Below are 57,671 nucleotides of genomic sequence, written 5' to 3'. Positions count from 1 at the left end.
GATCTAAACTTGTAGTATTTCGTTATGTTTTTCTGTTTATAGTCATGATTTTTACTAGTCATCGACTAATGGCAGCACCTTATTCTCATCATAATCTAAATGCTGCATTCATATCGAATATTCAATATTTTCAAACACCTGAAACTGAATCCTTGTCTTTAGATCAGGTCAAAAGTTATTTTCAGCATGGAAAGACAATCCATACAAATCATCAGCAATTATCTCTAGGCATTAGCAATAAGATTTCATGGGTACGCCTATCCATAACTAATCCAACTAAAAAAACAATCATTCATCGTTTAATCGCAGGAAAGACATGGGTTGACCAACTGGATATCTACTTTGAAGATAAAAACCATGATATAACACACTGGCATTCTGGTGATTCAAATGTTGCTGATGATTATCTTATTCCAGGGATTGGATATATATTTACCCTCGATATTCCACCAGGAAACACTACAATTTATATTAAAGCACAATCTTTGGATCCGATGACTTTACCCTTAGAGTTATTTACTGTCCCAAAAGAGCGTTCGTATAATGCACAGTTACATTTCGCATCTGGGCTAATTTATGGGATTCTTTTGGCTTTAATTGGATTTAACCTCGTTCTGTATCTTACGCTAAAAAAACAATACGCACTATATTATTGCCTTTATATTAGCTGCTTCATTATTGTAAATATATCATACAATGGTTTTGGCTTTGCTTGGCTTTATCCTAATTCTGTATTTATTGAAACTTATAACACATTAATATTTATGGTTTTGCATGGCATTACAGGCCTTGTTTTTGTTTCCAATTTTCTTTCAGCTAAAAAATACTCTCCAAATTTTTATTATGTAATCGTGGTTTTTTGTGTTAGTGGTCTTGTTGGGATGACTTCTTTTATTATTTTCAATAATCATATGCTTGCAACACATCTGGCATTTAGTTTTATATTTTTTTCTACATTATTGATGATTTTTAGTGGCATTATTAGCTTTCGTAAAGTAGAAGATGCACGTTATTTTCTGATTGCAGTTTTAAGTAGTATGCTTGGTTTGTTAGCAACAACATTATCTGTTTGGGGAGTAATTCCATATAATTATTACACTTATAATGGTGCTGTATTTGGTGTGGTTTTAGAAGCGATTATACTGGCTATTATTGTTACAATTCGTTTAAGAGCAGTTGAAGCAGTACGTATTAGAACCCAATATCTTTCTTCATATGACCCTTTAACGAATTTATTTAATCGGCGTTCATTTTTAGAATTTGGAGAACCCTTAATACAGAAAGCAAATCATGATACAATACCTGTCTGTTTAATTATGATAGATATTGATCGCTTTAAAATGATTAATGATACCTATGGGCATTATGTTGGTGATCTTGTGCTTTCTCATATAGCGAAGTTATTAAAAAACAATATCCGAGAAAGTGATATTCTTGCGCGATGGGGAGGTGAAGAAATTGCTATATTATTACCAAAACAAAATATCAATCAGGCTTTAGTTGTTTCAGAACATTTAAGAAAAATTATTGAGCAAACTCCACTGATTCATGATGGAAAAACCATCTCAATTACAGCAAGCTTTGGAGTCTCAATGCTAGAAGATGGGGATACCCTAGAAATGTTATTCAAACGCGCTGATAAATGTTTATACATCGCAAAAAATCAAGGTCGAAATCGTATCGCAGTCTAATGGTTTGAATTTTATAGATTTGATAAGATTTTCTTATTAATGTGGAAATTGTAGATTTATTGAATATTTAAAGCTTAATTATTATTCTCATACATATGATGGTTTATTACTTTTTTCAATCAGACCACATAAAATAAAAAGCATTTAGTTGTGATCCATCTTGGATAGAACATCCTATATTTAGTGATATTATTTAAAACTGTAAATAACAATTTATATTTTAATTAATTGTTTTTTGTGAAATTGAGAGGCGGATTTGAATCTTGATATGCACACTATCAGAGTCAAATTCTTGCGCTTAGAAAAATCATTTATCTGAGCTTTCTTGCTGATAATTTTCTCAATTCATAGAAGTCTTGCTTTTATTTTTCAGAAATCATCTATTTTTTTAATTTTATTTTCATAAAATTTACGATAATTCAGTTAATTTCGATAAAAATTTTTCCTCAATTCGGTGTATAAATATCAGCATCATCAAAATTGCCTGTAAGTGGCGAACTCTATAGTATGATGTATCAGTTGTTTTACTGATCAAGTACTCTATAGATGAGTATTCTTTCGCCAGAGTGAATCCTGAAATTCATTTCAAGCACAACCTCATTGGAAACAAACATGCCTGACTATCGTTCAAAAACATCGACACATGGAAGAAATATGGCTGGCGCACGCGGTTTATGGCGTGCAACCGGAATGAAAGATGAAGATTTTGGAAAACCAATTATTGCGGTGGTCAACTCATTCACCCAATTTGTACCAGGTCATGTGCATCTGAAAGATTTAGGTCAACTGGTTGCTGAACAAATTCAGGCAGCAGGTGGTGTGGCTAAAGAATTCAATACCATCGCGGTCGATGATGGGATTGCAATGGGTCATGATGGTATGCTGTATTCACTTCCATCACGTGATCTGATTGCTGACTCAGTTGAATATATGGTCAATGCACACTGTGCAGACGCGATGGTGTGTATTTCAAACTGTGACAAAATCACACCGGGAATGCTCATGGCTTCTATGCGCTTGAACATTCCAGTCGTGTTTGTGTCTGGTGGCCCAATGGAAGCGGGTAAGGTTAAATTCCGTGGTAATGAAAAAGCGATTGACCTTGTCGATGCCATGATCGTTGCAGCAGATGATAGCTATACGGATGAAGAAGTTCAGGCATTTGAACGTTCTGCATGTCCAACTTGTGGCTCATGTTCAGGGATGTTCACTGCAAACTCAATGAACTGCTTAACAGAAGCTTTAGGCTTGTCTTTACCAGGGAATGGTTCGATTGTTGCAACGCATGCTAACCGTAAAAAATTATTTGAACGTGCAGGGCAGTTAATTGTTGAATTGGCAAAACGCCATTATGAACAAGATGACTACAGCATTTTGCCACGCTCAATTGCAACCAAATCAGCATTTGAAAATGCCATGACGTTGGATATTGCAATGGGTGGTTCAACCAATACCGTATTGCACTTGTTGGCTGCTGCAAATGAAGCAGAAGTTGACTTTACAATGGATGATATTGATCGTCTTTCACGTAAAGTACCTGTACTTTGTAAAGTTGCCCCAGCCAAGCAAGATGTTCACATGGAAGATGTACACCGTGCAGGCGGCATCATGTCAATTTTAGGTGAGCTTGATCGTGCTGGTTTATTGGTGACTTCAGTCAGTACTGTCCATGAACCAACCATGAAAGATGCATTGGACAAGTGGGATATCATCCGCACTGAAAACACCGAAGTGTATGAGTTTTTCCGTTCATCTCCGGGTGGCGTACCAACACAGGTTGCATTCTCACAAAACCGTTATTACTCAACTTTAGATGGTAACCGTGAAACGGGTGTGATTCGTAATGCAGAACATGCTTTCTCTAAAGATGGTGGTTTGGCAGTGCTTTACGGCAATATCGCACTCGATGGTTGTATTGTGAAAACCGCAGGTGTAGATGAGTCAATCTTGAAATTCACAGGTACAGCACGTGTATTTGAAAGTCAAGATTCAGCTGTTGAAGCAATTTTAAATGGCAGTATTAAGGCGGGTGACGTGGTTGTGATTCGCTACGAAGGTCCACGTGGTGGCCCTGGTATGCAAGAAATGTTGTACCCAACCAGCTACCTGAAATCAAAAGGTCTAGGTAAAGACTGTGCTTTGATTACCGATGGCCGTTTCTCTGGTGGTTCTTCAGGCTTGTCAATCGGCCATATTTCCCCAGAAGCTGCTGAAGGCGGTGCAATTGGTTTGGTTGAAGATGGCGATACCATTCAAATTGATATTCCAAACCGTACCATTCATTTGGACGTTGATGATGCAACACTTGCTCATCGTCATACTGTTCAGGAAGCAAAAGGCTGGCATCCAAAAGAAGAACGTAAACGCAAAGTGTCTAAGGCATTGAAAGTTTATGCGAAGCATACAACGAGTGCTGCAAAAGGTGCGGTTCGCGTTGTTTAATTTACATACGGCATTTATAAAAAACCCTTCTTCGTGAAGGGTTTTTTATTGTTGCTTAGATGGGAGCCTTTTGGGGTCTTGATAGAGAGAAAAATTATCACGACCAGAATTTTTAACTTGATATAACGCCTGATCAGCTTTTCGTAACCAGTCTGTAGTGGAATATGCATCTTTAACAGAGGCAATTCCCACACTGATACTGACACGGCAAAGATGATGATTGGTGAGACGGAGTGCTTTAACTTTTTCTACAATTAGTTTGGCTAACTCTAAGACATCTTCTTCTTTATAATGAATGGCAATGACGGCCAGTTCATCACCCCCAAAGCGAGCAGGAATATCGTGCGTTGACAAAGTTTGCCTGAGAATATTGGAAATTTCGAGAAGAATATAATCTCCAATTTCATGTCCATAGTTATCATTAATCTCTTTAAAATGATCGACATCGAGGAGCATGACATAGGCGAAGTGATGATCTCGCTGAGTCTGAATAAATGTACTGGCAAGGCGTTTTTCAAATAAGCGCCGATTAGGAATATGTAATCGGGGATCCATCATCGCGATTCGTTCAAACTCACGATTGCGTTTGCTTAATCGTACAGATAAATCTCGTAAAACAATACTCAGGCTAATCATGTAAATGGTTGCAAGTGGGAGACTCATCCACACAATTTGTTGATTGAACGTGAGATGGAGGGGATAACCCAATAAACTCCATGTAATAAATAACGCCAGAAATAACGTAGCCAAAGCTGGTTTAAGTAGTTCCCAACCACCTACAGCGTAGCGGTCAGCAATTAGAACTGCAAAAATGATGAGTGATGGAATTGGGCTGAGTCCCATGACTGCAATCCAGATACCACCCAATGCACAATCAACGATGAGACTATTATGTCCAGTTTTCACAGGGTCATGAGATTGTGTGTTAAACAAACAGGCAACTGTAGGCCAAACAAAAGCATTCACTGCAAGAAGGGCAAAATAAAATAAATTGTAATGCATATCCCACATGACAGAAGCAATCGCTATAAAGCATAAGGTCGTACCGAGTTGACGCATGATAAAAATGCGTCGAACAAATTTCTGGCTACGAGCCTTTAATGTCGCTTCATCGGGTGTAATATAGGACATGTGTTTTACTTTTGAATGATTATTATGAAATTAATTTAACATTTAGTTAATTTTAGTGAAAGAAACGCCTCATTCTTTATGGAAGAAAAAATCAATAATTAATGTAGGGTTTTATAGGTAATTTCCAGTTTATCACTTTTGTCATTATAGTTAAAAGTATGTATGCGTGATCAAAGTATTGATATTTATAAAGGATTACTGATTTTTTTAGTGGTCTTTGGGCATTTTCTAGAACGCTTTCTCGGATGGCAGAATGAACTTGGAAAAATGCTTTTGCAAAGCATTTATCTTGTGCATATGCCTGCTTTTATTTTTATCTCGGGTTATCTGTTTAAAGATCAAAAAATCTCGAAAAAAATCCAATATTTCCTTTCTTTGCTGATTCCGTTTCAACTCTTGTATGTGTTGCTTGATCATTATTATGGTGGGTATTTGAGTTCCAAATGGTTGTGGCAGCCTTACTGGTTACTGTGGTATTTATGGGCAATGTTGGCTTGGGTGATATTGACACGGTTACTTAAGATAACGGCTTATCCTGTGTTATTGAGTTTTCTATTATCTTTGTTCATTGGTCTATCGCCCATCAATAACTATATATTGTCAATTGGTCGAATCTTTAACTTTTTGCCTTTTTTTATGTTGGGGCATATATATGGACAGCGTATATTCACGCAACTTAAACAACTGCCTTATGCAATTGTTTGGGTATCTGGATTATTGATTGCAATAGTTATCTTTATTCAATACCTACCGCTGAAATCATACTGGTTATATGGCAGTTTCAGTTATCAGCAGATGCATGTTGCGCCTTTACAGGGAATGTTGCAGCGATCTGGTTATTTAGGGTTGTCGTTACTTTCTTTATTGTCGATGTATGTCTTGATTCAAAGGCTCCCGCAATTTTTTGAAAAATTAGGACAAAACAGTCTGGCGATTTATTTGTGGCATGGATTAATTTTACTGTGGTTGAGCCATGTGTTGCATCTATCAGAGAGCCCTTTGGCTAAATTAGGCATTGCATTGTTTGGAAGCATGCTGATTTGTAGCATCTGTATGCTGCCGATCTTTAATCAGAGCATACAGAAGATTTCACAGGTTTTTCTATTGTTCTTTACAAAGCTTAGATTTGGAAAAACAACAGATTAAAACCCTGCATTTTCAAGCGCTGTACGCAAATAGGGATCAAGCTCATCTTGTTTAAGTAACCAGTTGGCATAGTCCGCAGGTAAGTCTTTAATGGCTGTACCTTTATGTTTGCCAAAGTTAATCATTTTAGGAATACGTGCATCTTCAGAAGCAGTATAGAGTTCTTCAACCGTCTGAATACCTAAATGAGCAATAATATGCATCAAAATATTCGCCGTTAAAATAATATCGGCATCAGCGCGGTGTGCACCTTTCAGTAGTTCACGCGCTTTTTCACTGCCACGGCTAATCTGATAAATTAGCGCTGAAATATTGTGTGCTTCAGCATTTGGCCAGACTTGGCGCGCCAGTGCCAGTGTACAAATCGGTTTTAAGTGAGAAACATCGATACCACAACGGGCAATGGCTTGTACGTCATAATCGATGTTATGTCCGATAATATAGGTTGTTTCATTTGGTAGTTGAAAAGTGGTATAGCTCGGCTGATCTGCAATATCGGATTCTAAAATATGATGGACAGCCATTGAAGCATACGAAATTGGTTCACCAACGGCGTAGAGTTGATCGAAAATTTGAGTTTTATCTAGACTGAGTTTACCTTGCTGAATTTCAATCGGCGCATAGGCGATTTCAATCGGTAAGCCATTGAGTGTATGGGTTTCTGTATCGAGAATAATCGTTTGCATAGTGGGTATATCAAGTTTTTTTGCAATGTAACATTGCTCAGCATGAACTACAAATTAACGGGCTTTCTGACGCTGTAAAATGGCATCCAAATCTTGTTGTAGAGCATCACTTGAGATCAGTGCCTTATAAATATGTACAGGAATGCCATCTTCATGATCAACTGCTTTGAAGCTTTGATTTCCATCTCGATATTCAAAAATGGCAATCGGCATTTTGTCCTGATCCAAAATAAAAAAGCGCTGATTTTTAATCGAGACCTCATAATTGAAAAAGGTTTGTTTGAGTAAGCGTAAAAATGCGGCCTGATGCGTTGAAAGTTGATTGAGGTCACGAATGCGGTCACTATCAGAATAATGCTGACTTTTAGAATATAATCGCTGCGTATGATTTAATGAGGGTTTATCACGATGTGACGTCTTTTCCGAAGATGAGTTTTGTTTCTGACCACGAATGTAATAGCCTAAGCAAACACCTAAAATAAAGACAATGATAAGCAACATATTAAAATTATTTTAAAAATCTAAACCTTATTATGTTCCAAGATTTTATGGGCAAGTTCAAGTCGTTTAAAGCACCTGCTGAGATTGAGTAATTTTTATTGCAAGCTGCGTAAACTTCATACCGAAAAACTTCAAACTTCGTGTTAGAATAAGCTTCGATTTTAGCACGGCTTAAAAGCCCTAATTAATAGGACCCTCGCTAATGTTTGCCAACATCTCTATTTCTGAATTTGATCCAGATTTAGCAAAAGCAATTTCTTCTGAAGATGCGCGTCAAGAAGCTCATATCGAGTTGATTGCTTCTGAAAACTACTGTTCTCCAGCGGTTATGGAAGCTCAAGGAAGTAAATTAACCAATAAATATGCGGAAGGCTATCCAGGCAAACGCTACTATGGCGGTTGTGAATTTGTTGATGTCATTGAACAAATGGCGATTGACCGTGCTAAAGAATTATTTGGTGCTGACTACGCAAACGTACAGCCACATGCTGGTTCTCAAGCAAACTCTGCTGTTTACCTCGCATTACTTAACCCAGGCGACACAGTATTGGGTATGAGCTTGGCTCACGGTGGTCACTTGACTCACGGTGCAAAAGTAAGCTTCTCTGGTAAAACTTATAACGCAGTTCAATACGGTTTGAACCCTGAAACTGGCGAAATCGACTATGAAGAAGTTGAACGTCTAGCTGAAGAGCACAAACCACGTATGATCGTGGCTGGTTTCTCTGCATACAGCCGTGTGGTGGATTGGCAGCGTTTCCGTGACATCGCGGACAAAGTTGGCGCTTACTTGTTTGTTGACATGGCACACGTTGCTGGTCTAGTTGCTGCTGGTGTTTACCCAAGCCCAGTACAAATCGCGGATGTCACTACAACAACGACTCACAAAACACTTCGTGGTCCGCGTTCTGGTTTGATTCTTGCGAAAGCAAACGAAGAAATCGAGAAAAAACTTCAATCAGCTGTATTCCCTGGTAACCAAGGTGGTCCATTGATGCATGCGATTGCAGCAAAAGCAATCTGCTTCAAAGAAGCAATGGCGCCTGAATACAAAGCATATCAACAACAAGTGGTTAAAAACGCTCAAGCAATGGCTGAAGTTTTAATCGCTCGTGGTTATGACATCGTTTCTGGTGGTACAGACAACCACTTGTTCTTGTTGTCGTTGATCAAACAAGACGTGACAGGTAAAGAAGCAGATGCATGGTTAGGTGCTGCGCACATTACTGTGAACAAAAACTCTGTTCCAAATGACCCACGTTCTCCGTTTGTGACTTCAGGTATCCGTATTGGTACACCTGCTGTAACCACTCGTGGTTTCGATGAAGCAGAAGTCCGTGATCTTGCAAACTGGATCGCTGACGTTCTAGACAGCAAAGGTGACGAAAGTGTTATCGCTGCGGTTAAAGAAAAAGTTGCAGAAGTGTGTGCAAAATTCCCAGTGTATGCAAAATAATTATTTTGCTTAGCTGAAAAAAAAGCCTCCTGATTTGGGAGGCTTTTTTATTCGAGCTAGAATAGGTGATCGGTCGACAAGGCGATGTTGCCTGTATGCCAATCCAGTATGCATCAGATCATCCACCTCTTATTTTTGCCTTCGAGTCATTGTGGATTCGACAACTATTTAAGATTTAATTTAAAAAACCGATTGATTGGATAAAAATATACTGTTTTGACAATCAAGCGAGTTACGTTACTATAAACCCAAGTTAAGAAATTCGCTCTGTTTGGAGAAATATGATGTTAGATCAAAACATTAAAGCACAATTGAAAGCATACTTAGAACGTTTAGAAAGCCCAATTGAATTGGTAGCTGCACTTGATGATTCAGATAAAGCTGAAAAAGTAAAAGAATTGGTTACTGAAATTGCTGAATTGTCTGACCGTGTGACTGCACGTTTTGATGGTGACAACACCCGTCGCCCAAGTTTTGGGATTGCCAAAGCAGGTGAGCAGCCTCGCGTATTCTTCGCAGGTTTACCAATGGGGCATGAGTTTACGTCATTGATCTTGGCTTTGTTACAAGTTTCAGGCTATGCACCAAAAGTTTCAGATGAATTATTGGCTCAAATTAAAGGTTTAAACTTACAAGCCAACTTTGATGTATTTGTTTCTCTAAGCTGCCATAACTGTCCAGATGTTGTGCAAGCTTTGAATTTGATTGCGATTTATAACCCGAATACCACAACAACCATGATTGATGGCGGCTTTTTCCAAGAAGAAGTTGAAGAACGCAAAATCATGGCTGTCCCAATGGTGTTCCAAGATCAAGAACATATTGGTCAAGGTCGTATGACCCTTGAAGAATTGGTGGCGAAATTAGATCAAAACTCAGCGGAAAAAGACGCAGCAATTCTCAATGCCAAAGATACATTTGATGTCTTGGTAATTGGTGGTGGGCCTGCAGGTGCAACGTCTGCGATTTATGCAGCGCGTAAAGGCATTAAAACAGGTATTGTCGCAGAGCGTTTCGGTGGTCAGGTGATGGATACCATGGACATCGAAAACTTTACTTCGGTGCAAAAAACCCAAGGACCAAAATTCGCAGCCGATATGGAAGCACATGTGCGTGAGTATGATGTTGACATCATGAACTTACAACGTGTGGCACACATTACAGGTGCAGAATATACCGTCAATGGTTTGGTTGCTGTTGAACTTGAAAATGGTGCAAAACTTGAATCCAAAACCGTGATTCTATCGACTGGTGCGCGTTGGAGAGAAATGAACGTACCAGGTGAAGCAGAATACCGTACCCGTGGTGTCGCATACTGCCCACACTGCGATGGCCCATTGTTCAAAGGCAAACGTGTTGCAGTGATTGGTGGCGGTAACTCTGGCGTTGAAGCTGCGATTGATCTTGCAGGCATTGTGGAACATGTGACTTTGGTTGAGTTTGATACGAAACTTCGTGCTGATCAGGTGCTACAAGACAAGTTGAACAGCTTGCCAAATACTACAGTGATTATGAATGCGTTATCGACGGAAGTGTTGGGTGATGGTTCACAAGTGACAGGCTTGAAATACCAAGACCGCGCAACAGGTGAAGAACATGTGATTGAACTTGCAGGGATCTTTGTACAAATTGGTTTGTTGCCAAATACCGATTTCTTAAAAGATACCGCAGTTGAATTATCGAACCGTGGTGAGATTGTGGTGAATGATCGCAATGAAACCAACGTGAAAGGTGTATTTGCCGCAGGTGACTGTACCACAGTGCCATACAAACAAATCATCATTGCTACAGGTGAAGGCGCGAAAGCATCACTTTCAGCATTTGACTATATTATCCGTTCAGGACTATAAGTCTGTTAAATAGTTAAAAAAAGAGCGACTCAAAGTAGTCGCTCTTTTTTATTTTACACAATATTCAGTGCCTTAAACTTGTCCATTAATTGTGCCTGATCTTCTACATGTGCAGGGTCAGGTTCAATACAGTTAATCGGGCAGACCGCCATGCAAGTTGGTGCTTCATAGAAACCCACACATTCTGTACAACGCTTAGGGTCAATTTCGTAGACCTTGTTACCTTCAGAAATGGCAGTATTCGGACACTCTGGTAGGCACATATCGCAGTTAATACATTCTTTGGTAATGAGCAACGCCATAATTTAACCTGCTGAATAGGCTAAAGATGCAGCCTGAATGTTGTCTGTTGCATCTGGTAGGTTGCGAACGAGCAGGGCAAATTCCACATCAATGCTGGCATCAAGTGGAATTTCCACCACATGACCTGAACCTTTGGCATTGTCGATTTGATTGCCTTTCAGGTCACGCATTTCCGTTAAGGTAAAGGTAATGTTACCTTTTGGTGTCATCAGTTCTAAAGAGTCACCGACAAGGAAACGGTTTTTCACTTCAATACGAATATAGTCGCCGTTACGCTCAAGCACTTCACCACAGAACTGTTGATAGTCAAAATGCGATGAACCATCTTCATAGTTTTGATATTCGCTATGCACATGGCGACGCAAGAAACCTTCGGTATAACCACGGTTTGCCAAGCCTTCAAGCTGGGTCATTAAACTTGGGTCAAATGGACGACCTTCGAGTGCATCATCAATGGCTTTACGATAAATCTGGGCAGTACGCGCACAGTAGAAATAAGATTTGGTACGACCTTCAATTTTCAATGAAGCAATGCCCATGTGGGTTAAACGATCTACATGCTGAACCGCACGTAAATCTTTTGAGTTCATGAAGTATGTGCCATGTTCATCTTCTTCAGCCGCAAACATATCTTCATCATTGCGTTGAATGAGTACAGGCTCAGCAAATTGATGTTGATCATTTTCACTTGAACAGCAGGTTTTTTTCTCTTCAACTTGAGTGACAGGAATCACATCGCCTGTCGCATCTTCTTGTGTTTCATGGATTTTATATTCCCAACGGCAGGCATTGGTGCATGCACCTTGGTTGGCATCACGCTTATTCATATAACCAGATAGTAAACAACGTCCTGAGTACGCCATACACAATGCACCGTGGACAAACACTTCAAGCTCAATTTCTGGGACATGTTTTTGAATTTCTTCAATTTCATCAATCGAAAGTTCACGAGATAAAATCACGCGGGTTAAACCGTAGTCTTTCCAGAATTTAACTGTTGCCCAGTTAATCGCATTGGCTTGAACCGATAAATGAATGGGCATGTCTGGAAAATGTTCACGAACCATCATGATCAAACCAGGATCAGACATGATCAGTGCATCAGGTTGCATGGCAACCACAGGCTCAAGGTCACGGATGAAGTTTTTCAGTTTGCTGTTGTGGGGTTGAATGTTTACCACCACATAGAATTTTTTGCCGAGCGCATGGGCTTCATTTATACCAATCTGTAAGTTGTCATGGTCAAAGGCATTATTACGTACACGTAAGCTATAACGTGGCTGGCCTGCGTAAACTGCATCTGCACCATAGGCAAATGCAAAACGCATATTTTTGAGTGAACCAGCAGGTGAGAGAAGTTCAGTTTTCATGATAACCACAGTAAAGGCTTAGAAAAAATAGGGGAATATTTTAGTGATTCTCTTTGTTGTACTCAACCTAGTGTTTTAGTCGGAATTTCTGAATGATAAAGCAGAAAAAAACCACATCAAGAGATGTGGTTTTTTAGTGACTACGGCAAAATTATGCGTGTTTTGGTGTAGGTTTTTTGCTGTCGTGATGAGTCACTTTATGAACGACATGTTTTGTGCCGTGTTCAACTTTATGCACGACATGTTTTGTACCATGACCAATTTTACGTGCCACATGTTTAGTTTCATGACCAACTTTACGCGCTACATGTTTCGTTTCATGACCGACTTTATGTGCTACTTCTTTGGTTTCATGACCAACAGTGTGAGCAGCATGTTCAGTCTTTTCTACAACTTTATGCGTAGTTGACTCAGGTTTTTGTGGTTGCTGTTGTGTTGGTGCAGCCATTGCAGTGCCTGTGAAAGCAGTAGCAGCAAAACCAAAGATTAAAGCAGCTGTTAATTTTTTCATTTAGGGATCAACCTTGTGTTTTCTTTAGGTGGTGGATTTCACACTGACATTATCTCTAAGAGTTGTGGAAATTGTATGGAGCTAAGTTGTTAGGATGTATGAAGAAATACTACAAAATACATGAAAATGGTTAATTATTTTATAATTAAAGGTAATTTTAAGAAATCCTGTCACATTTTCTTCATCTATTTAAGTATGCAACAATATCTATTTAAGTATGCAACAATGCTAATTATATGTTGACCACTGTTGCATAAATGTAGATGAGTGTCCTATTTTTCTAATTGTTGTCAATGTAATGAAGTCTTAAAGTACTTCATATCTAGTGTATTTAAAAATTTAGGTAACGAGCATGTCTACAACAACTTTAAAGCGACAGCCTGTATTTTTCATCTCACATGGTGGAGGCCCTTGGCCGTGGATGCCAGATCATCTCAATAGTATTTATGCCAAGCTTGCCCAGTCTTTAGGTCAGTTGATTGCCAGTTTACCGCAAAAGCCGAAAGCGATTTTAATGGTTTCAGCACACTGGGAAGAACGTGATTTTACCGTACAGGCAACGCCTGAACCAGGGATGATTTATGACTATGGTGGTTTTCCTGAACATACCTATCATATTCATTACCGTTCTGCGGGCTGTCCAGCACTTGCTCAACGCGTCAGTGAATTACTGACTCAGGCTGATATTCCAGTGCAGCAAACCACAAGTCGTGGTTATGACCATGGCATGTTTTCACCGATGCAAGTTGTGAATCCTGCTGCAGATATTCCTGTGGTGCAGTTGTCCTTGAAAAAGGGGTTGGATCCTGTAACCCATATCCAGATGGGGCAAGCATTAGCACCGTTACGTGATGAAAATGTGCTGATTATTGGCAGTGGTTTAAGTTATCACAATTTACGTATGTTTAATGCCTATGCCACAGCGCCATCACAAGCTTTTGATGAGTGGTTGTATTCAACGGTGGTTGAGCACACAGGTACTGCACGTAATCAATTGTTGAATCAATGGGCGCAAGCACCTGCGGCTCGAATTGCTCATCCACGCGAAGAGCACTTACTGCCTTTGATGGTGAGTGTTGGTGCAGCACAGCAGGAAGCGGGCATACGAACTTATCATGAAACGGAGTTTGTTGGCGGTTTGTGGGTATCTAATTTTGCCTTTGGTGAATTAAATCAAGCCAGTTAAAACATTATTCTGAATGTGAAAACATAAAAAACCGAGGAAGAGTCCTCGGTTTTTTTATTTGAATCGGGTTCAGATTAGACTTCTTTCATAATTGTCTACACCCTCTTTATTTTTCTCCCATAGGGAGAAATAAAAAGGACTTATGAAAGAAGTCTATTAATCAAAACGATAAATATCCATGCCTAAAGCACCCATTGAAAAGCTACTATGCACAATAGTAAAGCGATGACCTAAACCCATTGCAAAAAACAACGGGGCAAGATGCTCAAGACTTGGATGATTTTGCTCAATATACGGAATCGTTTGCCAATCCAAAACTGCTTCATAATCTTGATGATTGAGCTTTTGTACCACGTAATTACGAAATTCTGATGCCCAAATAGGCACATCGGCCTGGCTATTGTGCCAAGACAATTCTGCCAAGTTGTGGGTAATGCTGCCTGAGCCAATCAACAAAATTTGCTGCTGACGTAACTCTCTGAGTGTTTGCCCAATTTTAAAAATTTCTTCAGCACTGTAACTCATGGGTAGAGAGATTTCGACCACAGGAATATCGGCTTCAGGGTATAAATGCAACAGTGGCATCCATACACCGTGATCACGTGGGCGTGTACTGTTCGCATGTGCTGGAAGTTCAGCCTCTGCCAATAAATGTAGAATCTGTTCGGCAAGTTCTGGTTCGCCCGCAGCAGGATAACGAATTTGATAGAGGGCTTTGGGAAAACCACGAAAATCATGCCATGTATCAGGACGAGTCGCCGTACTGACTTCAAGTGCCTGACTTTCCCAATGAGCAGACATAACAACAATGGCTTGAGGGCGAGGTAAGTTCAAGCCTAAACGTTGTAGTGCAGGGCCAACCTGTTCTGGGTCAAGCGCTAGTAAGGGAGAACCGTGAGAAATAAATAACCCAGGTAAAGTTTGAAGATGCATAAAGGTTCACCTGAATTGTTTGCAAATCACCATTAAGCACGATGATACGGATGATTATGGTTAATGCTCATTGCTCGATATAACTGTTCAATCAGCATGACACGGACTAAAGGATGTGGAAGTGTAAGTTTTGACAAAGACCAATGCCATTTGGCTGCCTGACGTACAGCATCACTTAAACCATCTGGCCCACCAATGGCTAATGCAATATCTTGACCATCGAGCATCCATTGTTGCATGGTGTCTGCCAGTTTTTCAGTACTAAGTTCACGACCACCCACTTCCAGTGCAATTAAGGTTTCATTGGACTTGAGTGCAGCGAGAATACTTTCACCTTCAGTTTGGCAATATTTCAGAATATCGGCATCTGAATCATTCTTACCGCGTTTTGCCATAGGCAATTCAACAAATTGAGTTTGGACAAAGGGCTGAATCCGTTTTAAATAGTCATCAACTCCAGTCAATACCCAAGTAGGCATTTTCTGTCCAATAGTTAAAATGCGAATTTTCATCGTGGCAATCTTAGCGAAAAAAACAATTATAACCTGAGCGAAGATAAACAAAGCAAGGCTTTGTCAGAGCGCAAGGCGAAAGCTATGCTTGAGTGGTAAGAAGATACACAAAGCAAGGCTTTGCCTTGAGAAGCGATTGAAGCTTCACTGTTAAGTAATAAAACCTTTATTCAGACTAAAAAGTTTTATTTAGTAGTGAGTTTTAGACCATCTAAGTCCATTGAAATGAAGATGTATGTGTAGAAATCACTTAGCAAATTACAGAAGATGCACAAAACAATTAATCTTTTAAAAAAATAGATTAATTTGAAATAGAATATGTAAGACTTATTACACAAGCGAATGACTTTCTACATCATCAAACGATATTTAATGAATATATTAGTTCTTAAGCAGGATGCATCTTCAGCGTTTATTTTAAAAACTGAATCGGTGTAAATCCTTAATATCTCAATCAGGCTTTGGCTTGAGGATGAAAAAGAGGGAATAGCGATGTTGAAGAAAATTTTAACTGCTGTGTTAGTGGTTTCGACTGTAGCCACCAGTAGTTTAGCAATGGCAGATTCTTGGCAGGACCGAGGAGGTCCAGACCGTCATGGTTATGATCATCGAGGCCCAGACCGTCAAGGCTATGACCATCGTGGATATGATCATCGGGGCTATGACCATCGTGGTGGACCAGGTTGGGATAACCGTCATGGATGGGATAACCGCCGTGGACACTGGAATCGTGGAGATCGTTTACCATACCGCTACCGTGGCTACAATGTAGATTGGCGCGCACACCATCTTCCATATCCACCGCGTGGGCATCGTTGGGTGCGTGTAAATGGTGATTATTTACTCATTGCAATAGCATCAGGCGTGATTGCTCAAGCGATTTTATCGCACTAAAAAATTACGACTGTATTTGACAAAAAACTGCTTCTTTGGGAGCAGTTTTTTTATTTTTGTGATTTTGTGCAACTTAATGTTTTGATGAATTTAAAGATTAAGAATTGCTTAAATGTTAAAAAATCGCTGTAAATTACCGAGAAAAACTAGACAAACCATTGCACAACTTGGTGTTGATCTACACGGTTTATCTTAAATGTAGAAGTAGAGTAGTTATCAACAGTAATCACTGAATTGAGACACGTATCAATGATTTTACAGCAATATCGTGTTGTAAAATCGAAGGAGAAAATAATGCGTAAGTCAAAATGGATGGCAGCTGCATTGGCAGTCAGTACCAGTCTTGCTTCTGGTTTAACTTTAGCCGATCCATGGGATCATGATGATCGGCGTGGGCCACCAGTTTATTATGAACACCACTATGACCATGGTTGGGATGGCCCAAGACATCATTGGCGCGACCACCCTGTGCGTTACTGGCATGAAGGGGAATATATTCCACGTGATTATATGGATGATCACTATTATGTTGATTGGCATGAAGAACATTTACCACCGCCACCGTATGGGCATCGCTGGATGAGAATAGATGGTGATTTTGTTCTGGTTGCAGTCGCATCAAGTATTATTACTCAAATTTTGCTAGGACCACATTTTCATTAATATGGTTTAAGCCATAAAAAAACCACTTCCGAAGAAGTGGTTTTTTATTTATCTGATTTAGTTTAGTGACGAGCACTTTGACTTTCCGCCACTGCTTTTACAATGGGTGTTTTTGGCAATGGTGTAGGCTGTTGAGTGAGTGCCAATGGCAAAATCTCATCAATGCTTTTAACCGCCTTAATTTCCAAACCTTCTTTTACATTGTCTGGAATTTCAGCCAAGTCACGGACATTGTCTTGTGGGATAAAGACTAGTTTGATGCCTCCACGGTGAGCCGCAAGTAACTTTTCTTTTAAACCACCAATACGTAGTGCACGACCACCAAGGGTAGTTTCACCTGTCATTGCAATATCTGCACGAATTGGAATGCCTGTGAAAGCAGAAACCAATGCCGTTGTCAGTGCCAAGCCTGCTGAAGGACCATCTTTTGGAGTCGCACCTTCAGGTAGGTGTACATGAATGTCAGTTTCTTCAAAGCGTGATGCTTCAATGCCTAACTCATCCGCACGGGTACGAACAACAGTCATAGCAGTGGTGATCGACTCTTTCATGACATCACCGAGTGAACCTGTGGTAATAAATTTACCTTTACCTTTCACAGCAGCAACTTCAATGGTGAGTAACTCACCGCCGACAGATGTCCAAGCCAAACCATTGACACGACCAATTTGTGCTTCTTCTTCAGCTATACCAAAGTCAAACTTATGTGGACCAAGGTAGTTTGGTAAATTGTTCGAAGTCACTTCAATTTGAAGGTTTTTCGCCTTTTTACTGACGGCTTCTTTGACTACTTTGCGCGCAATTTTCGAGACTTCACGTTCAAGACTACGAACACCTGCTTCACGTGTATAACGCTGTACAATGTCACGAATCGCTTCTTCATGAACGGTCAATTCTTTAGCACGTAAACCATTGTTCTTAATTGCTTTAGGAACTAAATAGCGTTCAGCAATCTTAATTTTCTCATCTTCGGTATAACCCGGTAGACGAATCACTTCCATACGGTCTAACAAAGCCTCAGGAATATTCATACTGTTGGCTGTACAAATAAACATGACTTCTGAAAGGTCGAGATCCAAATCTAAATAGTGATCGTTAAACTTACTATTTTGAGAAGGGTCAAGCACTTCAAGCAATGCTGATGCAGGGTCGCCACGGTAGTCTTGAGCCATCTTGTCGATTTCATCAAGCAAGAACAGTGGGTTTTTTACACCAACTTTACTGAGAGACTGTACGATTTTACCCGGCATTGCTCCAATATAAGTACGGCGGTGACCACGAATTTCTGCTTCGTCACGTACGCCACCTAAAGCCATACGCACAAATTCACGGCCTGTTGCTTTTGCGACAGATTCACCGAGTGAAGTTTTACCCACACCTGGAGGTCCGACTAGACACAGAATAGGACCTTTGAGCTTTTTCACACGAGACTGTACTGCAAGATATTCCACAATACGGTCTTTCACATCATCTAAGCCGTAATGGTCTGCATCCAGAATTTCCTGTGCTTTTTGCAAGTTAATGCTAACTTTGCTGGCTTTGTTCCAAGGCGTATCTAAGATCACATCAAGGTAGTTGCGAACCACAGCCGCTTCACTTGAAGCAGGTTGCATGGCTTTGAGTTTACGGAACTCAGCTTCTGCTTTTTTACGGACATGCTCTGGCAAGTCTGCTTCAGCTAGACGTTTTTCAAGCTCAGCAACATCATCCTCAGCACCGCCATTCATATCGGAAAGTTCGCGCTGAATCACTTTCATCTTTTCATTGAGGAAGTATTCGCGCTGATTTTTTTCCATTTGGCGTTTAACACTATCATGCAGTGTTTGCTCAATTTGTTGCTCTTCAGATTGTTGCAACAAATAAGTCATTAACTCTTTTAAGTGTGCTTCAAATTCGTCATGTTCCAAGAAGTTCTGCTTTACTTCTATATTGAGTGGAACACGTGTTGCGACAAAGAAAAGAAGCTGCTGTAAATCTTCGATTTTATTTGCAGCAGTGATTAGCTCACGCGCATTACGCAATTTTGCTTCTGCGTATTGTGCAAATAAAGCTTTCAATTCTTGCAAGCGTTCGTCTTTAGTGTCTTGGTCTAATTCTACACTCATTGGGCTTAAGGCATGCTCAGCCGTAAAGTAATCTGTTTGATCAATGATCTTTTCTAGTTTTGCACGATGTAAACCTTCGATTAAAACTTTAATACAGTTTTCATCGTTTTCATGGTTCACAACTTGCACAATTTTCGCCACTGTACCGTATTGATACAGGTTTTCCTGATCAATCTCTTCAGTGAGTGAGTCCTTTTGTGCGACTACAAAAACTAAATTGTCACTGCTACGCGCCACATCAACAGCTTTTATTGATTTTTCACGACCAACAAAAAGCGCGATTTGCATGTGTGGATATACCACTACATCACGTAATGCTAATAATGGTAATACGCTTGGAATTGTCAGTTCTTCAGAACTTTCAATGTTCAAAATTTGTTCAGTCATGGGCACTCCTAATGAGTGACAACAGTGTTGCCATGATTTTTATAGTGATGTGTTTTTTTTAAATTACAAGGGTAAGTTTTGTGAAAAAAATAAAAAACAATGGTTTTGATTAAATTTGGATCAGTCCTCTATAGCGTGAAAACCTGATAGTGGTGTGGTGTGCAAAGTGCATGTAAGGGTTGATCCCATGCTTGATGTGGAAGGATAAAGTTGAGCCGTTGAAAATCATGTGCGAGCCCTAAACGATATGGACGTTGTTTAGTTTTGGCTAAAGTGCGGTCATAAAAACCTCCCCCCATACCTAAACGCATACCTGTTGTATCACAAGCCAGTAAAGGCATACATAACACATCAAGATGTTGTACCGCAATACCTCGCTGTTGTGGTTCTAGCATTCCTAAGCGATGCATGGCAAAGCGCCGCGTATAAAATTGTTGTCGAGAAATTTTTACCCAAAATAAATTTTGATTCATATTACAAATTTTAGGTAAATAGACTTCTTTATTCAGTTTAAAACAGAGTTCAATTAAACCTGTTGTAGGAATTTCCCCAAAAGCATCTAAATACAAGCCAATTTTTTTAGATTTACGAATAGTGGGATGATAACGAAGTCTATTCAGTACAGCTTGAGCAGCTTGACGTTGCTGGAAACAATCAAGGCGGCGACGTTGTTGGCGTAATTGTCGGCGGAGCTTGTTTAAATCGAGATGATGAGTATTCATTGATTGATTCATGACAATCTTGTATGCCCAAGTATTACGATTAAAAACAGTTGAGTAAAGTGAAATAGCCTATGAAGCTAGCTTTGCATGATTGATTTTTGACAGAGCTTGATCTTGTAGCTGATGAATTTCATCCTGCACTTTTGTAAGTTGCTGTTGTAATCGTTCTATTTTTTGAGTATCAGGTTGTTTGGCAGCGCCTTGTTGAGCAAGTTCCATACTTAAATTGTAGCTACGAATCATTTTTCTTCGGATGGTATCGACTTCTGTACTACTAAGAACAAGATTACGTAATTGCTGATTAAATTGATCTACTTGCTGCTGCAGATTTTGAACCACCTGATCAATTTGCTTTGAATTTCCAGATCTGATTACGTTAAGAGCTTGTTGCTGAAAAATAGCACTTTCCTGATTTTGTCGGAGTGATAGAGTCTGTAATAATGCCATATCATTTTGAATATCAAAAAGTTGATTGTGGCTAAAGTTGATTTTTTGTGAATCTGAATCCGTGGGTTTACAAGAGACTAAAGCGTATGAAGAAAGACATAAACAGACAATCACCAATGGATTCATAGATAGACCAAAGCTAAAAATAAATAAAAAACCTAAACGAATATCATGCAGGAGAAAGCATGGATTTTTGGTGTGTACTGTGCTGTAAAAAAGATAAGAATTGAAAATTTTGTTATGGATCTGTAATGACAATAAGTGCAGAGGCGAAATTTATAAGCATAAAAAAACCAGCTTTCGCTGGATATTTTTGGCACCATTTTAACAGTTTTAAAATGGTGCCCGGGGCCGGACTCGAACCGGCACGCTTTGTGGGCGGGGGATTTTAAATCCCCTGTGTCTACCTATTTCACCACCCGGGCATGGGCGCAATCATAAAACAAGTTATTTTTGTTGGCAACAATAACTTATGGCATTTGCTCTAAAATTATTCAAATGATTGTTTTTTTGTATAAAAAATAGAATAGTTCTTAAAAATATATAGTGAGTTGATTATTTGAAAAATGCTGTTTTTTTTGTGGGGGAGAAAGTTTTTTTAAATATTGATGAACTTTTCTTGAAAAATTGAAGAGTTCTTTCGAAGTAAAGTTTTTTAAAAAATACAAAAAAAACTGTATCTAAGGTTCATTTTTTTTGATGCTTTAAAAATTGGCAGGGGTAGGTAAACATATTAGGTTTGTCTAAAAAACAAACAATATACTTTTATGATGAATAGGAATAGAGTAATAGTTATTAGAAAAGAACATTAAAAACTTAGAATAAAAGGATGCCGAAATTGACTATATTTAATTATCGTAGTGCAATGAGTTGCATTACTTCTCTGTTGATCATACCGATATCGGTTGCCCATGCCACTGAAGAATCAGTAGCGTTAAAATCATCTCGTGAAAAAGCTGTTGTTCTGGTTAGGCAGGGACAAGTTGAACAAGGAATGTCTTTGTTCCATTCATTAATATCTCAATATCCCGATGACCAAGTTGTACTCGCGGATTATTTAACATTACGATTTCAGACACAGAAAGTTAATCAGGACGATATTGCTTTACTCCAGCGGATTCAGGCGAAGCAATTTCCTGAGTATGCCCAGATTCCAGTGGTTCAGGGGCTTAGGGATCAACAACAATTCAGTCTTGCTTTGATGTGGCTGAAAAAATTTGAGCCATACAATAAAAGTATCCAGTTACAAGTGCTTAAAGCGGTTCTATATGCGGAATTAAATCAGCCACAAGATGCAATTAGCACTTTAACAGGTATTCCCCTGGATAATTTAAATGCAGATGAACTGACTCAGGTCTCTTATGCATATCGTATGTCAGGCAAGCCGATAGAAAGTTTGAATGCTGCTGGTCTTGCGTATCAAAAAGCCCCAGAGTCTGCGAGTGTACAGGAAGAGTATTTCTATGCATTGATTGATGCAGGAAGTCTTTCGGAGGCAGATCAGTTTTTAAAGGCACATAGTAATTTAAATGACAAAAAATCAGATTTATCTTTAAATCTGGAACTTTTGCAGTTTAGTCAAGATATTAAACATGCAATAGAGCGTTACAAGTATTTATCAAGTCATGGTGAAGGAGACAAGGTGAGTTATGCAAATTTGGATAAATGTCTAGATCAAGCAACAAATTTGCAAAAACGGGTTTCTAGAGGCAAGCCAGGATATTTTAATTTTTACTATAACTATATTTATGCGCTCAGTTTCCGCGAACGATCTTATGAAGCGATTTCATATGCACAGCAACTAAATCGCCCTTATACAGAAATGCCTCCATATGTCAGACATGCACTGGCAAATGCATATTTGCGAATAAAAAAGCCACAACAAGCCGAACCTTTATATCTGAGTTTATTGAAAGAAAAGAATTATCCAGATATGGAAGTTTATTCTGGTCTTTACTATTCGTATATTGAGCAAGAAAAGTATCAGCAAGCAGATCAATTGATTAAGGATGTTGATCATCTTATTCCAATATATCACTACAGCAATGTTATCGGTGAAGATCGGACGACTGCCGATGATCGCTATGAGTATATTACCTTAAAAGGTTTAAATTACGCGTATCGCAATGAGTTTGATAAATCAGAAAAATATTATCAGGATGTTGTTGCGAAAACACCGAATAGTTCACTTTACCTTAATAATCTAGCCACGATACAGCGGTGGAGAGAGCAGCCACTTCATGCCAAAATGACTTTGGCAAGATTAACAAACACTGAGCCAGATAAAAATACATTAATAAATCAGGTAGAAAACGATCAGGATTTAGGCAACATTCAGGCTTGGAAAAGAGATCTAGCACATGCGTTAGAATTGTACCCAAATGATACAACCGTGATGAAAAGCCGCAAAGAAATGGCTGATCGGGATCATTTTAGTATTACTCATGAAACGGATTGGGGACATAGCAATTCGGATCAGGTCAATCAAACCTTAAGAGGAACCCGAGATTTAGACAGTTATACGCAATTGAATGCACCATGGATGTATGACAATTACCGTCTTTTTGCCTTTTCTCAAAATCGGAGCGGTCATTTCGATATCGGTAATATTCGAGATGATCGTTATGGTTTAGGTTTGGAATGGGCATCTAATCGTAAAGATTTAACTGTGGCATTGTCGCAAAATTCACATCATGAAAAAACAGGTGTGGATCTAAACTGGTCGCAGTGGCTCAATGATAACTGGCAATATCATTTGCAGTACAACAGTCAGGCGCCAATTCCTTTACAAGCCATCCAGAATAAAAAGGATGGACAGTTGTATTTGGCAAGTATCATGTGGCGTCAAAATGAATCACGTTCAGCTGCATTGACCTATGGTTATACGGATATTTCCGATGGCAATAAACAACAAGACTGGACTTTTGATTTTACCCAGCGCATTCAGGCTTCTCCACATCATATAACCGATATGCTTGTGAGTGCAGGCTATGGCTCCAACAGTAAACAAAATCTCGAATATTTCAGCCCTGAACAATACTATGCGATGAATATCACTCTAATGCATGATTGGATCACATGGAGAAAATATAACCAAAGTTTCACTCAGCATTTTGAGGTAGGTACAGGGTTCTACAATCAAAAAAATTATGGAACCAAGGCAACTTGGAATGTGCAATACATGCACCAGTGGTCATTGTCTCGTACATGGCAGTTCGAATACGGAATTGGCATGACAAGACACCCTTATGATGGACGGCAAGAAGATCGAGTCTATGGTCTGGTAGGATTCAGGGGTGTTTTCTAATGATAAAATTTAATCAAAAAATATTGCCATGTGTTTTTGTACTTTCAAATTTTTTGTTCGTACAAGCATATGCCGCTGTACCTGACAGCATATTAGAGCAAAATCAGTCAATTGCATTGAATTTTCATAATGTAAGAGAAGACGTTATGAAAAAAGATGATGCTGATCCATATGCGGTGAATTCTCGAAGTCTTGCTGAATTTTTTGACTGGTTAAGCCATTCAAAATGGCATCCTGTTTCAGTGCAACAAATTATTGATGCTCGTGAAGGGAAAAAACCACTTCCTCCAAATGCAATTGTCTTAAGTTTTGATGATGGATTAGTCAGCGGCTATACCCAAGTTTTTCCATTGTTGAAAGAATATAAGTTTCCTGCTGTCTTTGCGATTATGACGGGTTGGACAAACAAAACGACCAAATTTGACGATGAAATCACTTACAAGAATCCTGAAAATTTTATGACTTGGAATGAAATGAGGGAAATGCAAAAGTCTGGATTGGTTGATTTCGTCAGTCATACAGACAGTTTACATGTTGGGATTTTAGCAAATCCACAAGGAAATGAAGAACCCTCTGCAATTACTCGGCAATATTTGAAAAACCAACAACGCTATGAAACCGATCAAGAATACCAACAGCGAATTTATAATGATTTATTGAAATCAAAACAGATCTTGGAAAAACAGCTAGGTATTCAAGTCAAAGCAGTCATTTGGCCTTATGGTGCTGTAACGCCAGAAACCGAGGATATTGCCAAAAAAGCGGGTTTGCCGATTTCATTTAGTTTAGGCCGATCTGGAATTAATCAAATTAATGATCGAACCTACAAAAGAATCTTGTTGTTGGGTAATCCAGACTCGGAAGAAGTCCAACAAGAACTCATTAATGTTGTGAAGTATCATGAAGATTTGAAAATAGACATCAGGCATAGCATTACGATTAAACTTGATGATTTGGTTGGCGCAACAGGACAATATGATGATCAGCGTCTAGGTATGATGCTTGATCGAATACAGGCTTTAGCAGTCCATAAGGTTTTTATCGATGTTTTTAACCAAACACATCAGGCTGCCTTTTTTCCAAATACTGTTTTTCCGATGTCTCAAGACGTGATGAATCGAGCGACTTGGCAAATTCAAACACGGCTGGCTGCGGACGTTTATGCAAATATTCCATTAAGTGATTTTAAAAATCAGCCACAAAAGTTAAAGCCATTTGTTGTGGATTTGATGAAAAATAATACGGGTTTATCTGGGCTATTTTTGCAATCTGATGGTGATATATCAGAAATTACATCACCAGAAAAAATGCAGTGGTTCGACAAAATTCAGCAATCGGCAGTCTATTATTCAAATGTAAGTAAGACATTCCGATTTGGTCTTCGGGTTCCACTTACTCCAGATTTAGAACAATCTATGGATAATGTTTTACCAAATCTGATGAAGCATTTTGAGTTTGTTGATTTTATTTTGGATAAACCTGCAGATAAACAGCAAACAAAAATGTTGAAAACGGTTTTTGGTGGATTGCCATTATCTACAAAATCTCGAATATCTTTTAGCATGGATGTAAAAAATCTAAAATCAGAAGCTGACTGGAAGGCAGCACAAAAAACATTAATTGATTTGCAAAAAATGGGAATTCAAAACATTGGAGCAAATCAATATAGTTTAGAAAATGGGATGTTTTTTCATAAGTATCTTTATACCCCACTCAGCCAAACCAACAGTCCATTCGATTATAAAAATCCATTTAAAAATGATATGAATATGGAGAAAGGCCCATGAGCTGGTTAAAATATTTATTTGATTTTGCATTTTTATACCCCTTGTTTATGGCATGGATCTGGATTGTTGGTGGTATCTGGTTTTTCTTCAAACGAGAATTTCCGAAACATCCTGTTCCAAGACCTACAGATGAAGGGTGTAGTATTCTTATTCCCTGTTTTAATGAGGAAGAGCATATAAGAGACACAATCCGTTATGCATCTCAAACACAATATCCTCAATTTGAAATTATCGCGGTTAATGATGGTAGTACAGATCGAACAGGACAAATCCTAGATGAATTGCAAAGTCAATATAGCAATTTAAGAGTGGTACATTTGGCGAAGAACCAAGGTAAGGCATTTGCATTACGCTCTGCTGTTTTGGTCAGTAAGTATGAATACTTGATCTGTATTGATGGCGATGCATTACTTCATCCACATGCTGTGCTATGGATGATGGATCCGATGGTCAAGTTGCCTCGTGTGGGTGCTGTAACGGGGAATCCTCGTATTATTAACCGTTCAAGTATTCTGGGAAAATTGCAAGTTGGTGAGTTTTCTTCAATTATCGGTTTAATTAAGCGTGCACAACGAACTTATGGACGACTTTTTACTGTTTCTGGTGTTATAGCGGGATTTCGTAAAACAGCAGTTGAACAGGTGGGTTTCTGGTCTGATGATAAGTTGACAGAAGATATTGATATCTCGTGGAAACTACAGTTTAGCCACTGGGATATCCAGTATATTCCTCAAGCACTTTGCTATATTTATATGCCTGAAACATTTGTGGGTTTATGCAAACAGCGATTGCGTTGGGCACAAGGTGGTATGGAAGTCTTACGTGATTATACAAAGCATATGTTTAAATGGCGATTACGCCGTATGTGGATCATTATTTTAGAAACAATAATGAGCGTGACGTGGTCTTATATCATGCTGCTTATTTTTATCCTGTATTTTCTGGGTGTTTTCTTTCATATTCCAAGCGAGATTTTTGTTAAAACACTTTTACCTGAATGGTATGGTGCGATATTGGGCTTTACCTGCTTGATTCAGTTTACGGTCAGTCTATGGATTGATAAACGCTATGATGGCAAACATCGTTTTTTCCGAAATTACTTTTGGGTGATTTGGTATCCACTTTTCTTTTGGTTGGTGACAACCTTAACAACCGTTGTTGCAGTACCGAGAGCATTATTTTTACCTAAAAAACGTGCACGTTGGGTGAGTCCAGATCGTGGTTTTAAAGGAGAGAAATTATGAGTAATCCAGTCCTTGATTATCAAATCATAGAAGATGAATCAAAGCTCGATTTACCAGCGTATATTGATAATCCTGACTATGTCAAAAATAAAACAGCTGGTTATTTATTGCAATTGATCGGATGGATTTTATTTATTCTGATTATCTTTCCATTAATTACACTATTTTTATGGTACTTTGAGTTCACGATTGTTAAAAAATATATTTTCAATGATACGATGTATGCACAATTACATGGCTTGATGTATATTGGGATTGGTATATTAATTTTTAGTTTATTGCTGATTATATGGGCATCATATAATTGGGTTAGATTTAATCATAAGGAACGTAGACACAAATCTCAAAACACACCAATTGAAGAATTTGCTCAGGATTTTTCATTGACTCAGAATGATGTTCTTAAATTGCAACAAGGATCTAATATTATTTTGCATTATGATGATGATGGATTGTTAGAGCAATATAATATTATGAAGTAATATTTTTTATAAACCAACTTGTAAATGAGAATGAATATATTGAAAGTTTATGTGAAATGAAGTGATTAACTTGTATGATTTTTTATATAATATGAAAATTATTTGTTAGTCACTTTTTTAATTTTTTTATTATAGACCACCTTGTATCTTAAATTTCTTTCATCAGTCGTATTTAAACCATAAATCACAATGCAGCCCCCTCATTCTAATTTTCTCAAAAAGATAGAGGAAGTGTTTAATATTAATTTTATTAACTATGAATAATTATTTTTTGAGTTATAAAAATAAAATAATTCACAATAGACTTCTTTCATAAGTCCTTTTTTATTTCTCTTGCGCTGCATTGAAATATATTTAAATTTGACTCAGGGAGAAAAAGAAAGAGGGTTTAAGCAATCATGAAAAAAGTCTAATGTTTTTTAGATAATAAGTTATTCGGATACTTTGTATAAATTCCTTAGAGCTTTTATCTTCAAGAATAAAAGCATCAACAGGAATTTGATTTAAGTTACGTTTGAATAGCTCGAAATCCTGCACAGCACCATGACGACTACATAAACTCAGAATTTGCTGAGTTTTGTATTGGATCACGGCTTGTGCTTTAAAAGTATCTACTTTTTTGCCTCGATCACTTTTCTTCTGTAATTTAGGTCTTTGGATCGGAATTTCTGCGGCATCTACAATCACCACATTCCAGTCTATGCTTTCACCTTCAGGTAATTTTTTCGGTAAATTAAACAAATTAGACTGAATTAGACAGTCTTCAATATGACGTACAATTCGGGATGCCTTGGCTCTGAAACGCCATATCTTGTAGCAACATGAAATAAGGTTTGGTATTCACGTCAATTACTGAGAAAGAAGAGAACCTGATCTTCCACGCTAAACTGTCGCCATATCTTTAGTTGTTTAACACTTAAAAAAGTTGATTGAGATGCCTGTGTATTACATGAACTATATTTTAGAAAGCTTTTTTGATTTCTTGTATTTCAGATGTTGATGATGCATGCATATTAAAAACAGGGGACAAATATAAATCAGAAAATATGGGTACAGTTAAAATTGTAAATGAGAACTAATATTTTTTGGTTTTGATGATTTTCTATTTATTTCTGAAAAAAATATGAATGATCGAATTGGATTTGTACATAAGAAATTCGACTAAATAATTATAAATTTCTCAAAAATACTGATTTTTCAGTTGGATATAATTTAATCTATTATCTATAATTATATGAGTAATTTTATACTTGATTGAAAAGCATTTTGACTTTTTGGGGGCAATGGGATGTCTCGATTTTATGTGGCCGTAAGAGTTAAATTTATTTTAGCGCTTATTGGTGCTTGTTGCTGGACAGCATTTTCAATATGGATATCCCAAAATTGGATGCATGATCTTTCTAAACTGGTTGGTTGGTTCGCTGCAATTTTTCTTGTTTATGGCATCGCAATTATTCCAGGTTTTATGAATTCTTTTGCTGCGATCAGCTTAATGATGGATAGACGACCACGTCGAAAGAGCCTTGCATCTTATCCAGGCATTACAATTCTTATCGCTGCTTATAATGAAGAAACATCTATTGCTGATACGTTGATGAGTATTGCTCGTCAGGATTATCCTGGGGCATTACAGGTGATCGTGATTAATGATGGCTCTAAAGATGAGACAGCCAACATTGTTCGAAATTTACAAGCACAATATGCATGGCTCAGTTTACTTGATTTTGAAAAAAATTCTGGAAAGGCACATGTTTTAAATGAAGGATTAAAGCGAGCAGATCATGATTATATTGTTACGTTAGATGCCGATTCATATTTACACCGTGTTGCGCTGATTAATATTGTTCAACGTTATGTGCTTGACCCACCCAACACCCGAGCTGTTGCTGGAAAAGTTTTGGTTCGCAATTCAAGGGTAAATTTACTTACAAGAACTCAGGAATGGGATTATTTTCTTGGAATTTCAGCGACAAAACGCATGCAGTCCTTGTATCAAGGCACCTTAGTGGCTCAAGGGGCATTCTCTCTTTATGATCGTGCTGCCTTGATTGAAGTGGGTGGATGGCCTCACTGTGTTGGTGAAGATATTGTGCTGACTTGGGCATTACTCAATGCGGGGTATCGAGTTGGGCATTGTGAAGATGCCTGTATTTTTACGAATGCACCTACGACTCTTAAGACATTTATTAGGCAGCGTCAGCGATGGGCCAGAGGAATGATGGAGGCATTTATCCAGCATCCATCTATTTTAATTAAACCTCGGTTATCGACATTTTTTATTTATTGGAATTTACTTTTCCCTTGGCTGGATTTGGCGTTTACCTTTGGGTTTTTACCTGGGCTGGTCTTAGCTTGTTTTGGTTATTATTGGATTGTTGGGATTGTGACATTGGCTTTACTTCCAATGGCGATCTTACTCGGTCTCTTAAACTATTCGATAGAGCTTCGTATGTTTAATGACATGGAATTGAAAGTTCGTAAGAATTATAGCGGTTTTTTTATATATGTACTGGCATATAGCTTTTTGTTGCAGCCAGCGAGTGTTCTTGGATATCTAGATGAAATATTGAGAACACGAAAAACATGGGGGACGAAATGAAGATGGAAAATATCAAACTACTGATTGGTTTTCCTTTATTAATGTTGATGAGTATGAACAGTTTTGCAAATGAACAGAAGCAAAGCGATTCAGAGTTGGCTGCTGGAACAGAGTTTTTTTTTAGCGATGACAGTGATGGTTTTCAAACCCGTAAGTTGTCTGCTGAATTTTTTCCTAAATATGAAAGTGGTGATAATTATCTCGGCGTACGCACAAGAGCTTATCAATATAGATCAAGCAATTGGAGCCGTGATGGCCAAAAAATATCTTTTATTGGCAGAAGAATAGATACTGCAACTGCAAATGGTTGGTATGTAGATTCAGGTTTATTTACAGAGAGTAGCCATACGATATTGACCTTTGATGGAAGCTACAGAGCAGCTTTAGCTAAAAAAACCGCGATAGAAGTATTTGCAAATCGTGATCTGGTTGAAACCGCTAATTCACTCGATCGAGGCGTAAATTTTACCTTTGTTGGTGCATCTATGGATCAAGGCATCAATGAGCATCTTACTGTAGTGGGATTGGTCGGTTCTCAATTTTTTTCAGATGATAATCGACGTGATCATGGTCGTCTTAAATTAATCTATCAGCCATCATTAGATCTGGGATTGACACTTCAAGCGCGTTATCGGACTTACCATAGTACAAAAGAAAATGTAGATGGTGATTATTTTAATCCTAAAAACTATGAAGAATCGATGTTGGCTCTAGGTTGGCGCCACCGCTTTGCTGGATGGACTTCGGGTTTTACCACGGGAATCGGTCGGGAAAGAATCAATAAAGCATCTAGTCAACAAACACAGTTATTTGAATTAAACCTGCAAAGCCCTGTTCGTGGCAGTCATTTTTTTCGTATGAATGCAGGTTATAGCAATAGTGCTTCGTTTAGTGGCCCTGATTATAATTACTACTATGTACGTGGCGAGTGGATCATGAAATTCTAAGATTTTTAGATTGTCAAAATTAACTTCCCATATAATGAAAAGCCTTTGAATGATTTGACAAGGGCTTTTTACTCTGAACATTATTTCATGGTAGCTACGTTGATATGCAAGTACTCCAATTTTCGCTTAAAACCGACAAAATTGAGCTTCAGTGGAATTCACAAAAAATGATCCTGACTCAGGGTCTTGATTTTATTCAGCAACAGAGCTTAGTTAGGGGAGTTTGGTCTGAGCTGGCGATTGAGAAAATGATTTATCAAATTGAGGAATTATTGGAATCCGAGCCAGTATTAAGGCAAGTACACAGTAAAGCAGCGACTTCTGATCCAATGATGAAACGGTTAAATCAGTTATTTTTCAAGACGGATGAACCCATTGATCGTGTACAGCTAGAACATGCCTTTAATGATTTTGTGGATCATTTAAGCTATTACTTGCATCAGGTTGAGGAAGATCAGCAGCAAGTCTTTGTTTATTTTGTGATGATTCGCGAGATGATGCATCATCTTAAAATTCAAGAAATTTCAATTCAATAGCATCAAAAAATTATTCAAATAAACTTATGCTCGTGTTTTAAATTGCTGCGGTGTTTGCCCTAAATGTCGTTTAAACATGGCACTAAATGCACTGAGATTGCTATAGCCTAATTTTCTTGAAATCTGTGAAATCGATTCGCCATTTGAAATATGACTTAAGGCATGAGCAATATGCATCTGCTGAATCCACGCCCGATAGGACAGTCCCGTTTCCCGTTGAAACAGTCGCATCAGCGTGCGTGGACTGGCACCCATTTCATCTGCCCATGTGCTCAGGTCTTTGACGTCATGTGGCGCGTCAAGCAGTGTAGAGCAAAGTTTGATGAGTCGTTGATCTTTAGGCCAAGGGATCTGGATCGGCAGAGAATTGGCTCGGTGAATTTCATCAAAAATTAAGATTTGCAACGAGGTTGATAGGTCATGCAAACTGACTTGTTCGGTGGCTTGTAGTTGATCTAGCTGATTAAGCCGAATCAATAATTCATGCAATAAATTATTCACCCGAATTAAAAAACAGTGTTCTCCCATTTGTTGTGCTGACTGTTCTTCAATCAATGCGGTGGTGAGTGTCACGTGACTCAAGCACACCATACTGTGTTCAGCTCGTGCAGGAACCCAAAGTGCACACATAGGTGGAATAATCCAGACCTGATTGTTGGTGAACACCTGAATCGTGCCTTTCGAGGCATAGAGGAGTTGTGCTCGAAAATGAGCATGAGGGTAGGTGATGTCTTTATAAATACGTTGAGCAGACAGCCCGATGATTAAATCAGATTTGAATTTAGTATTTGGCATAATCAATCAAATTGTCACTTAAGCGTTAATTATTGGAAGATAATTGTATAAATGACAAATTACAATAAACATCTCAGTTCAATATTGGAGTTTTGGGTATGGAGTCCTCAATCGATTTGAAGGATGAGATCGCAAACACCGCGACTCAGTATCATCAACCACAGGGAATGATCATTAAAATCGTGGGTGCAGTTGCACTCGCGCATTTACTTAATGATTTGATTCAAGCGGTACTGCCAGCGATTTACCCAATGCTCAAAACCAATTTTTCACTGAATTTTACCCAAGTGGGTTTAATTTCACTGGTCTATCAAATTACGGCTTCTCTCTTGCAACCTTGGATTGGGCTTTATACAGACAAACACCCGAAACCCTATTTGTTACCAATGGGGATGGGGGTGACACTTTTGGGGATTTGCTTATTGGCTTTTTCCCCAAGTTTTAGCATGTTGCTGATTTCTGCGGCTTTGATTGGTGTGGGCTCATCGACTTTTCATCCTGAAGCATCGCGAGTTGCACGAATGGCATCGGGTGGGCGCTTTGGAACAGCACAGTCAACATTTCAGGTGGGTGGTAATACAGGAACAGCGATTGGGCCTTTGTTAGCGGCTTTGATTATTGTGCCGTTTGGACAACATGCGGTGGCATGGTTGGTGATCTTTGCATTATTTGCAATTTGGGTATTAACCAACGTGAGTCGCTGGACAGTTCAACATGCTAAAACCCAAATGACTGCGCGTGCAACTCATGCACAAACTAAATTGCATGGGCGTGAGTTGATGATGGCATTAGGCACGATTTCTGTATTGATGTTTGCCAAATTTACCTATATTGCCAGCATTAGTAACTATTTCACGTTTTACTTAATTCATAAATTCCAAATTAGCTTGCAAACAGCTCAGTTGCATCTCTTTGCATTTTTGGCTGCTGTAGCGTTGGGAACTTTTGCAGGCGGCCCAATTGGCGACAAGATTGGACGTAAAGCGGTGATTTGGGTGTCTTTTGTTGGCATGGCACCGTTTGCACTCATCATGCCTTATGCAGATTTGTTCTGGACAACGGTTTTGTCGGTTATTGCAGGGTTAATTTTATCATCGGCTTTTGCTGCAATGGTGGTTTATGCCCAAGAAGCTGTGCCAGGTCGAGTAGGGATGATCGCGGGTTTAATGTTTGGTTTGATGTTTGGGGTGAGTGGTATTGCCGCAGCGGGGCTTGGACATTTGGCCGATATTAATGGCATTGCATGGGTTTTTAATTTGTGTTCTTACTTACCTTTACTCGGTTTTGCAGCAGTCTTTTTGCCGAAAACTAAAGTTCGATAATTGAAAGCTTTGAGCCAATCAAGAAACCCTCAATTTTGAAAGTTTGAGGGTTTTGTTTTTTAAATTTGAATGGTTCTAAATCTAGGTAATAACCCAATTCAAATTTAAAAATATTCTACACGGATAGCTAAAATTGGTTATCCTAAGCGCGGATTTTTATTTAGAAAACGTGTAGCACATGGCACTTAAAGCAACGATTTATAAAGCAGACCTCAATATTGCAGATATGGATCATCACAATTACGGTGATTATCAATTGACGATGGCGCAGCATCCTTCAGAAACCATCGAGCGCTTAATGGTGCGTGTTTTGGCTTTTGCTCGCTATGCCGATGAGCAGCTCGAATTTACCAAAGATTTGTTTGAAGTGAATGAGCCTGCTTTGTGGCAGAAAGACTTAACAGGTCTGCTTGAAAAATGGATTGAAGTCGGTTGTCCTGATGAAGATAAAGTCAAAAAAGCCAGTGCGCGTTGTCAGCAGGTTGTTGTGATTGCTTATGGCAGTTCGGTGGATGAGTGGTATAAGCGCAATAGCAAACTTAAAACCTTAAAGAATGTAGAAGTTTGGCAGTTAACGGAAGAAACCACGACTGCAATTCAGGCTTTATGTGAGCGTACCATGCAGTTACAGCTCAACATTATGGATGGTGAATGGACGCTGATGAGTGATGCTGGTCAAGCAGTAGTTGAATGGATTAAGTTGCAGTAATTTTTGCGCTACTTGATGTGAAAGAAAGCTCCTGAGTTGGGGCTTTCTTTGTATAAAAATAAGAATGAAAACAAAGATCTGGGCGCTATTTTTATCTGGTAGATATTATGCGAAGATATTTGAAATAAAAGATAAAAACCAAGAGTGTATTCATGCAGCCATATAACAAAAACTTAAAACTTCCATCGCGTGATTTACGCAGCAATATGACTGATGCAGAACAATGGCTATGGCAAAGATTACGCCGTAAACAAATTTTAGGATTGCAGTTTTATCGTCAAAAGCCAATTCTTAATTTTATCGTGGATTTTTATTGTGCCGCAGTGAATTTGGTCATTGAGTGTGATGGTGGACAGCACTACACGGAAGATGGGCTTCTAGCAGATCAAATTCGAGATCAGGCTTTAAGTGAGTTAGGGCTTTTGGTGCTGAGGTTTAGTAACAGGAAGATTTTGACTGAAACTGATGCGGTGGTGGAGCAGATTTATTGGATTACGAAACAGAGGTTGGAATCCCCCTCTTGCGAAACGTAGTTTCTCACCTTTATAAAGTAAAAGGGGACTTTCCCACGAATTGAATGTAAATCTTGGACTCATGATGCTCCCTCCTTTTTAAAGGAGGGTTGGGGAGGATTATATTTTATTGAAATTTTTAAGAAAATTAGTAGGATGCTGATGAAAGCGAATATGGTTTTGGGATTTTAAATTCCGTTTTTTTTCTTTGAATGCTGGAACAATATAGCCCCATTCTGCATTTCTAGAGAAATATATGACATAGTCAATATCTGCATCTTCCCATTTATTTTCAACAACAATATTATCATTTGCAGAATCTAGGCTTTTGACTTGGATACGATATACAGTGCGTCCATCTAAAATTTGAATATCAGTTTTGGCGTATACATCCAAACTAGGCATACTTGCATCCCAGCCATCACTTAAGAGCCAAGAGAGTAGCAAATATTCATAAGAATGATTTTTGTATTGAGATAGGGTTTGTTCTTTAAGCGCAGTCTGACGAACAGGCATAAAAACTCCTTAAAGCTTTTAATGCCGTAAGTCGTTTTGGCTATCGATTCACGGATACATGGATTTGATATAACTCTTAATAAAACCATGCTTTTATTTAAGAGGCACTACTGCATTCCCTATGGAAAATGCCCAATTGATATCGGTTACCAAACCCTTATTAAATAGAATATCTCTATTTAATATTCATCAATATTCAGCTCTTATGAGTCTGTAGTGTCTGAATTCAGTTGAAAATATCTGATCTATAATTATTTGTCAAATTTTAATCCCTCCCAACCTCCCTTTGAAAAAGGGAGGAGCGGTCACGTAATTCATTTGATACGTAAAAGTTTCCCCTCCTTTTTAAAGGAGGGTTAGGGAGGATTCTGAATTAAGCAATCGAATCATCTAAATTCGGTGCTAACCAACGCTTCGCAACATCCAGTGACCAACCCTTACGTTTCGCATAATCCTCAAGCTGATCTTTCGAAATCTTGCCCACGTTAAAGTATTCACTTTCAGGGTGCGAGTAATAGAAACCACTCACAGAAGAAGGCGGCATCATGGCAAAGTGTTCAGTTAACTTGGTACCAATCTTCGCTTCAGAACCTAACCAGTCAAACAAAGCTGCTTTTTCAGAATGCTCAGGACAAGCAGGGTAGCCAGGTGCGGGACGAATCCCAACATACTTTTCTTTGATCAATTCTTCATTGCCCAAAGTTTCATCGGCTTTATAGCCCCAGAACTCTTTACGAATACGCTCGTGTAAGTGCTCTGCAAAAGCTTCGGCAAAACGGTCAGCCAATGATTGAACCAAAATCGCTGAGTAATCATCACCTTTGGCTTTGTATTCATTTGCCAACTCTTCCGCACCGAAAATCGACACGGTAAAGCCACCCAAATAATCTTGCTGATTTGTTGTCGGTTTAATATAGTCCGCCAAAGACAAGTTTGGTTTGCCTGTGACTTTGTCTGATTGCTGACGCAAATGTTCAAAAGTATGCGTTACGCTCTGACCTGCCTCATCAAACACGCTCACCGTATCTGCACCTGTACGCTGAGCAGGGTATAAACCAAACACTGCACGCGCATCGAAACGATTATTCTCGATAATGTCTTTGAGCATGGCTTGTGCTTGATTGTACAAATCAGTCGCTGCTTCACCAACCACTTCATCTTCTAAGATTTTCGGGAATTTACCCGCCAAGCTCCAAGCAATAAAGAATGGTGTCCAGTCAAAATACTGAACTAGCGTTGCTAATGGATAATTGGTGAGGACATGTGTACCTAAAGTATTTGGCTTGGGTGGCAAATAGTTGTTATCAATTTTAAAGCCATTTTTAACCGATTCTGCATAACTCAATTTTGCAGCTTTCGGCTGCTTATTGGCTAAACGCTCACGAACTTTGGCATATTCAGCACGATGTTCCGCGATAAAGTTTCCGCGCATTTCTTTCGACAGTAAGGTTGTTGCAACACCTACCGCACGAGATGCATCGGCGACATAAATCACAGCATCGTTTTGATATTGAGGTTCAATTTTCACTGCCGTGTGTGCTTTCGAAGTTGTTGCACCGCCAATCAAAAGCGGAATATCGAAGCCTTTGCGTTGCATTTCTTTGGCAACAAACACCATTTCATCCAGACTTGGAGTAATCAAGCCAGATAAACCAATGATGTCACATTTCTCATCAATCGCAGTTTGCAGAATTTTCTCGGCAGGCACCATCACGCCAAGGTCAACAATGTCATAACCGTTACAGCCTAATACGACACCTACAATATTTTTACCAATATCGTGTACATCACCTTTTACGGTAGCCATCAGGACTTTACCTTTTGACTCACCTGCACCTTTCTCTGCTTCAATGTACGGGTTGAGCCAAGCCACGGCTTGTTTCATGACACGTGCAGATTTTACCACCTGTGGCAGGAACATTTTTCCTGAACCAAACAGGTCACCAACTACGTTCATGCCATCCATCAGTGGGCCTTCGATCACATCGAGCGGACGTTTGGATTTTAAACGTGCTTCTTCAGTGTCTTGGTCAATATACGTGGTGATGCCTTTAACGAGGGCATATTCAAGACGCTTTTCAACGGATTCATTACGCCATTCAAGGTTTTCCGCTTCTTTGGCTGCACCACCTTGACCACGGAATTTCTCAGCGACTTCAAGCAGTTTTTCAGTCGCTTCGTTACCGCTTTCACCCTGATTACGGTTCAGAATGACGTCTTCAACAGCATCTTTGAGTTCTTTTGGAATGTCATCGTAAATCGCCATTTGTCCTGCGTTCACGATCCCCATGGTCATGCCTTGCTTGATGGCATAGTACAAGAACACCGAGTGAATTGCTTCACGGACAGGTTCATTGCCACGGAATGAGAACGATACGTTAGACACACCACCTGAAATCATGGCATTGGGTAGATTTTGTTTAATCCAGCCTGTGGCTTCAATAAAGTCCACGGCATAGTTATTGTGTTCTTCAATCCCTGTTGCGACAGCAAACACGTTCGGGTCAAAGATAATATCTTCAGATGGGTAGCCGACTTCGTTGACGAGAATGTCATAAGAACGCTTACAGATTTCACGTTTACGCGCTGCAGTATCGGCTTGTCCAGCTTCATCAAATGCCATGACGATAATTGCTGCACCATACTGACGGCATAGGCGAGCCTTATGCACAAACTCATCATAACCTTCTTTTAAGGAAATCGAGTTTACGACAGGTTTACCCTGAACGCATTTTAAGCCTGCTTCAATGATTTCCCATTTTGATGAGTCAATCATAATTGGCACACGTGAAATATCAGGCTCAGAGGCTACAAGGTTCAGGAAATGCACCATGGCATTTTCTGAATCAAGCATGCCTTCATCCATGTTAATGTCGATGATTTGTGCGCCTGCAACCACCTGTTGCTGAGCAACTTCGAGTGCTTCGGCAAACTTTTCTTCACGAATCAGGCGTAGGAATTTTTTCGACCCTGTGACGTTGGTACGTTCACCGACATTCACAAAAAGAGAGTCATCATAAATGTTAAATGGCTCTAAACCACTTAAACGGCACGCTGGAATGGTTTCAGGCACTTGGCGTGGCGGTAAGTCTTTTACTGCTTCATAAATGGCACGAATATGGGCAGGGGTTGTACCACAACAACCGCCCGCAATATTAATGATGCCACTTTCGGCAAACTCACGAATAAATGCCGCTGTTTGCGCCGCAGTTTCATCATAACCACCAAAGGCATTTGGTAAGCCTGCGTTTGGATGCGCAGAAATGTAGACATCTGCCACATCACTAATGGTTTTTACGTGTGGGCGCATGGCATCTGCACCGAGTGCACAGTTAAAGCCCACCGAAATCACATTGGCATGACGAATCGAGTTCCAGAACGCTTCTGCGGTTTGACCTGTCAGTGTACGGCCTGATGCATCGGTAATTGTTCCCGAAATCATGATCGGTAAACTACGACCTAACTGCTTGAACGCTTCTTCGACCGCAAAAATGGCGGCTTTACAGTTTAGGGTATCGAACACGGTTTCAATGAGGATGATGTCCGCACCGCCTTCAATTAACGCCAGTGTTGCTTCAATATAGTTATCTTTCAGCGCATCGAAGGTAATGTTACGAAAGGCAGGGTTGTTGACGTCTGGAGAAATCGAACAGGTGCGAGATGTTGGCCCAAGTACCCCAGCCACAAAACGCGGTTTGTCAGGTGTTGAGTATTTTTCACAGGCCAGTTTGGCAAGACGTGCTGCTTCACGGTTAATTTCGGGAACAAGGTGTTCCATGTGGTAGTCCGACATGGATACACGCGTTCCGTTGAAACTGTTAGTTTCAATAATGTCAGCGCCTGCTTCAAGGTAAGCTTCATGGATACCTTGAATAATCTGAGGTTGAGTCAGAACCAGTAAGTCGTTGTTGCCTTTTAAGTCATGTTCCCAGTCGGCAAAGCGCTCACCTCGATAATCTTGTTCCTGTAATTTATGTTGCTGGATCATGGTACCCATAGCACCATCGAGCATCATAATACGTTGAGAAAGAATCCGTTTTAAAGTGTTGAGTGTAGACATACACAGCCTTATATAGCAGAGGGCAACAGCGAGAAAATGAGGTTATTATACTCAGAATTGATGTTTTTTGAGCAAAAATAGCCATTTTAATCATATTGGTTTCTTATAAGCTTTATTTATTCAACTTTTATATAGCATTTAAAAGTAAAGCAATCGGCTGATCGAAGTGATGCGGACTGAAAAAATCGCTGTGATTTTTTCATCATTTTGCAATATTTCTATGGCAAATTGATATCCGTTGAAGAATGGATGTATGTGCAGCCCAGAAGTGTAATTGAACTAAAATAGAGCGAATATGAATTGATTGGCTCAAAATAAATCAAAAATGCAAAAATTGATTTTTCTGTGAAAGGGAATGTCATATAATTGTCATAATTTAAATGAAGAATAAGGGGACTTTTTGATCCTCTTTACATGACTGCATGAATTCGAATATTCCCTCTGCGCAAAAGTCAGTACACTCTGATTCAACCAAATCAAAAAATGTACATGCACCGACTCCCAAGTTTTTTATGCCTGTACTTTTAACGGTCATTATTGCGACTTTAATTTATATTGGTTTTCAAGTCAGTGCTGATTTGGCACACGTTCCGCCGTTAAATTTATATTCAGTAATTTTACTTTCAACCGCATTGCTTATTGCATTGGGGTTCGAATTTGTGAATGGCTTCCATGATACTGCCAATGCAGTTGCAACCGTCATCTATACCAATGCATTGCCTGCACCTGTTGCAGTGATGTGGTCAGGGTTCTGTAACTTTATTGGTGTAATGCTGGCGAGTGGTGCTGTTGCTTACGGCATTATTGCATTATTGCCTGTTGAGTTGATTATGAATGTCAACAGCGGTGCTGGTTTTGCCATGGTATTTGCACTCCTTATTGCAGCAATTATCTGGAATCTTGGAACATGGTTCTGGGGGATTCCAGCATCAAGTTCACACTCTTTAATTGGTTCAATTATTGGTGTGGGTTTAATGAACCACTTTTTAAATGCATCAACTAGTGCAAGTGGTATTGATATGTCCCAACTAATTAAAGTTGGTAAAGCATTATTGTTTTCTCCTTTAATTGGTTTTGCCTTTGCAGCTATTGTTTTCATTTTGGTAAAAGTGGTGTTTAAACGCCAGTTAAGCCTTTTTGATGCGCCAAATGGTCATACGCCGCCACCACCAATTGTCCGCGCTTTGCTTATTTTTACCTGTACTGGGGTAAGTTTTGCGCATGGTTCAAACGATGGTCAAAAAGGTATGGGCTTGATTATGCTGATTTTGGTGGGTTTAGTACCACTTGCATATTCACTCAACAAAAATTTAGACAGTAATCAAGTGGTTCAGTTTACTCAGTTATCTCAGCAAACTGCACCAGTATTGGCGAATAACTATGCCAATATTGAAGATGAAAAAGCCCGTTTTATTTTGACGCAATATATTCAAAATAAAAAAGTCACACCTGAAGTTTTACCTGCGTTGGCAAGTACAACATATCATTTGGGTCAGGAGTTGGCTCAATACAAATCATTGAAAGACATTCCTGAACAACAAGTCGGTGAAATTCGCAATGAAATGTATTTGAATACCAGCGCCTTGAAAAATCTTGATAAAGCAGATGCTTTACCAAAATTAAATGATGCTGATAAGAAAACTGTAAAAGCGTATCAAAAGAGCCTCGATAGTTTCCTACAATACATTCCAACATGGGTAAAAGTTGCGGTTGCTTTGGCACTTGGTCTAGGAACAATGGTAGGCTGGAAACGTATTGTGGTGACTGTTGGTGAGCGTATTGGTAAAAACCATATGACCTATGCACAAGGTATGGCAGCTGAACTGGTGGCAATGAGTACCATTGCAGCAGCAGATGGCTTTGGTTTACCCGTTTCTACGACACACGTGTTAAACAGTGCGGTTGCAGGGACGATGGTTGCCAATAAATCTGGCTTACAGTGGGTGACGATTCGTAATATTATTTCAGCTTGGGTTCTAACTTTACCAGCCACTATCTGTCTGTCAGCAGGTTTATACTGGTTGTTCTTGCATTTTGTATAAGTTTAAACAAACCAAGATTTGAATAAAAAAAGCTTTGCCACGGCAAAGCTTTTTTTATGGTGAATTTCTAGAGCGGCATGATCAGATCAGTCACATGGCTGAAATGTATTTGCATCATCAGCCGAGTTTTATTTTTTATTGATCGGGAATTTATCTGCCACTAAGCCATAAATCGCGGCAAAGGGAAGCGCACTACGCACAAGATAAGCTGCATTCCACATACCGCCATGATTTGCACCATGCATGAGTAACTCTAACGGATGATCTAGATCATTTTTAGGGTTGGCAAGTGCCTTTGGATTACGCAGGTCATGAATCCACTTGGCTGCCATTAAGGCATTGGTCGTTTCAGGTTCGAAAGCTTCTACATTAAATAAATGAGCACCGTTAAACGCTGCACGAAGCAACGGATTTTTAGTGACTGAATGAGTTGTTGTGGATGGTGCAATATTGATACAGACATGTTGGCCTTGTTCACGTGCCATAATTGCTCGCCATTGCTGAATGCGTTTTGCCAGAGCATAGTTCGGACCTTGTTCAAGTACCAAGCAATCTGCAATTGCATAGTCTTTACCATTGTTAGAATGATACAACTGGCGAGAATGGGGTTTTAGAAAATAGCGAATACTTAAGTTGGAGACGCCTTTCGCCAAAAGCTTTTCGATGGTTGAGCGTTCATGTGCTTTTTGCACTTGTTGGTCAACGATATGTTTTGGAACAGCATATACATCGGTTGGAGTGCACATGAACATGAGCGTTGAGTCAGGTTTTTGTTCGCTGACATATTGCATAATCGCATCCATCGCCATAGCTACTCTGACATGTTTTTCACCATCGAGATAAGCAATTGCAGCAAGGTTTAACTGCTGCGGCATTTGTGCCAGCCAACCCGCGATTTCAGGCGTTTGCGTCAGTAGGTTTGCTCCGAGCTTATGTACTAATTCATGCTTTGATGCATTATGGTCTACAAACTCTTGGCTTGGTGCAATCAAGGTGGCATTGCCTTGTTCAATGGTATTTAAAATACGTGACCAGACATGTTCATTGGGTAAGTCAATTGCAACAATTTTGGCTTTCCATTTGCTGAGCCATGTTAACGGGCCGGCTTCTGAACCTGCGCCAAAAAGAACCATTGTATAGTCTGATAGATCCAACCATTCGGGATGTGCCTGAACTTCTCTAAGGGCTTGCGCATGGCCTGCTTCAATAATGCCTTTTTGTTCCCATAGGGTAATTTGATTGAGTAGGGCTTGGCCTCGCAGTTCTTGCCCATGATATGGAACATGCCACTCAGGTGCATGCTGACTTTGCCCTTTGATGGTGACGGTGTGCAGATTTTGAATGTGAGGTACTCGCATAAAATCTTTGAGCAAGTGACACTGATGATCACGGATAAACACAAATAGCTGATGTGCTTTATGTAAGCCCTGACTGGCAATTTTGAATGGATTGTCCTGATACAAAATACCGTGGCGTACCAACCCTTTAAAATAATGAGGATAACGCTTGCGCCAGTTTTTTTCTTTAAGTACCTGCTGTGACAGCTTGTTGTCAACCAAAGCCAATGCTTCAGAGATAATCTGTTTGCCAGTGTGTGAAGTGCTCGCATGATGAGTTTGCGGAGCAAATGGAAATTGTAATCCTTCAGGAGCAGACATTGCTTTATCCTTGTTTTCAGTCACAGCTATCATGATTCATTATGTATGCCTACAGCATAAATTATCTAGCATAAATGATCAAAATTGCTAAAAAATGTAGCTTTCTTTAGAAAAATGGCACGTTTTGGATTTGTCTCAAAAAATAACCAAGCACGGCTGGATTCACTAAAATTGTCACCACAACACCATAGAGCGCCCCCCATAGATGTGCACTATGATTGATGTGACTACCTTGGCGTCTACTTGACCAAATGCTGTAACCAACATACAGAACAGCAAATAAAATGGCAGGCATTGGCACAAAGAAAACCAGAATCAGGCTCCAAGGTTTAAATAAGATATAAGCAAAGAGTACAGCCGAAACAGCACCAGAAGCACCTAGACTTGCCCATTGATAATCATTTTTATGTTTCAAGTAGCTTGGCAAAATACTGAAAATCAGTGCGCCAAAATAAAAAAGCACGAAGCCCATATTGTCGAGGTACTGACGGTAAAATTGTTCGATCACGCTCCCAAAGAAAAACAGGGTAATCATGTTAAACAGTACATGAGCGCCATCGGCATGAACAAATCCATGTGCGAAAAAGCGGTCATATTGACCCTGTTGAATGGCGGGTGGCCAAAAGATTAAACGATTCATAACCTGCTGCTTGGAGAAAGCCAGCATAGAGATCGCAACAGTAATAATAATTAAGGTGATTGTATGGTTAAAAGGTAAATGTAACATAAGAGTTTTCGCTTATTCCGACCAGATTTCGCAGCTTGGATATGCGAGTGATAAAAAGAATTCCGACAATTTTAGTTGATTTTTCTCAATTCCCCCATATCTTCAGTTAAAATATAGTCTTCTTATAGAGGAAAAACGTTATGTCGACTGAGAACATCAGCACTAAAGTGACAGACGCAGAGGAAATTCCAAATTTATTGATTACTCCTTCTGCTCAAGAGTATTTACGTGATTTATTGGAAAAACAAAATACTCCAGGCATTGGTGTTCGTGTTTTTGTAGAAAATCCAGGAACTCCACGAGCTGAATGCTGTATGGCATATAGCGCGCCAGATGAAGTAATTCCGACAGACTATAAACAAGATTATCCAGATTTTCCTGCATTTGTAGATAGCCCATCGATTCCGTATTTACGTGATGCTGTAATCGACTATAACAAAGATCGCTTTGGTGGTCAGCTAACTTTCCGTGCACCAAACTCAAAAGTACCACGTGTTGGTCCAGATGCTTCGATTGAAGAGCGTATTATTTACATCTTGCAATCAGAAATTAATCCAGGATTAGCGGGTCATGGCGGTAACTGTTCTTTGGTTGAAGTACAAGAAGATGCTGAGCATGGCTTAACTGCTGTCTTGAAATTTGGTGGTGGTTGTCAAGGTTGCTCGGCAATTGATGTGACGTTAAAACAAGGTGTTGAAACAACATTACGTGAACAGATTCCTGAATTGCAACGTGTAGTTGACCAAACTGACCATACACAAGCTGAAGGTGCTTATTTTAAATAAGTTCTTTTAGTCATAAAAAACCTCCACACTTGATGGAGGTTTTTTTATTTTAGTGGCATATTTTTTAATCTAGACTATTAGCCCACTTTCTATTAAGGGTTATCAAACGCCAAGATTTGACGTGTCGACTCAGCATAATAAAAACGTTCCAAGAAACCACGAGCACGTTGTCTTAAATAGCCTGTTTGAATGGCTTGTTCCATTACCGCATTGAATAATGGCTGTAACTGTTGCATCAACAAACTTTCATTAATATTCAGATCACGCAGTAGTTGGCTAAAATTGCGTTCTTGATTACGGACATACCATGTGTACAAACCATCATGTAATTGCTGTTTTAAATAGTCGGTTTGGCGTAAATGATTCCAGACCTCATGTGCAAGCCCAACAGTGTGAGGAAGATCATCAAGCACAATATATTTTTTAAATACACTTAGCGGCGAGGTTTTGACTTTGTGCCACAAGTTTGCCTGAAAATGATAGAGCTTTTCATCATCAAAATGCTGGTTGAGTACCTGTTCACTAAGTTGACTTAATTTAACGATATTCTTCTGTAAATAATAGGCCACAGTTTGTTCGAATCGAGAATCTGTCACGCTTTCAAAAACTGATTTTCCCATTTTCATAAAGCGACCGACAGTGGGTACACGTTTGCCCATGCTATGCTCAAAATAATCTTCTAAAGCTTGCTGAATGAGCTGGGAAATCATGGCAGAAAATGCAGGATGATGGACAACACTATGAATTAACTTGTGACGATGTTCAGTTTTGCTTGCGACATATTGAGCAATTTTGTCAATGGTCATCACATCGAAGATATCTGCAATTTTTGTGTGTTCATTGATGTCATGAACCAGTGCAAAGCGAATGTGTTCAACACACTGCTCAACAAAAAATGCGCTTAACTGGTTTTTGAGTAGTTGTTGTTCCAGTAAGTTAAATAAACTTTGAAAGTCCCATAGGTTTTGTAATTTTTGTTCTGTAAACCAATGAAAAAACGTCTGAACTTCGTTGGGTAGATTTGCCGATGAGGAAAATTCCTGCTCTAGAAAATCGAGGTGAGCTTCAATTAATTGCTCGATACGAGGATGCGCAGCAGTTGCAGTCATAGACAGTCAAAATCAACAAGGAAAGCATTCAGTATACCTTGTCTAAAAAAACAGATGTTAGTGATAGCGTTGTGAAATAATAAAAATCTGATCGTAAAAAAGATAAATGACAGTTTAAATTGTACAAAATCTGTCATAAAGAGGATGGTTTTAGTCAGTGACAATAGACCTGCACAGTTTTAGAATGTCATTGATTTTTCAATTTAAAGCGAATGGGAAATAACATGTTAACGGCACAAGAAGCCCTAGAGCGTTTAAAACAAGGTAACGAGCGTTTTGTGAATGGGAAATCCTCGATTCCAGACCTCGTTTCACAAGAACATCGTCAACAACTGACTGCAGACCAAAACCCGTTTGCGATTATTTTAGGTTGCTCTGACTCACGTGTCCCAGCTGAAATCGTATTCGATCAGGGCTTGGGTGATTTATTTGTGATTCGTGTAGCAGGGAACATTGTTGCACCGTCTCAAGTCGGTAGCGTAGAGTTTGCAGCAGAACGTTATGACTGTGCAGTTGTGGTAGTTTTAGGTCATAGTCACTGTGGTGCAGTACAAGCAACCATAGATACATTAATGAACCCAGAGAACCCACCATCAAACAACTTGATGTCAATTGTAAACCGAGTTCGCCCATCCGTTGAAATCTTGATGCAGACGGAGCTGAAACACGATCTTTGCAAACTTTCAGAACATGCAGTTCGTTCAAACGTATTTGCATCTGTGAATCAATTGCGTCATGGTTCTGCTGTGTTAGAGACTTTGATTGCAAAAGGCAAAATGATTGTTGTGGGTGCTGAGTACTCACTCGAAACAGGCAAGGTTGAATTTTTTGATTTCTAATCATGAAAATCAACTTTGAAAAAAGGCGCATATTGCGCCTTTTTTATTTGTCTGCTTATTTGAGGTTGGATCGGATGAACGGGTAGGCGTTATCTAACAAGATGCCTTGTGCTTTTGCATTGGGGTGAACCAAGTCTTTTTGCATGAGCTGATTGTTACCCGCAATGCCTTGCATGAAAAATGGCAGGAGTTGAATTTTGTATTTTTGGCTGACCACACGATAACTCTGTTCAAAGGCTGAACTATACGCCGTGCCGTAGTTTGGCGGAATTTTCATACCAAGGAGAATGACTTTGGCATGGGCTTGTTGACTCAGTTGAAGCATTTTCCCTAAATTTTGCTGTACGATTTGTGGTGGTTGTCCTCGTAGACCATCATTTCCCCCTAACTCCAAAATAACAAGATCGGGACGATACGTTTTTAAAGCTAAAGGTAAGCGAGCGAGTCCGCCTGAAGTAGTTTCGCCACTGACACTTGCATTGACCACTTTGTGTTTTTTCGGGTACTGTTGATCAAGACGTTTTTGTAATAAATGAACCCAACCTTGTTGTGGGTTTAAACCATAACCAGCACTAATACTATCACCATACACCATAATGGTTTTTGCCATAGCTTCATGTGTACCGAATATGCCCATGCCAATGAATGCAAGTACTGAAACATAAACCTTGTGTTTATTGTTTTGCATTTGGCTTGTCCTATGATTTTTTATGGATGTTTTGCATCATGCCACAACCGATTCTGCGCGCCCAGCATTTAGCTCAGCAAATTCAATTTCAAAACAAAACAATGCATATTTTACAAGATATTCAGCTTGAAATTTTTGCAGGGGAACAGGTTGCTATTACGGGGCGTTCGGGTTCAGGCAAGTCGACATTGCTCGGTCTATTGGCAACATTAGATCAGGCGAGTTCAGGACAGCTTTGGTTATGTGGCGAACCTTTGCATGAGTTGAATGAAGAACAACGAGCAGCTTTACGGTTACAGCATACAGGCTTTGTTTTTCAGTCTTTCCAGTTACTCAATCATTTGTCTGCTTTAGAAAATGTATTGTTGCCGTTACGGTTACAGCCTAATTTTAATTATGCTCAGGCAGTCATTAAAGCCAAAAAATTACTACAACAAGTTGGCTTGGAACGGCAAATTGAACAAACGCCACAGGTTTTGTCGGGTGGGGAGCAACAGCGTGTTGCGATTGCACGGGCACTGGTCACTGAACCCAAAATCATCTTTGCCGATGAACCAACAGGCAATCTGGATGAATATACGGCACATGAAGTTGAGGAGTTGTTGTTTCGGCTCAATCGGGAAATGGGCGTGACTTTGGTTGTGGTTACGCATGATATGGATTTGGCATCGCAATGTCAGCGACATTTTATTTTACATGATGGTCGGCTGAGTGAGCAGCAGGTGCCAGCATGAATCATTTAATCAAACCGCTGTTACAGCAAAGCTTTCGCAGTCATGGCGTATGGCTGCTGATTGTTGCATTAAGTTTGGCAATTTGTGCGACAACTGCGCTTAAGTTTAGCAATGGACAGATTCAACAAGCCATTTTATTGCAAGCGGCACAGTTAATTGGTGGAGATTTGGTGGTGACTGATACCAAACCACTTGCCAATGATTATGCGAGGCAGGCGGAGCAACTCAAGTTACAGCAATCACAAGTGACCGTGTTTAGCAGTATGGCACATACACAAGACCAGTTTGTGATGGTGACTGTTAAGGCGATTGATCAGGCATTTCCGTTACGGAGTCGTTTGGATATTCGTCCAGCAGCAAAGCAGATTAAAACAGGAGAGGTTTGGCTGAGTCAGCGTGCTCAAGACTTGCTGCATGTCAAATTGGGTGATTCAGTTTTTATTGCCGATGCAAAATTCAAATTTACAGGGTTAATTGTACAAGATAGTAATCAGGAAATGGGTTTTTCAGGATTTTCGCCAACAGTCATTATTCATCAGCAAGATGTGGCGCGTACCCATGCAATTCAAGTTGGGAGTCGTATCGAATATCGGTTGTTGCTGGCGGGTCAAGCTCAAGCTGTAGTAGATTATCAACACTGGTTTAACCTGAAAAATCCCAAAGCCACAGATTCACAATCAAATGCAACCAATGCCGACAATAATCTTCAATTAAGAACAGCCAAACAGGGCAATACCCGACTGTTAAAACCGATTGAAAATCTGGAAACCTTTTTACAGCTCACTAATTTATTAACGATTTTGTTGTGTGGAGTCGCGATTGCTTTGTCGAGTCGTCGCTATGTACAACAGACTCAAGATCAGATTGCCTTGCTACGCTGTTTGGGCGCAAGTCAACGACAAATCATTGGTGCGATTGCGATTCTACTGTTGATTGTGATGGTGATTGCTTCAGGCATCGGAAGTGTCTTGGGTGGATTGCTCGGCATGGGATTGTTGCAGCTTATGCAGCAATTTGTACCGAGCCTGAATATTCAGATTGAATTGCTGAGCAGTATTTTACAACCTTTACCGATTGGCTTTTTGACCAGTGCAATTGTCTTGCTTGGTTTTATTTTTCCCAATATTTATCAGTTATTGCAGACTCCACCGATTCAGGTGATTCGTCAAGTACCGACATTTGGGCGTGTCTATATTTGGACATTTTTTACAGGTTTGGGCAGTCTGATTGTGTTTAGTGTCTTGCTGACTCATGCGATTCAACTGACTTTGTGGGTGCTTTTGAGTGTCTGTGCGGTGAGTATATTGATGTATGGCATTTTATGGCTGGTATTGCGTGGGATAAAAAGCAGTCAAAGCAATCTGGCTATGTATGTCCGTGTACCGTATCAGACTGCTCTACAAATGACTGCATTGGCATTGGGGGTGAGCTTAATGTCAGTCCTGATTGTACTGCGGACAGATTTGCTCTCCCGTTGGCAGCAGGAGTTGCCAGCAGATACACCGAATCAGTTTATCTATGGTTTGCCGCCAATGGATAAAGCGAGCTTTGAGCAACAGCTTGCCGCGTATGGTTGGCAAAGTACACCATTATATCCGAATGTACGTGGACGTTTAATTGCACATAATGGACAGGCATTTACTCCAGAACAAATTTCTCAAAATAACAGCTTACGCCGTGAATTGAATTTAACCCAATCTAATCGTTACCCAGCCGATAATGTGATTACGCAAGGGGCTGCTCCGTTGGTACATGCGGGTGATGTATCTGTTGAAGAAAAAACGGCACAGAGTTTAGGAATCAAAGTTGGAGATCAGCTAACTTTTGCTTTAGCTGAAGGTGAGTTAAAGACCAAAGTGGTGAATTTAAGACAGGTAGAATGGCAAAGTTTTAGTCCCAATTTCTTCTTTATTTTTGCGCCAAAAACCTTGGATGAAAATGCAGGCAGTTACTTGTCGAGTTTCTATGTGCCACCTCAAGATAAAGCCAAGTTATTACAATTGATACAGCAACATAACACCACAGTCTTTATTGATGTCGGGATGATTCTGGATCAGATTAAGCACTTGATTAATGTGATGGTTCAAGTCGTGACGTTGCTTGCAATTTTGGTGGCTGTGTCGGGCATTTTGGTGTTGTTGGCTTGTCTGAATTTGTTAATGGATGAACGTAAAAAAGAGGTTGCATTATTGCGTGCTTTTGGTAGCTCTCAAGGACAAATCAAGACGATGCTTACCCGTGAATTTGCCATGATTGGAGTACTCTCGGGACTGGTTGCATGTCTGTTTGCTGAGGTCATAAGTGCCATAGCCAGTCATAAATTACAGCTTAGCATGCAACTGCATTTTGGATTGTGGCTGAGCCTTCCGATCGGTATGGCCGCTTTATCCGCTGTTGTAGGGCGTTATCGGTTGAGTTATTTAACACGGATTACGCCACTGAAAAGTTTACGTGAACAAAGCTGATTAAACAGGCATATCAAATTGTTTGAGAATGATGTTCCATAAAGGAATTAGACCTGTTTGGATTAAATGCTGACAGTACATATAGCTGGCAATCAAGATCGCAATACCGATGCCCAAGCCGAGTAAGCTTCCTAAGGTGTTGCGATTTTTTAGATGATAACGATACCAAACCAATGCTTGTATGATTCCCAAGATTGCACCACCTAAATGGGCAGCATTATTAATGTTGGGAATCAGCATCCCTAAGGTAAGATTTAGCCCCATAATCAACAGTAAACTGCGTTTGACTAAGATGAAGGGCAGATTAGGTAAACTTGGAAATAAAGACAAAATGGTTAAGGCACTGCCTAAGCCCATAATTGCACCAGATGCGCCTGCATTGACACTGGGCAGTAAGCTGGTATTGGCAGTTTGTAAATACAGATAACTGTCATGAATGTTGACCCAACTACTGAGCAAGTTACCTGCCAGTCCGCAGCACAGATACACAATTAAAAAGTAGAAATGCCCAAAAATCTGCTCAGCCAGTTTTCCAAAAATATATAGTGCCCACATGTTGAGGGCCAAATGCAGAAAACCAAAATGAAAAAACATACTGGTAAATAGACGAGCAGGCTCTCTTAAAAAACTGAGTGGTGCAAAATCAGCCCCCCACGTTAAAGCAGCATCAATACTCGGTTGACTTGGATCAACGCCCGTTGCAATTTGCCACAGATACAATCCCACATTAATCGCAATCAGTGTTGCTGTGACCCACCACAGTTGGACATCGAGTTTGCTGGAATAAAACGAGGGTTGTTGCGTGTCAGACATGATATGCTGTGTCGATTTTTAAAAACTCAGCTTAACATATTGGGTAAGATCGGGAGTAGTTGCACATTATGAAAACATTGTTCATGCGTATTTTAATGATTTTTATGACTTTGTTTATGATTGTACAACTTTGGATCTTTGCGAGTTTATTCTGGTGGCGAACGCATCCTGTTGAAAGAAGCATGTTTATGCGGATTGATGCATGGCAATATCCCGATGAAACCTTGCAGCATAAATGGCGTGATTACGACCAAATCAGCAATCAATTTAAGCATGCGGTGGTCGCGGCTGAAGATGGTAAATTTTTACATCATCATGGCTTTGACTTCGAAGGTATGCAAGTTGCATTGGAACGTAATGAAAAAGCCGATGAAATTGTGGCAGGTGGATCAACAATTTCCCAGCAACTGGCTAAAAACTTATTTCTGTTCAATCAGCGTTCTTTCTTACGTAAAGGGCAAGAAGCCATTGCCACTTTTATGATGGAGCGTATGTGGTCTAAAGAGCGGATTTTAGAGGTCTACATGAACTCGGTTGAACTTGGCGCAAATATTTATGGTGTTGAAGCGGCTTCTCGTCATTATTTTCATAAAAGCAGTAAAACTCTGACCCGAGAACAGGCGATTTTCTTGGCTGCGTTATTACCAAATCCGCGTTATTATCAAGACCATCCTCAAGATGAAAAATTCAGATACCGTAAACGTTTCATTGCCAAATATATTCGTTATAGCCAAATTCCTGAATAGACATTTTCATTTGCATAGTTTATGTTCAAAATTTATGAAATTGTCATAAATATGCAGCATACTGCTTAAATAACATGAAAAAACACGTATGGAACAACATATGAACACCGAAGTATCTCCTGCGACGACCTCTACAGCAACTAAGACTGTGACGGCCGCAGATTATGCTTATAACGATCGATATATTAATCGTGAATTATCAATTTTAGATTTTCATTTGCGGGTGCTTGAACAGGCTGTAGACCCATTGCACCCTTTATTAGAACGTTTAAACTTCTTACTCATTTTTTCGCGTAACCTTGATGAGTTTTTTGAAATTCGTGTTGCAGGGGTCATGGAACAATTAACCACATTGGGTAATGAAAGTCATAGTCCAGATGGTTTGACACCTAAGCAAGTTTTAGATCAGATTTCAAAAACGGCGCATGCTGCAATTGAACGTCAGTACCGTATTTTAAATGATGAAATTTTGCCGCGACTCCGTGAGGAAGATATCTGCTTTTTGCGCCGTGGTGAGTTAACACCTGCACAAACGGCTTGGGTAAAAAAATATTTTCAGGAACAAGTTGCACCAGTCCTGACACCGATTAGCCTTGATCCTGCACATCCATTCCCGCGTTTGGTCAACAAAAGTCTTAACTTTATTGTGACGCTAGAAGGTAAAGATGCCTTTGGTCGTCAGATTGATTTAGCAGTTGTTCCTGCGCCACGTTCCTTACCGCGCGTTGTTCGTTTACCTGATGAGTTGACCGATGGGAAAGAGCATCATGTCATGCTATCGGCGATTATTCATGAGCATGTGTCTGATTTGTTCCCTGGTATGACTGCGACAGGGTGCTATCAGTTCCGTGTGACTCGAAATGCAGACTTGGCACTCAATGAAGATGTCGATGATTTAGCAAAAGCACTCAAAGGCGAATTAAGCTCACGTCGTTTTGGTCGTGCAGTGCGCTTGGAAGTGACAGAGAACTGTCCAAGACAGATTTATGAATATTTGCTCAATGAGTTTGAACTGGATGAAGATCAACTTTATAAAGTCGAAGGCCCTGTCAATTTAGCGCGTTTGTTGTCGAACTTTAAACGCCCTCATTTAAAATATGATGCGTTTACACCTGTTATTCCAAAAGTATTGACCAAGTCGGAAAATGTTTTTGCTGCTATGCGTAAGCAAGACATTTTGTTGCATCATCCGTTTGAATCATTTGCGCCAGTCATTTCTTTGTTGCGTGAAGCTGCACGTGATCCACAAGTATTGGCGATTAAACAAACTTTATACCGAAGTGGGGCTGGTTCTGAGATTGTTCAGGTTTTAGCTGAAGCTGCACGTAATGGTAAGGAAGTAACAGCAGTCATTGAGCTCCGTGCGCGTTTCGATGAAGAGTCAAACATTGAAGTAGCCAATGTCTTGCAAGAAGCAGGTGCAGTGGTTGTGTATGGTATTGTGGGATATAAAACGCATGCCAAAATGATTCTGGTGGTACGCCGTGAAAACAACAAGCTTGTGCGTTATGCACACTTGGGAACGGGGAATTACCATGCAGGCAATGCCCGCATCTATACGGACTACGGTTTACTCACGACTGACAAAGAACTGTGTGAAGATGTGCATCGTATTTTCCAAGAATTGACAGGTATGGGTAAAATGGCAAAGCTGAAAAAGCTATTGCACGCGCCATTTACCTTACATAGTCACTTGGTGAGTTGTATTGATGATGAAATTGCCGCAGCCAAAGCAGGCAAAGAAGCGCGCATCATTATCAAAGTGAATGCCTTAACCGAAGTTCAGTTGATTAATAAACTGTATGAAGCTTCTCAAGCGGGTGTGCAAATTGATCTGATTATTCGTTCAATCTGCTGTTTACGCCCAGGTTTACCAGGCTTGTCGGAAAATATTCGAGTACGTTCAATTGTGGGGCGTTTCCTTGAACATACGCGCGTTTATTATTTTGCCAATCAAGGTAATGCGCGAATTTACTGTTCAAGTGCGGACTGGATGAACCGTAACTTGTTTAACCGTGTAGAAGCATGCTTCCCAATAGAAGATCCTGTATTACGTAAACGCATTTACCAGTCTGGGTTGCTCAATTACTTACAGGACAACCAGCAAGCATGGGCTTTGCAAGGTGATGGAACATGGGTACGTGTCCAGCCAGCAGCAGGTGAGCCTTTGTATAATGCTCAACAAACCTTATTGGAATCATTCCGCTAATAAAAAAGGGTCGATACGACCCTTTTTTATGCTTGGGTAACTTGAAATTGGGTGTTAAAAAGCCAGTTGTTTGATTTAACAATATTTTCTGTAGAAACTGACTTGACCTTAGTGGATATCACCCTTAAAATCCTGCTCATATTCTCCAATAGCTCAGTCGGTAGAGCGACGGACTGTTAATCCGCAGGTCCCTGGTTCGAGCCCAGGTTGGAGAGCCAAGATTTTAAAAAGCCATACAATCATGTATGGCTTTTTTATATCTAAAAAATAGAAAACTTGCCTAGATTTATGTGATCAGACATCGAAAAATTAAAGCGGCTTTTTGCTTTAAATAGAAATATTAACTGACGAAATTACTGCATCATTTGGCATTCTGTGGTTAAATGCCATCACATTTTATTGTATTTACTTCATGAAGGAAGAAATCATGCGCGCGTACAATTTCTGTGCTGGCCCTGCAGCATTACCAACCGCTGTTTTAGAACAAGCTCAAAGCGAGCTACTAGATTGGCATGGTAAGGGCGTTTCCATCATGGAAATGAGCCACCGTAGTAAAGATTATGTAGCGGTTGCGGAAAAAGCGGAAGCTGACTTACGCAAACTCATGAATATTCCTGAAAACTATAAAGTCTTGTTTTTACAAGGCGGTGCAACATTACAATTTTCAGCGATTCCGTTGAATCTTTTGGGTAAAAATAACCAAGCTGATTATATCCATACAGGCATCTGGTCAGAAAAAGCCATCAAAGAAGCTCAGCGTTATGGCAATGTCAATGTCATTGAAGCGGGCACACAAATTGATGGCAAAACAGCAATCACTGATTCTAAAACTTGGCAGTTCTCTGACAACGCAGCATATGTGCATTACTGTGAAAATGAAACGATTGGTGGTTTACAGTTTGACCATATTCCAGAAACTAAAGCGCCTTTAGTTGCTGACTTGTCTTCAAGCATTTTGTCTGCACCAATTGATGTGACTAAGTTTGGTTTAATCTATGCAGGTGCACAAAAAAATATCGGGCCTGCTGGTTTAACATTAGTGATTGTTCGTGAAGATTTACTAGATCAAGCAAAACCAGAAATTCCAAGTTTGTTGAAATATTCTGCACAAGCGAAGAATGAGTCAATGGTGAATACGCCTGCAACTTATGCATGGTATTTATCTGGTTTGGTATTTGAATGGTTACTTGAGCATGGTGGTGTGCCTGCAATGCATCAAATTAACCTGAAAAAAGCTGAATTGTTATATGGTTATATCGACTCAAGCGAGTTCTACAATAACCCGATTGCAGTCGCGAATCGTTCATTGATGAACGTACCATTTACATTGGCAGACAGTAACTTAGATAAATTGTTCTTGCAAGAAGCTGAAGCGAATCATTTATTGAACTTGGCTGGTCACCGTTCTGTGGGTGGTATGCGTGCAAGTATTTACAATGCTGTTCCATTTGAAGGTGTGCAGGCATTGGTGAACTTCATGGACGACTTTGCTAAACGTAACGGCTAATCTGAATGATCAGTGAATAAATAAAAACCTCATCAAATGATGAGGTTTTTTTATATTTAAGTTATCTGGTGTAGAAAAAAACCCAGCAAAAACATACCAAGAAAGAAAAAACAGACTGAACCAAAATCAATTTTTAGTCTTGGTTGGCTATGGTGTGGCAGCATATTCGAGGTCTGTTGTTGTGTAATTTTCATAAGACTGTAGTCCAAATTGTTTTAGACCATACCCTATATAGTATTATTTTTTACTTTTAGCATAAATATTCGCCTGAATCCAGATGTTACCTCGAATATATTGCCCAATCTCAAAATTCATATAGTCTGGATTGCGACTCGCAATACGAATAAGCGTCGCTTCTTCGTTATCTTCAAGCAATAAAGTCACATCGTACAATACGTAATTTTCGTTCATGCATGTGGTTTGTGTTTTGCCAACAATTTTACCTTGGAACCATGCTTCATCTTCTTGACCTATGGTTTCACCATATAGATATGCAACCATTTGAGAAAAATCTACGGTGACAGGCAGTTTGTCATCTTCTGTTTTTGGCTGCCAAGCATCAATAAGTTCTTGTATGTTACTTGGTGCAATGCCGTTATGCTCAGCCAAAATATCATTTAAAGCACGGTGATGTTTAATTGAAGCGGGGTCATCTACAATAATTTGTTCATGCTCATTGACCTGTTCAAGTTCATACGCCCACGCATTCAACTGCACGCAATAATCTTGATCTTTTGCATAATGCCCTTGATTGACGCTGTAAAGATTGTCAAAAGCATACACAGTGGCATTGTGTCCGATATTTAAACGCAAAACAGCCTGTGTATTGGATTTACACGAAATAATGCGCTCAATTTTTGCAGTTGTTTTATATGGGCTTTCAAAAATTGGAAATGCAGTTTTGACACATTTAGGTTTGTTATTTTCGACGGCAACCACTTGGGAAAACTGGATTGCTGCATGGTTTGGGCCTTGAATCAGCCAAGTACCAGCATCCATTTCATCTTCGTTTGCACATAAGCCCATTGGCATGATCGGCGAATCAAGTGCTTGACCTAACCAGCGAGGAACAGTTTGTGTCGGATCATCTGTCAGTAAGCTCCAATGCTCAATATGACTTCCAAAGTTCTGGTCATCAACAGTAATTGTATCTGGTCTATTATTTTGCATATTCATAAGCACAGTTGCAGTGGTTCTGTTTATATTTATCGAGGGTAATACGTTATTTTTCAAGTCATCGCTGAGATTTTTTATAAGTTACATACAATTTTTACAGTAGGATGTATAAAAAATAGAAAGCTGACCGAAAGGTCAAAGCATCACAGCAGTGTCATGTAGAATTTGATAAACTACGGGCAAATTAAAGAACTGATGGACAACTGTGACAAATTTTAAACTTTGGGTAGATGCCGATGCATTACCTAAAATTTTGCGAGAAATTATTTTTAGAGCATCTGATCGTTACCTACTTGATGTAATTTTTGTGGCAAATCAGCCTTTAGGTATAGCGCCCTCTGTGCGAATTAAATCATTACAAGTGATGAGTGGTGCGGATCAGGCTGACCAAGAAATTGTGAAACAGATGACGGCACACGAT

48 protein-coding genes and 2 tRNA genes (1 of these 50 running past the window's edge) are annotated in these 57,671 nt (G+C 39.6%); 28 read left to right on the top strand and 22 right to left on the bottom strand.

Annotated features, from left to right (window positions below; genetic code table 11):
• Positions 1-1,691, top strand: partial view of a diguanylate cyclase gene (locus C1A47_RS14475; RefSeq protein ID WP_162625957.1) — the 3' portion only. Its footprint begins 7 nt before the window's first position; only the last 1,691 of its 1,698 coding nucleotides appear in the window; its start codon lies off the left edge, out of view; the stop codon is at positions 1,689-1,691.
• A gap of 612 nt (positions 1,692-2,303) precedes the next feature.
• Positions 2,304-4,133, top strand: a complete 1,830-nt coding sequence (gene ilvD, locus C1A47_RS14470) for a dihydroxy-acid dehydratase (RefSeq protein WP_111895728.1) — start codon at positions 2,304-2,306, stop codon at positions 4,131-4,133.
• Between the two features lie 45 nt (positions 4,134-4,178).
• Here ilvD and C1A47_RS14465 read toward each other — a convergent pair whose 3' ends face one another.
• Positions 4,179-5,264: a diguanylate cyclase gene (locus C1A47_RS14465; RefSeq protein WP_111895727.1), complete on the bottom strand. Its 1,086-nt coding sequence runs from the start codon at positions 5,262-5,264 to the stop codon at positions 4,179-4,181.
• 162 nt (positions 5,265-5,426) lie between these two features.
• Between C1A47_RS14465 and C1A47_RS14460 the strand changes: the two genes are divergently transcribed.
• Positions 5,427-6,410: an acyltransferase family protein gene (locus tag C1A47_RS14460; protein ID WP_111895726.1), complete on the top strand. Its 984-nt coding sequence runs from the start codon at positions 5,427-5,429 to the stop codon at positions 6,408-6,410.
• Here C1A47_RS14460 and C1A47_RS14455 read toward each other — a convergent pair.
• Together C1A47_RS14455 and C1A47_RS14450 are read right to left on the bottom strand one after the other, a co-directional pair.
• Positions 6,407-7,096, bottom strand: a complete 690-nt coding sequence (locus C1A47_RS14455; protein WP_111895725.1) for a 3'-5' exonuclease — start codon at positions 7,094-7,096, stop codon at positions 6,407-6,409. The two genes, C1A47_RS14460 and C1A47_RS14455, sit on opposite strands and share 4 nt — an antisense overlap.
• A gap of 54 nt (positions 7,097-7,150) precedes the next feature.
• Positions 7,151-7,597 carry a hypothetical protein gene (locus C1A47_RS14450; protein WP_111895724.1) on the bottom strand — a complete coding sequence of 149 codons (447 nt, stop codon included), beginning with the start codon at positions 7,595-7,597 and terminating at the stop codon, positions 7,151-7,153.
• Positions 7,598-7,799: 202 nt separating this feature from the next.
• Between C1A47_RS14450 and glyA the strand changes: the two genes are divergently transcribed.
• Both glyA and ahpF read left to right on the top strand, forming a co-directional pair.
• Positions 7,800-9,053 carry a serine hydroxymethyltransferase gene (glyA, locus tag C1A47_RS14445; protein WP_111895723.1) on the top strand — a complete coding sequence of 418 codons (1,254 nt, stop codon included), beginning with the start codon at positions 7,800-7,802 and terminating at the stop codon, positions 9,051-9,053.
• Positions 9,054-9,337: 284 nt separating this feature from the next.
• A complete protein-coding gene (gene ahpF, locus C1A47_RS14440) occupies positions 9,338-10,903 on the top strand; it encodes an alkyl hydroperoxide reductase subunit F (RefSeq protein ID WP_111895722.1) in 1,566 nt (521 codons plus the stop codon).
• A 53-nt stretch (positions 10,904-10,956) separates the two neighbouring features.
• Here ahpF and C1A47_RS14435 read toward each other — a convergent pair whose 3' ends face one another.
• From C1A47_RS14435 to C1A47_RS14425, 3 genes are all read right to left on the bottom strand, one after another.
• The gene (locus tag C1A47_RS14435) at positions 10,957-11,205 is read right to left on the bottom strand and encodes a YfhL family 4Fe-4S dicluster ferredoxin (protein ID WP_111895721.1); all 249 of its coding nucleotides are present in this window, start codon (positions 11,203-11,205) and stop codon (positions 10,957-10,959) included.
• Positions 11,206-11,208: 3 nt separating this feature from the next.
• The gene (yegQ, locus tag C1A47_RS14430; protein WP_111895720.1) at positions 11,209-12,576 is read right to left on the bottom strand and encodes a tRNA 5-hydroxyuridine modification protein YegQ; all 1,368 of its coding nucleotides are present in this window, start codon (positions 12,574-12,576) and stop codon (positions 11,209-11,211) included.
• A gap of 151 nt (positions 12,577-12,727) precedes the next feature.
• On the bottom strand, positions 12,728-13,087 hold the full coding sequence (locus C1A47_RS14425; protein WP_111895719.1) for a hypothetical protein: 360 nt from the start codon (positions 13,085-13,087) through the stop codon (positions 12,728-12,730).
• Between the two features lie 352 nt (positions 13,088-13,439).
• Here C1A47_RS14425 and C1A47_RS14420 point away from each other — a divergent pair, with 352 nt between their 5' ends.
• A complete protein-coding gene (locus tag C1A47_RS14420) occupies positions 13,440-14,273 on the top strand; it encodes a DODA-type extradiol aromatic ring-opening family dioxygenase (protein ID WP_111895718.1) in 834 nt (277 codons plus the stop codon).
• A 156-nt stretch (positions 14,274-14,429) separates the two neighbouring features.
• Here the strand turns inward: C1A47_RS14420 and C1A47_RS14415 are convergent, their stop codons facing one another.
• Together C1A47_RS14415 and rlmH are read right to left on the bottom strand one after the other, a co-directional pair.
• Entirely contained in the window at positions 14,430-15,206 is a 777-nt protein-coding gene (locus tag C1A47_RS14415; RefSeq protein ID WP_111895717.1) for a dioxygenase, read from the bottom strand.
• Between the two features lie 32 nt (positions 15,207-15,238).
• Complete coding sequence (rlmH, locus tag C1A47_RS14410) at positions 15,239-15,718, bottom strand: 23S rRNA (pseudouridine(1915)-N(3))-methyltransferase RlmH (RefSeq protein WP_111895716.1); 480 nt, start codon at positions 15,716-15,718, stop codon at positions 15,239-15,241.
• 492 nt (positions 15,719-16,210) lie between these two features.
• Here rlmH and C1A47_RS14405 point away from each other — a divergent pair, with 492 nt between their 5' ends.
• Positions 16,211-16,612 (top strand): RcnB family protein, encoded by a 402-nt coding sequence (locus C1A47_RS14405; RefSeq protein ID WP_111895715.1) that lies wholly within the window; start codon positions 16,211-16,213, stop codon positions 16,610-16,612.
• 294 nt (positions 16,613-16,906) lie between these two features.
• Complete coding sequence (locus tag C1A47_RS14400) at positions 16,907-17,275, top strand: RcnB family protein (RefSeq protein WP_111895714.1); 369 nt, start codon at positions 16,907-16,909, stop codon at positions 17,273-17,275.
• A gap of 62 nt (positions 17,276-17,337) precedes the next feature.
• Here C1A47_RS14400 and lon read toward each other — a convergent pair whose 3' ends face one another.
• The 4 genes from lon to C1A47_RS14380 form a co-directional block, all read right to left on the bottom strand.
• Entirely contained in the window at positions 17,338-19,767 is a 2,430-nt protein-coding gene (lon, locus tag C1A47_RS14395) for an endopeptidase La (protein WP_111895713.1), read from the bottom strand.
• Between the two features lie 128 nt (positions 19,768-19,895).
• A complete protein-coding gene (locus C1A47_RS14390) occupies positions 19,896-20,489 on the bottom strand; it encodes a 5-formyltetrahydrofolate cyclo-ligase (RefSeq protein WP_227539792.1) in 594 nt (197 codons plus the stop codon).
• A 69-nt stretch (positions 20,490-20,558) separates the two neighbouring features.
• A complete protein-coding gene (locus C1A47_RS14385; RefSeq protein ID WP_111895711.1) occupies positions 20,559-21,062 on the bottom strand; it encodes a hypothetical protein in 504 nt (167 codons plus the stop codon).
• A 213-nt stretch (positions 21,063-21,275) separates the two neighbouring features.
• A tRNA-Leu gene (locus tag C1A47_RS14380) sits at positions 21,276-21,361 on the bottom strand.
• 413 nt (positions 21,362-21,774) lie between these two features.
• Here C1A47_RS14380 and pgaA point away from each other — a divergent pair.
• The 4 genes from pgaA to pgaD are packed head-to-tail and all read left to right on the top strand — an operon-like array spanning position 21,775 to position 27,756.
• Positions 21,775-24,243, top strand: coding sequence for a poly-beta-1,6 N-acetyl-D-glucosamine export porin PgaA (gene pgaA, locus C1A47_RS14375; RefSeq protein WP_162625956.1), 2,469 nt, complete (start codon positions 21,775-21,777; stop codon positions 24,241-24,243).
• Positions 24,243-26,030 carry a poly-beta-1,6-N-acetyl-D-glucosamine N-deacetylase PgaB gene (gene pgaB, locus C1A47_RS14370; protein WP_111895709.1) on the top strand — a complete coding sequence of 596 codons (1,788 nt, stop codon included), beginning with the start codon at positions 24,243-24,245 and terminating at the stop codon, positions 26,028-26,030. Before pgaA ends, pgaB begins: the two co-directional genes overlap by 1 nt.
• Complete coding sequence (gene pgaC / locus C1A47_RS14365) at positions 26,027-27,274, top strand: poly-beta-1,6-N-acetyl-D-glucosamine synthase (RefSeq protein ID WP_111895708.1); 1,248 nt, start codon at positions 26,027-26,029, stop codon at positions 27,272-27,274. Before pgaB ends, pgaC begins: the two co-directional genes overlap by 4 nt.
• Entirely contained in the window at positions 27,271-27,756 is a 486-nt protein-coding gene (gene pgaD / locus C1A47_RS14360; RefSeq protein ID WP_111895707.1) for a poly-beta-1,6-N-acetyl-D-glucosamine biosynthesis protein PgaD, read from the top strand. The genes pgaC and pgaD overlap by 4 nt, the downstream gene beginning before the upstream one ends.
• A gap of 396 nt (positions 27,757-28,152) precedes the next feature.
• Here the strand turns inward: pgaD and C1A47_RS14355 are convergent, their stop codons facing one another.
• Positions 28,153-28,497, bottom strand: coding sequence for a transposase (locus C1A47_RS14355; protein WP_162625955.1), 345 nt, complete (start codon positions 28,495-28,497; stop codon positions 28,153-28,155).
• A gap of 646 nt (positions 28,498-29,143) precedes the next feature.
• Here C1A47_RS14355 and C1A47_RS14350 point away from each other — a divergent pair.
• The 3 genes from C1A47_RS14350 (at position 29,144) to C1A47_RS14340 (ending at position 31,838) form a co-directional block, all read left to right on the top strand.
• A complete protein-coding gene (locus C1A47_RS14350; protein ID WP_227539791.1) occupies positions 29,144-30,355 on the top strand; it encodes a glycosyltransferase in 1,212 nt (403 codons plus the stop codon).
• A gap of 2 nt (positions 30,356-30,357) precedes the next feature.
• Positions 30,358-31,302 (top strand): hypothetical protein, encoded by a 945-nt coding sequence (locus C1A47_RS14345; protein ID WP_227539790.1) that lies wholly within the window; start codon positions 30,358-30,360, stop codon positions 31,300-31,302.
• A gap of 104 nt (positions 31,303-31,406) precedes the next feature.
• Complete coding sequence (locus C1A47_RS14340) at positions 31,407-31,838, top strand: hypothetical protein (RefSeq protein ID WP_111895704.1); 432 nt, start codon at positions 31,407-31,409, stop codon at positions 31,836-31,838.
• A 24-nt stretch (positions 31,839-31,862) separates the two neighbouring features.
• Here the strand turns inward: C1A47_RS14340 and C1A47_RS14335 are convergent, their stop codons facing one another.
• The gene (locus C1A47_RS14335) at positions 31,863-32,633 is read right to left on the bottom strand and encodes an AraC family transcriptional regulator (RefSeq protein ID WP_111895703.1); all 771 of its coding nucleotides are present in this window, start codon (positions 32,631-32,633) and stop codon (positions 31,863-31,865) included.
• 98 nt (positions 32,634-32,731) lie between these two features.
• On the opposite strand from C1A47_RS14335, the gene C1A47_RS14330 reads away from it, so the two are divergent.
• From C1A47_RS14330 to C1A47_RS14320, 3 genes are all read left to right on the top strand, one after another.
• The gene (locus tag C1A47_RS14330) at positions 32,732-33,955 is read left to right on the top strand and encodes an MFS transporter (RefSeq protein WP_111895702.1); all 1,224 of its coding nucleotides are present in this window, start codon (positions 32,732-32,734) and stop codon (positions 33,953-33,955) included.
• A 178-nt stretch (positions 33,956-34,133) separates the two neighbouring features.
• The gene (locus C1A47_RS14325) at positions 34,134-34,664 is read left to right on the top strand and encodes a YaeQ family protein (protein WP_111895701.1); all 531 of its coding nucleotides are present in this window, start codon (positions 34,134-34,136) and stop codon (positions 34,662-34,664) included.
• 152 nt (positions 34,665-34,816) lie between these two features.
• Positions 34,817-35,197, top strand: a complete 381-nt coding sequence (locus C1A47_RS14320) for an endonuclease domain-containing protein (protein WP_111895700.1) — start codon at positions 34,817-34,819, stop codon at positions 35,195-35,197.
• A gap of 99 nt (positions 35,198-35,296) precedes the next feature.
• On the opposite strand, the gene C1A47_RS14315 is transcribed toward C1A47_RS14320, so the two are convergent.
• Together C1A47_RS14315 and metH are read right to left on the bottom strand one after the other, a co-directional pair.
• Positions 35,297-35,692 carry a hypothetical protein gene (locus C1A47_RS14315; RefSeq protein WP_111895699.1) on the bottom strand — a complete coding sequence of 132 codons (396 nt, stop codon included), beginning with the start codon at positions 35,690-35,692 and terminating at the stop codon, positions 35,297-35,299.
• Between the two features lie 373 nt (positions 35,693-36,065).
• Positions 36,066-39,752, bottom strand: coding sequence for a methionine synthase (gene metH / locus C1A47_RS14310; RefSeq protein ID WP_111895698.1), 3,687 nt, complete (start codon positions 39,750-39,752; stop codon positions 36,066-36,068).
• A 422-nt stretch (positions 39,753-40,174) separates the two neighbouring features.
• Here metH and C1A47_RS14305 point away from each other — a divergent pair, with 422 nt between their 5' ends.
• Positions 40,175-41,794: an inorganic phosphate transporter gene (locus tag C1A47_RS14305; protein WP_111895697.1), complete on the top strand. Its 1,620-nt coding sequence runs from the start codon at positions 40,175-40,177 to the stop codon at positions 41,792-41,794.
• A gap of 128 nt (positions 41,795-41,922) precedes the next feature.
• Here C1A47_RS14305 and C1A47_RS14300 read toward each other — a convergent pair whose 3' ends face one another.
• Together C1A47_RS14300 and C1A47_RS14295 are read right to left on the bottom strand one after the other, a co-directional pair.
• Positions 41,923-43,452 carry a hypothetical protein gene (locus C1A47_RS14300; protein WP_111895696.1) on the bottom strand — a complete coding sequence of 510 codons (1,530 nt, stop codon included), beginning with the start codon at positions 43,450-43,452 and terminating at the stop codon, positions 41,923-41,925.
• Positions 43,453-43,558: 106 nt separating this feature from the next.
• Positions 43,559-44,179 carry a rhomboid family intramembrane serine protease gene (locus C1A47_RS14295; RefSeq protein WP_111895695.1) on the bottom strand — a complete coding sequence of 207 codons (621 nt, stop codon included), beginning with the start codon at positions 44,177-44,179 and terminating at the stop codon, positions 43,559-43,561.
• A 140-nt stretch (positions 44,180-44,319) separates the two neighbouring features.
• On the opposite strand from C1A47_RS14295, the gene nfuA reads away from it, so the two are divergent.
• Positions 44,320-44,964: a Fe-S biogenesis protein NfuA gene (gene nfuA, locus C1A47_RS14290; RefSeq protein ID WP_111895694.1), complete on the top strand. Its 645-nt coding sequence runs from the start codon at positions 44,320-44,322 to the stop codon at positions 44,962-44,964.
• A gap of 92 nt (positions 44,965-45,056) precedes the next feature.
• On the opposite strand, the gene C1A47_RS14285 is transcribed toward nfuA, so the two are convergent.
• A complete protein-coding gene (locus C1A47_RS14285; protein ID WP_111895693.1) occupies positions 45,057-46,073 on the bottom strand; it encodes a hypothetical protein in 1,017 nt (338 codons plus the stop codon).
• A gap of 224 nt (positions 46,074-46,297) precedes the next feature.
• Between C1A47_RS14285 and C1A47_RS14280 the strand changes: the two genes are divergently transcribed.
• Positions 46,298-46,912, top strand: coding sequence for a carbonic anhydrase (locus C1A47_RS14280; RefSeq protein ID WP_111895692.1), 615 nt, complete (start codon positions 46,298-46,300; stop codon positions 46,910-46,912).
• A gap of 55 nt (positions 46,913-46,967) precedes the next feature.
• Here C1A47_RS14280 and C1A47_RS14275 read toward each other — a convergent pair whose 3' ends face one another.
• Entirely contained in the window at positions 46,968-47,549 is a 582-nt protein-coding gene (locus tag C1A47_RS14275; protein ID WP_227539793.1) for an arylesterase, read from the bottom strand.
• Positions 47,550-47,638: 89 nt separating this feature from the next.
• On the opposite strand from C1A47_RS14275, the gene C1A47_RS14270 reads away from it, so the two are divergent.
• Together C1A47_RS14270 and C1A47_RS14265 are read left to right on the top strand one after the other, a co-directional pair.
• Entirely contained in the window at positions 47,639-48,334 is a 696-nt protein-coding gene (locus tag C1A47_RS14270) for an ABC transporter ATP-binding protein (RefSeq protein ID WP_111895690.1), read from the top strand.
• Positions 48,331-50,799, top strand: coding sequence for an ABC transporter permease (locus C1A47_RS14265; protein WP_111895689.1), 2,469 nt, complete (start codon positions 48,331-48,333; stop codon positions 50,797-50,799). Before C1A47_RS14270 ends, C1A47_RS14265 begins: the two co-directional genes overlap by 4 nt.
• Here C1A47_RS14265 and C1A47_RS14260 read toward each other — a convergent pair whose 3' ends face one another.
• Entirely contained in the window at positions 50,800-51,612 is an 813-nt protein-coding gene (locus tag C1A47_RS14260) for a rhomboid family intramembrane serine protease (protein WP_111895688.1), read from the bottom strand.
• Positions 51,613-51,680: 68 nt separating this feature from the next.
• On the opposite strand from C1A47_RS14260, the gene mtgA reads away from it, so the two are divergent.
• From mtgA to serC, 4 genes are all read left to right on the top strand, one after another.
• A complete protein-coding gene (gene mtgA, locus C1A47_RS14255) occupies positions 51,681-52,358 on the top strand; it encodes a monofunctional biosynthetic peptidoglycan transglycosylase (protein ID WP_111895687.1) in 678 nt (225 codons plus the stop codon).
• Between the two features lie 100 nt (positions 52,359-52,458).
• A complete protein-coding gene (gene ppk1, locus C1A47_RS14250) occupies positions 52,459-54,567 on the top strand; it encodes a polyphosphate kinase 1 (protein ID WP_111895732.1) in 2,109 nt (702 codons plus the stop codon).
• Between the two features lie 142 nt (positions 54,568-54,709).
• A tRNA-Asn gene (locus tag C1A47_RS14245) sits at positions 54,710-54,785 on the top strand.
• A gap of 209 nt (positions 54,786-54,994) precedes the next feature.
• The gene (gene serC, locus C1A47_RS14240) at positions 54,995-56,074 is read left to right on the top strand and encodes a 3-phosphoserine/phosphohydroxythreonine transaminase (protein ID WP_111895686.1); all 1,080 of its coding nucleotides are present in this window, start codon (positions 54,995-54,997) and stop codon (positions 56,072-56,074) included.
• Between the two features lie 237 nt (positions 56,075-56,311).
• Here serC and C1A47_RS14235 read toward each other — a convergent pair whose 3' ends face one another.
• Positions 56,312-57,250, bottom strand: a complete 939-nt coding sequence (locus C1A47_RS14235; RefSeq protein WP_111895685.1) for a hypothetical protein — start codon at positions 57,248-57,250, stop codon at positions 56,312-56,314.
• A gap of 205 nt (positions 57,251-57,455) precedes the next feature.
• Between C1A47_RS14235 and C1A47_RS14230 the strand changes: the two genes are divergently transcribed.
• Positions 57,456-57,671 (top strand): DUF188 domain-containing protein (locus tag C1A47_RS14230; protein WP_171294398.1); only part of this gene is annotated, 216 nt, incomplete at its 3' end.

The sequence above is a fragment of the Acinetobacter sp. MB5 genome, from assembly GCF_003261585.1.
Lineage (GTDB): Bacteria > Pseudomonadota > Gammaproteobacteria > Pseudomonadales > Moraxellaceae > Acinetobacter.
Note: the sequence above shows the minus strand (reverse complement) of the source record. Positions and strands in the feature narration are given on the sequence as shown.

Coding starts and splice junctions, on each gene's coding strand:
- ilvD (WP_111895728.1), top strand. CDS start 2,304: ATGCCTGACTATCGTTCAAAAACATCGACACATGGAAGAAATATGGCT.
- C1A47_RS14465 (WP_111895727.1), bottom strand. CDS start 5,264: ATGTCCTATATTACACCCGATGAAGCGACATTAAAGGCTCGTAGCCAG.
- C1A47_RS14460 (WP_111895726.1), top strand. CDS start 5,427: ATGCGTGATCAAAGTATTGATATTTATAAAGGATTACTGATTTTTTTA.
- C1A47_RS14455 (WP_111895725.1), bottom strand. CDS start 7,096: ATGCAAACGATTATTCTCGATACAGAAACCCATACACTCAATGGCTTA.
- C1A47_RS14450 (WP_111895724.1), bottom strand. CDS start 7,597: ATGTTGCTTATCATTGTCTTTATTTTAGGTGTTTGCTTAGGCTATTAC.
- glyA (WP_111895723.1), top strand. CDS start 7,800: ATGTTTGCCAACATCTCTATTTCTGAATTTGATCCAGATTTAGCAAAA.
- ahpF (WP_111895722.1), top strand. CDS start 9,338: ATGTTAGATCAAAACATTAAAGCACAATTGAAAGCATACTTAGAACGT.
- C1A47_RS14435 (WP_111895721.1), bottom strand. CDS start 11,205: ATGGCGTTGCTCATTACCAAAGAATGTATTAACTGCGATATGTGCCTA.
- yegQ (WP_111895720.1), bottom strand. CDS start 12,576: ATGAAAACTGAACTTCTCTCACCTGCTGGTTCACTCAAAAATATGCGT.
- C1A47_RS14425 (WP_111895719.1), bottom strand. CDS start 13,087: ATGAAAAAATTAACAGCTGCTTTAATCTTTGGTTTTGCTGCTACTGCT.
- C1A47_RS14420 (WP_111895718.1), top strand. CDS start 13,440: ATGTCTACAACAACTTTAAAGCGACAGCCTGTATTTTTCATCTCACAT.
- C1A47_RS14415 (WP_111895717.1), bottom strand. CDS start 15,206: ATGCATCTTCAAACTTTACCTGGGTTATTTATTTCTCACGGTTCTCCC.
- rlmH (WP_111895716.1), bottom strand. CDS start 15,718: ATGAAAATTCGCATTTTAACTATTGGACAGAAAATGCCTACTTGGGTA.
- C1A47_RS14405 (WP_111895715.1), top strand. CDS start 16,211: ATGTTGAAGAAAATTTTAACTGCTGTGTTAGTGGTTTCGACTGTAGCC.
- C1A47_RS14400 (WP_111895714.1), top strand. CDS start 16,907: ATGCGTAAGTCAAAATGGATGGCAGCTGCATTGGCAGTCAGTACCAGT.
- lon (WP_111895713.1), bottom strand. CDS start 19,767: ATGACTGAACAAATTTTGAACATTGAAAGTTCTGAAGAACTGACAATT.
- C1A47_RS14390 (WP_227539792.1), bottom strand. CDS start 20,489: ATGAATACTCATCATCTCGATTTAAACAAGCTCCGCCGACAATTACGC.
- C1A47_RS14385 (WP_111895711.1), bottom strand. CDS start 21,062: ATGAATCCATTGGTGATTGTCTGTTTATGTCTTTCTTCATACGCTTTA.
- pgaB (WP_111895709.1), top strand. CDS start 24,243: ATGATAAAATTTAATCAAAAAATATTGCCATGTGTTTTTGTACTTTCA.
- pgaC (WP_111895708.1), top strand. CDS start 26,027: ATGAGCTGGTTAAAATATTTATTTGATTTTGCATTTTTATACCCCTTG.
- pgaD (WP_111895707.1), top strand. CDS start 27,271: ATGAGTAATCCAGTCCTTGATTATCAAATCATAGAAGATGAATCAAAG.
- C1A47_RS14350 (WP_227539791.1), top strand. CDS start 29,144: ATGCATGATCTTTCTAAACTGGTTGGTTGGTTCGCTGCAATTTTTCTT.
- C1A47_RS14345 (WP_227539790.1), top strand. CDS start 30,358: ATGGAAAATATCAAACTACTGATTGGTTTTCCTTTATTAATGTTGATG.
- C1A47_RS14340 (WP_111895704.1), top strand. CDS start 31,407: ATGCAAGTACTCCAATTTTCGCTTAAAACCGACAAAATTGAGCTTCAG.
- C1A47_RS14335 (WP_111895703.1), bottom strand. CDS start 32,633: ATGCCAAATACTAAATTCAAATCTGATTTAATCATCGGGCTGTCTGCT.
- C1A47_RS14330 (WP_111895702.1), top strand. CDS start 32,732: ATGGAGTCCTCAATCGATTTGAAGGATGAGATCGCAAACACCGCGACT.
- C1A47_RS14325 (WP_111895701.1), top strand. CDS start 34,134: ATGGCACTTAAAGCAACGATTTATAAAGCAGACCTCAATATTGCAGAT.
- C1A47_RS14320 (WP_111895700.1), top strand. CDS start 34,817: ATGCAGCCATATAACAAAAACTTAAAACTTCCATCGCGTGATTTACGC.
- C1A47_RS14315 (WP_111895699.1), bottom strand. CDS start 35,692: ATGCCTGTTCGTCAGACTGCGCTTAAAGAACAAACCCTATCTCAATAC.
- metH (WP_111895698.1), bottom strand. CDS start 39,752: ATGTCTACACTCAACACTTTAAAACGGATTCTTTCTCAACGTATTATG.
- C1A47_RS14305 (WP_111895697.1), top strand. CDS start 40,175: ATGAATTCGAATATTCCCTCTGCGCAAAAGTCAGTACACTCTGATTCA.
- C1A47_RS14300 (WP_111895696.1), bottom strand. CDS start 43,452: ATGTCTGCTCCTGAAGGATTACAATTTCCATTTGCTCCGCAAACTCAT.
- C1A47_RS14295 (WP_111895695.1), bottom strand. CDS start 44,179: ATGTTACATTTACCTTTTAACCATACAATCACCTTAATTATTATTACT.
- nfuA (WP_111895694.1), top strand. CDS start 44,320: ATGTCGACTGAGAACATCAGCACTAAAGTGACAGACGCAGAGGAAATT.
- C1A47_RS14285 (WP_111895693.1), bottom strand. CDS start 46,073: ATGACTGCAACTGCTGCGCATCCTCGTATCGAGCAATTAATTGAAGCT.
- C1A47_RS14280 (WP_111895692.1), top strand. CDS start 46,298: ATGTTAACGGCACAAGAAGCCCTAGAGCGTTTAAAACAAGGTAACGAG.
- C1A47_RS14275 (WP_227539793.1), bottom strand. CDS start 47,549: ATGGGCATATTCGGTACACATGAAGCTATGGCAAAAACCATTATGGTG.
- C1A47_RS14270 (WP_111895690.1), top strand. CDS start 47,639: ATGCCACAACCGATTCTGCGCGCCCAGCATTTAGCTCAGCAAATTCAA.
- C1A47_RS14265 (WP_111895689.1), top strand. CDS start 48,331: ATGAATCATTTAATCAAACCGCTGTTACAGCAAAGCTTTCGCAGTCAT.
- C1A47_RS14260 (WP_111895688.1), bottom strand. CDS start 51,612: ATGTCTGACACGCAACAACCCTCGTTTTATTCCAGCAAACTCGATGTC.
- mtgA (WP_111895687.1), top strand. CDS start 51,681: ATGAAAACATTGTTCATGCGTATTTTAATGATTTTTATGACTTTGTTT.
- ppk1 (WP_111895732.1), top strand. CDS start 52,459: ATGAACACCGAAGTATCTCCTGCGACGACCTCTACAGCAACTAAGACT.
- serC (WP_111895686.1), top strand. CDS start 54,995: ATGCGCGCGTACAATTTCTGTGCTGGCCCTGCAGCATTACCAACCGCT.
- C1A47_RS14235 (WP_111895685.1), bottom strand. CDS start 57,250: ATGAATATGCAAAATAATAGACCAGATACAATTACTGTTGATGACCAG.